Annotated in this window: 52 protein-coding genes, 2 tRNA genes and 1 riboswitch (1 of these 55 running past the window's edge); of the genes, 10 read left to right on the forward strand and 44 right to left on the reverse strand. The window is 53.8% G+C overall.

Going from position 1 to position 57,671, the window contains the following annotated elements:
• The 9 genes from GXP58_06230 to GXP58_06270 all read left to right on the forward strand — a co-directional run.
• On the forward strand, positions 1-791 hold a 791-nt coding region (locus GXP58_06230), incomplete at its 5' end, for a hydroxylamine oxidoreductase (GenBank protein ID NOY53205.1).
• Between the two features lie 181 nt (positions 792-972).
• Positions 973-2,232 carry an alginate export family protein gene (locus GXP58_06235; GenBank protein NOY53206.1) on the forward strand — a complete coding sequence of 420 codons (1,260 nt, stop codon included), beginning with the start codon at positions 973-975 and terminating at the stop codon, positions 2,230-2,232.
• 173 nt (positions 2,233-2,405) lie between these two features.
• On the forward strand, positions 2,406-2,789 hold the full coding sequence (locus tag GXP58_06240; protein ID NOY53207.1) for a response regulator: 384 nt from the start codon (positions 2,406-2,408) through the stop codon (positions 2,787-2,789).
• 287 nt (positions 2,790-3,076) lie between these two features.
• Positions 3,077-4,714 carry a DUF3365 domain-containing protein gene (locus GXP58_06245; protein ID NOY53208.1) on the forward strand — a complete coding sequence of 546 codons (1,638 nt, stop codon included), beginning with the start codon at positions 3,077-3,079 and terminating at the stop codon, positions 4,712-4,714.
• Positions 4,686-5,372 (forward strand): response regulator transcription factor, encoded by a 687-nt coding sequence (locus tag GXP58_06250; GenBank protein NOY53209.1) that lies wholly within the window; start codon positions 4,686-4,688, stop codon positions 5,370-5,372. Before GXP58_06245 ends, GXP58_06250 begins: the two co-directional genes overlap by 29 nt.
• A gap of 58 nt (positions 5,373-5,430) precedes the next feature.
• A riboswitch (molybdenum cofactor riboswitch) is annotated at positions 5,431-5,552 on the forward strand.
• Entirely contained in the window at positions 5,543-6,568 is a 1,026-nt protein-coding gene (gene moaA, locus GXP58_06255; protein NOY53210.1) for a GTP 3',8-cyclase MoaA, read from the forward strand. It overlaps the preceding riboswitch by 10 nt.
• A gap of 19 nt (positions 6,569-6,587) precedes the next feature.
• Positions 6,588-7,355: a sulfite exporter TauE/SafE family protein gene (locus tag GXP58_06260; GenBank protein NOY53211.1), complete on the forward strand. Its 768-nt coding sequence runs from the start codon at positions 6,588-6,590 to the stop codon at positions 7,353-7,355.
• Positions 7,356-7,407: 52 nt separating this feature from the next.
• On the forward strand, positions 7,408-8,649 hold the full coding sequence (locus GXP58_06265) for a molybdopterin molybdotransferase MoeA (GenBank protein NOY53212.1): 1,242 nt from the start codon (positions 7,408-7,410) through the stop codon (positions 8,647-8,649).
• 11 nt (positions 8,650-8,660) lie between these two features.
• On the forward strand, positions 8,661-9,119 hold the full coding sequence (locus GXP58_06270) for an MOSC domain-containing protein (protein ID NOY53213.1): 459 nt from the start codon (positions 8,661-8,663) through the stop codon (positions 9,117-9,119).
• Between the two features lie 210 nt (positions 9,120-9,329).
• Here GXP58_06270 and miaA read toward each other — a convergent pair whose 3' ends face one another.
• The 5 genes from miaA to GXP58_06295 all read right to left on the reverse strand — a co-directional run bounded on the left by miaA (position 9,330) and on the right by GXP58_06295 (position 15,537).
• Entirely contained in the window at positions 9,330-10,301 is a 972-nt protein-coding gene (gene miaA / locus GXP58_06275) for a tRNA (adenosine(37)-N6)-dimethylallyltransferase MiaA (protein NOY53214.1), read from the reverse strand.
• A 105-nt stretch (positions 10,302-10,406) separates the two neighbouring features.
• Positions 10,407-12,269: a DNA mismatch repair endonuclease MutL gene (gene mutL / locus GXP58_06280; protein ID NOY53215.1), complete on the reverse strand. Its 1,863-nt coding sequence runs from the start codon at positions 12,267-12,269 to the stop codon at positions 10,407-10,409.
• On the reverse strand, positions 12,266-13,654 hold the full coding sequence (locus GXP58_06285; GenBank protein ID NOY53216.1) for a YihY family inner membrane protein: 1,389 nt from the start codon (positions 13,652-13,654) through the stop codon (positions 12,266-12,268). Before GXP58_06285 ends, mutL begins: the two co-directional genes overlap by 4 nt.
• A gap of 2 nt (positions 13,655-13,656) precedes the next feature.
• Positions 13,657-14,997, reverse strand: coding sequence for a TldD/PmbA family protein (locus GXP58_06290; protein NOY53217.1), 1,341 nt, complete (start codon positions 14,995-14,997; stop codon positions 13,657-13,659).
• A gap of 51 nt (positions 14,998-15,048) precedes the next feature.
• Complete coding sequence (locus GXP58_06295; protein ID NOY53218.1) at positions 15,049-15,537, reverse strand: N-acetyltransferase; 489 nt, start codon at positions 15,535-15,537, stop codon at positions 15,049-15,051.
• A gap of 89 nt (positions 15,538-15,626) precedes the next feature.
• Here GXP58_06295 and GXP58_06300 point away from each other — a divergent pair.
• A tRNA-Phe gene (locus GXP58_06300) sits at positions 15,627-15,702 on the forward strand.
• 117 nt (positions 15,703-15,819) lie between these two features.
• On the opposite strand, the gene GXP58_06305 is transcribed toward GXP58_06300, so the two are convergent.
• The 39 genes from GXP58_06305 to purL all read right to left on the reverse strand — a co-directional run.
• Positions 15,820-15,894, reverse strand: a tRNA-Gly gene (locus GXP58_06305).
• 58 nt (positions 15,895-15,952) lie between these two features.
• Positions 15,953-16,552: a UbiX family flavin prenyltransferase gene (locus tag GXP58_06310; GenBank protein ID NOY53219.1), complete on the reverse strand. Its 600-nt coding sequence runs from the start codon at positions 16,550-16,552 to the stop codon at positions 15,953-15,955.
• A gap of 13 nt (positions 16,553-16,565) precedes the next feature.
• Positions 16,566-17,417: a UbiA family prenyltransferase gene (ubiA, locus tag GXP58_06315; GenBank protein ID NOY53220.1), complete on the reverse strand. Its 852-nt coding sequence runs from the start codon at positions 17,415-17,417 to the stop codon at positions 16,566-16,568.
• Positions 17,418-17,436: 19 nt separating this feature from the next.
• A complete protein-coding gene (locus tag GXP58_06320; GenBank protein ID NOY53221.1) occupies positions 17,437-18,144 on the reverse strand; it encodes a PilZ domain-containing protein in 708 nt (235 codons plus the stop codon).
• Between the two features lie 9 nt (positions 18,145-18,153).
• Complete coding sequence (locus GXP58_06325; GenBank protein ID NOY53222.1) at positions 18,154-19,065, reverse strand: TIGR01212 family radical SAM protein; 912 nt, start codon at positions 19,063-19,065, stop codon at positions 18,154-18,156.
• Between the two features lie 13 nt (positions 19,066-19,078).
• On the reverse strand, positions 19,079-19,777 hold the full coding sequence (locus tag GXP58_06330) for an SPOR domain-containing protein (GenBank protein ID NOY53223.1): 699 nt from the start codon (positions 19,775-19,777) through the stop codon (positions 19,079-19,081).
• A gap of 14 nt (positions 19,778-19,791) precedes the next feature.
• Entirely contained in the window at positions 19,792-21,462 is a 1,671-nt protein-coding gene (locus tag GXP58_06335) for an arginine--tRNA ligase (protein NOY53224.1), read from the reverse strand.
• A 133-nt stretch (positions 21,463-21,595) separates the two neighbouring features.
• A complete protein-coding gene (locus GXP58_06340) occupies positions 21,596-22,603 on the reverse strand; it encodes a methyltransferase domain-containing protein (GenBank protein NOY53225.1) in 1,008 nt (335 codons plus the stop codon).
• 10 nt (positions 22,604-22,613) lie between these two features.
• Positions 22,614-23,141: a DUF2284 domain-containing protein gene (locus tag GXP58_06345; GenBank protein NOY53226.1), complete on the reverse strand. Its 528-nt coding sequence runs from the start codon at positions 23,139-23,141 to the stop codon at positions 22,614-22,616.
• 112 nt (positions 23,142-23,253) lie between these two features.
• On the reverse strand, positions 23,254-24,135 hold the full coding sequence (locus tag GXP58_06350) for an AAA family ATPase (protein ID NOY53227.1): 882 nt from the start codon (positions 24,133-24,135) through the stop codon (positions 23,254-23,256).
• Positions 24,136-24,171: 36 nt separating this feature from the next.
• Entirely contained in the window at positions 24,172-26,877 is a 2,706-nt protein-coding gene (locus GXP58_06355; protein NOY53228.1) for a hypothetical protein, read from the reverse strand.
• A gap of 236 nt (positions 26,878-27,113) precedes the next feature.
• On the reverse strand, positions 27,114-27,956 hold the full coding sequence (locus GXP58_06360; GenBank protein NOY53229.1) for a lipoate--protein ligase family protein: 843 nt from the start codon (positions 27,954-27,956) through the stop codon (positions 27,114-27,116).
• Positions 27,957-28,110: 154 nt separating this feature from the next.
• On the reverse strand, positions 28,111-30,051 hold the full coding sequence (locus GXP58_06365; protein ID NOY53230.1) for an ABC transporter substrate-binding protein: 1,941 nt from the start codon (positions 30,049-30,051) through the stop codon (positions 28,111-28,113).
• A gap of 34 nt (positions 30,052-30,085) precedes the next feature.
• Positions 30,086-30,661, reverse strand: a complete 576-nt coding sequence (locus tag GXP58_06370; GenBank protein NOY53231.1) for a Fe-S-containing hydro-lyase — start codon at positions 30,659-30,661, stop codon at positions 30,086-30,088.
• Positions 30,662-30,674: 13 nt separating this feature from the next.
• The gene (locus GXP58_06375; protein ID NOY53232.1) at positions 30,675-31,517 is read right to left on the reverse strand and encodes a fumarate hydratase; all 843 of its coding nucleotides are present in this window, start codon (positions 31,515-31,517) and stop codon (positions 30,675-30,677) included.
• The gene (gene mdh, locus GXP58_06380; protein NOY53233.1) at positions 31,514-32,434 is read right to left on the reverse strand and encodes a malate dehydrogenase; all 921 of its coding nucleotides are present in this window, start codon (positions 32,432-32,434) and stop codon (positions 31,514-31,516) included. Before mdh ends, GXP58_06375 begins: the two co-directional genes overlap by 4 nt.
• Positions 32,435-32,436: 2 nt before the next feature.
• Positions 32,437-33,678 carry an isocitrate dehydrogenase (NADP(+)) gene (gene icd / locus GXP58_06385; GenBank protein NOY53234.1) on the reverse strand — a complete coding sequence of 414 codons (1,242 nt, stop codon included), beginning with the start codon at positions 33,676-33,678 and terminating at the stop codon, positions 32,437-32,439.
• Between the two features lie 17 nt (positions 33,679-33,695).
• Positions 33,696-35,495, reverse strand: coding sequence for a histone-lysine N-methyltransferase (locus tag GXP58_06390; GenBank protein NOY53235.1), 1,800 nt, complete (start codon positions 35,493-35,495; stop codon positions 33,696-33,698).
• A gap of 503 nt (positions 35,496-35,998) precedes the next feature.
• Positions 35,999-37,093 (reverse strand): hypothetical protein, encoded by a 1,095-nt coding sequence (locus GXP58_06395; GenBank protein ID NOY53236.1) that lies wholly within the window; start codon positions 37,091-37,093, stop codon positions 35,999-36,001.
• A complete protein-coding gene (locus GXP58_06400) occupies positions 37,065-37,310 on the reverse strand; it encodes a hypothetical protein (GenBank protein ID NOY53237.1) in 246 nt (81 codons plus the stop codon). Before GXP58_06400 ends, GXP58_06395 begins: the two co-directional genes overlap by 29 nt.
• 82 nt (positions 37,311-37,392) lie before the next feature.
• Positions 37,393-37,764 (reverse strand): response regulator, encoded by a 372-nt coding sequence (locus tag GXP58_06405; protein NOY53238.1) that lies wholly within the window; start codon positions 37,762-37,764, stop codon positions 37,393-37,395.
• 285 nt (positions 37,765-38,049) lie between these two features.
• Positions 38,050-38,928 (reverse strand): DUF3034 family protein, encoded by an 879-nt coding sequence (locus tag GXP58_06410; protein NOY53239.1) that lies wholly within the window; start codon positions 38,926-38,928, stop codon positions 38,050-38,052.
• A 638-nt stretch (positions 38,929-39,566) separates the two neighbouring features.
• Positions 39,567-41,024 carry a PAS domain S-box protein gene (locus tag GXP58_06415; GenBank protein NOY53240.1) on the reverse strand — a complete coding sequence of 486 codons (1,458 nt, stop codon included), beginning with the start codon at positions 41,022-41,024 and terminating at the stop codon, positions 39,567-39,569.
• 541 nt (positions 41,025-41,565) lie between these two features.
• Positions 41,566-41,715, reverse strand: a complete 150-nt coding sequence (ccoS, locus tag GXP58_06420) for a cbb3-type cytochrome oxidase assembly protein CcoS (protein ID NOY53241.1) — start codon at positions 41,713-41,715, stop codon at positions 41,566-41,568.
• Entirely contained in the window at positions 41,715-44,114 is a 2,400-nt protein-coding gene (locus GXP58_06425; protein ID NOY53242.1) for a heavy metal translocating P-type ATPase, read from the reverse strand. Before GXP58_06425 ends, ccoS begins: the two co-directional genes overlap by 1 nt.
• A complete protein-coding gene (locus tag GXP58_06430; protein NOY53243.1) occupies positions 44,095-44,772 on the reverse strand; it encodes a sulfite exporter TauE/SafE family protein in 678 nt (225 codons plus the stop codon). The genes GXP58_06425 and GXP58_06430 overlap by 20 nt, the downstream gene beginning before the upstream one ends.
• The gene (locus tag GXP58_06435; GenBank protein NOY53244.1) at positions 44,769-45,614 is read right to left on the reverse strand and encodes a hypothetical protein; all 846 of its coding nucleotides are present in this window, start codon (positions 45,612-45,614) and stop codon (positions 44,769-44,771) included. The genes GXP58_06430 and GXP58_06435 overlap by 4 nt, the downstream gene beginning before the upstream one ends.
• Positions 45,611-46,813 (reverse strand): 4Fe-4S binding protein, encoded by a 1,203-nt coding sequence (locus GXP58_06440; GenBank protein NOY53245.1) that lies wholly within the window; start codon positions 46,811-46,813, stop codon positions 45,611-45,613. Before GXP58_06440 ends, GXP58_06435 begins: the two co-directional genes overlap by 4 nt.
• Positions 46,803-46,931: a cytochrome c-type biogenesis protein CcmH gene (locus GXP58_06445; protein NOY53246.1), complete on the reverse strand. Its 129-nt coding sequence runs from the start codon at positions 46,929-46,931 to the stop codon at positions 46,803-46,805. Before GXP58_06445 ends, GXP58_06440 begins: the two co-directional genes overlap by 11 nt.
• A 14-nt stretch (positions 46,932-46,945) precedes the next feature.
• Positions 46,946-47,131 (reverse strand): hypothetical protein, encoded by a 186-nt coding sequence (locus GXP58_06450; GenBank protein NOY53247.1) that lies wholly within the window; start codon positions 47,129-47,131, stop codon positions 46,946-46,948.
• 1 nt (position 47,132) lies between these two features.
• Positions 47,133-48,077 (reverse strand): c-type cytochrome, encoded by a 945-nt coding sequence (locus GXP58_06455; GenBank protein NOY53248.1) that lies wholly within the window; start codon positions 48,075-48,077, stop codon positions 47,133-47,135.
• A gap of 11 nt (positions 48,078-48,088) precedes the next feature.
• Complete coding sequence (locus tag GXP58_06460; GenBank protein NOY53249.1) at positions 48,089-49,495, reverse strand: cytochrome C oxidase Cbb3; 1,407 nt, start codon at positions 49,493-49,495, stop codon at positions 48,089-48,091.
• 603 nt (positions 49,496-50,098) lie between these two features.
• A complete protein-coding gene (locus GXP58_06465) occupies positions 50,099-50,539 on the reverse strand; it encodes an Rrf2 family transcriptional regulator (GenBank protein NOY53250.1) in 441 nt (146 codons plus the stop codon).
• Between the two features lie 428 nt (positions 50,540-50,967).
• The gene (locus GXP58_06470; GenBank protein NOY53251.1) at positions 50,968-51,765 is read right to left on the reverse strand and encodes an SAM-dependent chlorinase/fluorinase; all 798 of its coding nucleotides are present in this window, start codon (positions 51,763-51,765) and stop codon (positions 50,968-50,970) included.
• A gap of 50 nt (positions 51,766-51,815) precedes the next feature.
• Entirely contained in the window at positions 51,816-52,583 is a 768-nt protein-coding gene (recO, locus tag GXP58_06475; protein ID NOY53252.1) for a DNA repair protein RecO, read from the reverse strand.
• A 36-nt stretch (positions 52,584-52,619) separates the two neighbouring features.
• On the reverse strand, positions 52,620-53,981 hold the full coding sequence (gene mgtE, locus GXP58_06480; protein NOY53253.1) for a magnesium transporter: 1,362 nt from the start codon (positions 53,979-53,981) through the stop codon (positions 52,620-52,622).
• Positions 53,982-54,008: 27 nt separating this feature from the next.
• Complete coding sequence (locus GXP58_06485) at positions 54,009-54,917, reverse strand: GTPase Era (GenBank protein ID NOY53254.1); 909 nt, start codon at positions 54,915-54,917, stop codon at positions 54,009-54,011.
• A gap of 97 nt (positions 54,918-55,014) precedes the next feature.
• Complete coding sequence (locus GXP58_06490; protein ID NOY53255.1) at positions 55,015-56,409, reverse strand: amidophosphoribosyltransferase; 1,395 nt, start codon at positions 56,407-56,409, stop codon at positions 55,015-55,017.
• A gap of 13 nt (positions 56,410-56,422) precedes the next feature.
• Positions 56,423-57,671, reverse strand: partial view of a phosphoribosylformylglycinamidine synthase subunit PurL gene (purL, locus tag GXP58_06495; protein ID NOY53256.1) — the 3' portion only. The gene runs 986 nt beyond the window's last position; the window shows 1,249 of its 2,235 coding nt (coding positions 987-2,235); the start codon falls outside the window, past its right edge; its stop codon occupies positions 56,423-56,425.

A 57,671-nucleotide genomic window follows, 5' to 3' on the forward strand; every position in this document is an offset into this window, starting at 1 on the left:
AGAAAGAGATCTATGAGGAGAGCCGGCACGGCATCGCGTATTCCGACAACAAGACGAAGATGAACCTGGAAAGCGCAAAATGGGTGGTCGGGGAAGACTACTCCGCTGCTCCTACATGCGCCACCTGCCACATGAGCGCAACACAGACGCAAGCCGTTACCCATGACATCGGGGACCGGATCAGTTGGAACAACCGTCCTCCGGTATCGATCCGGCCGGAAGTTCCGGACAAAAGACTCGGTTTGGCAAATGTTCTCCCCTGGGAGACCCGCCGAAAAAATATGAAAGAGGTGTGCGGGGTCTGCCACTCGTCCGACTATGTGGACGGTTTTTATGTGCAGTATGACGGTCTTGTGAGATTGTATAACGAAAAATTCGGAGAGCCCGGTGTCCGGATCATGAAGATGTTGAAAAAAGGTAATCTCATCACGAAGCAGCCTTTCGATGAAAAGATCGAGTGGGACTGGTTCGAGATCTGGCACCACCAGGGACGTCGGGCTAGAATGGGCGCCTCTATGATGGGGCCGGACTACACACACTGGCATGGCTTGTATGAAGTCGCGAAGGCTTGGTATATGAATTTTATCCCGGAGGTCAGGGAACGGATCGCTCAGGGGAGGAGTGAAGGCGGAAAGAAGGCCGCCATTGCGGAGAAGCTTGATTCCTACCTGACGAAGGTATTGAACAGCGACAACCACCGATGGTTCATCGGGAAGATGACTTCCTCTGAAAAGGCGATAAGACAAAAAGAGCGGCAGTTGTTCAAGAAACGTTATCTGCGCAAACAGTAACCCCCTGGGGCCGCCTCCCGGTCGAGTGGACCGGGAGGTTGCTCCGCTTATGTGGTTTTCTGTCGGCCCCGCTTCTTCTGAACCGAGCATATTTTCGGGGCGACCCCGGAATGCCGGATCGTGCAAGGGTTTTTTGTGTTCAAAAACCGGTCGGATTCGCCCGACCGGAAAGGAGGCCATCATGTGTACTGCCGGTTTGACTTCTATGATCTCAGGTTTCAGGATGGGGCTGTGGGCTGCGATTATTGTGGTATTCACCGTTCTCGTTCCGGTTACATTCCCTGCCTCTGCCTCGACGGATTTACTCGGCTACGCAATCCGAAGCGGCAAACCCACGCTTAATCTGCGTTACCGTTTCGAGCGCGTAGACGATGACGCCTTTTCGGACAAAGGCTACGCCTCGACGCTCCGGACCGCCTTCGGTTATACCACCGCTCGTTGGCGCGGTGTCGCCGCCCGGATCGAATTTCAGGGGGTCACCAACGTCGGCGAGGCCGACAAGCACAACAATAAGGGATCCGGATCCGCTTGGAACGGGGTGAGCAACCGTCCCGTGATCGCCGACCCCAACCAGATTGATTTCAACCAGGCGTATCTCGACTGGAAGGCGGGGGAAGGAACCCGTCTGCTCCTCGGCCGCCAGGAGATTCTGCTCGACAATGTGCGTTTCGTAGGCAACGTTGGGTGGCGCCAGTTTCACCAGTCGTTCGACGCCGTGAGGCTGACCACGACGAAGATACCGGGTATCCGGCTCACCTATGCCTATGTGCTCAACCAGAACCGGATTTTTGCCGACACCAAGAGGATGAGCAGCCATCTTCTGAACCTCCGACGCGAGTTCGGGAAGGCCGGTTCCCTTTCCGTCTACGGTTATCTGATCGACTATGACAAGCCGGACGATTCCAGGCTCTCCACTTCGACTTTCGGCGCTTACTGGCATGGTGGCGTCGGCCTTACCTCCGGTTGGAAGGGACTCTATGATCTGGAACTTGCCCATCAGGTCGACACCGGTGACAACCCCGGTAACGTGGACGCAAACTATTACCGTACCGTAATCGGAGCGGAGGTCGGTATCTGGACCTTCAAGGTCGGCTACGAACTGTTGGAAGGCAAACCGGGCGACGGCGCTTTTTCAACCCCGTTCGCGACGTTGCATGCCTGGAATGGGTGGGCTGACAAGTTCCTGAAGACTCCGGCCGATGGACTTGAGGATCTCACCTTCACTGTGAGCGCCAAGATCTCCTCGTGGAAGTTTGTAGGCGTCTACCATAAATTAAGCGCCGATACGGGCGGCGCCCATTACGGAGGGGAGATGGATCTCCTTGCCGCCTACACCTCCCCGTGGAAGCAGGTTTTCGCACTCAAGGCTGCTGCCTATAACGCCAATAAGTACTCCACCGATACGACCAAACTTTGGGTGTTCTCAACCTGGAAATTCTGAGTGATCCCGCTCGCAAAATGGGGGTCGGCGCAAACCGGACGCCGTTTTTACGACTCGAGTCCTACAGCCGGGGGTGGAAACAGAGTGCCATGAATACCAAATTCGGCTTGGATTTTTATCAGGTTTTCGATGACTTCCCGGCTGATGCATTCAATCGGAAGCAAAAAAAGGTGATGATTCTCGAGGATGAACGTCTCCTTTGCTGGGTTTTGGCAGAAAACCTGGTGGATATGGCATGCTCTATCGTGTGCGTGGAAAATGCAGAGGAGGCGTTCCGTTTCATTGAAAAAATAAAATTTCACCTGATGATTCTGGATTATGGTTTACCGGGTATGACCGGTTTGGACCTCTTGTCCATTCTCAGGAAGAGAGGGATCACTCTCCCGGTGATTATGATGACCGCAGCGAATGATCCGGAAATTGAAGAACGGGCCACAGGACTTGATATAGTCCATTTTTTTCGGAAGCCCTTCGGCTCGTATATGCTGAAGAAAATCGTCCAGACTTATTTTGCGACCTCGTGTCGGGACAGATCTATCGGGAGACACAGACCGTAATGTTATGTCTGCCCAAAATTGCAGGAAAGAAACAGACAGTAAATATTGAGGTGTGCTTGCAGATTTTTCGCGTTATGCTATCCTGAAGAACAGGAACGGCTCAGGGTGCTTCTATGTTCCTTCCGCAGGCCAAGGCGTGAGGAGCGCAGAACCGGAGGTGCATTTTCCACTGTGATGTTTTTTTTGTCCTTTCATCAGCGTTTTTCAACAAGCTTATAAAGCATGCTCTCAGTCCTATGAGGTTATTTCATCCTTTTTGTACGAGCCTCAATCTCAAGGTCGTGGTAATGACGATGACGATACTGGTTTCTACGCTCGGCACCACCTTCTATGTGATAGAGAAGCGGCAGGAGAGACTGCTCTTTGATCAAGTGACCTCACAGGCGAGGATACTCTTCAAGCAGATTATTGTGACGCGTCTTTGGGTCGCGCAACATGGCAATATCTATGTTAAACAGGTCCACCGACAGAAAAAAGGCCCGGCAGATGCAGATAGAGATGATGAAATCCAGGATCAAAGCGGGAGGCGGTATCGGAAGGAGAATCCCGCCGAGGTGACGAGAGAGCTTTCGAAATATGCCCGGAGGACGGGAGAATTCTGGTTTCATATCACCAGTTCGAAACTGGTGAATCCCGAGAATGCACCGGATGCTTTTGAGAGAAAGGCACTCCGTAAATTCAAGACAAAGAAGACAAAGGAATGGTCTACCATCGAGAAGCGCAAAAGGAATTCTTTTTTCCGTTATGCTGCACCGCTCTATGCCAAGCCTGCCTGTATCAAGTGTCACAAGGAGTACCATGTGGGAGATCTCCGGGGAGCGATCAGCATTACTCTTCCGATCGGAAAACTGCTCTCCCAGGTGGCCGGGAATAAGCGCACGATGGTTTTCGGGATGGTCGTGATTTCCGCCCAGCTCTTCGTGGCGCTTCTGCTGACCATGAGGGCCTTTATTATCAACCCCATTTTGAAACTGAAGAGGCTAGTGGAGGCCTATCCCGGGGGAGAGGGGGCAACATCGGATCCGGTCATTTCCTCCAGAGACGAGTTGGGCCTGTTGTACCGCGCTTTTTCGGAGATGCGGGAGACCATCAATCAGTATCAGCGTTCCCTGAAGGAGAAAATCCATGCGGCGACGCAGGAATTACAATTGACGAACAGCAAACTCATTGAGACCAATCAACGTTATCAGGAGCTCAGCAACCGGAAATCGGAGTTCATTTCCATTATTTCACATGAGTTAAGGACACCACTAACCTCCGTGAAAGGAGCCATTGACTTTATTCGTTCAAAGCTCAACATGTTGAACGAGGAACGTTCTGATCTTCAACTTGACCTCAAGGAGGTGTTGCAATTCCTGGATGTAATCGGCTCCAATGCGGATCGTCTTGTCCGGATGGTCAATGAAACGCTAGATCTTGAAAAAATTGAATCCGGCCGGGAGGAATTTTATTTTTCAGAATTTTCGATCGGGCCCTTCCTCCGAGAACTGGTATGGGAAATCGACCCCATTCTTGCCGAAAAAGAGATTGCCCTGAATACCGAGGTTGAAGAAGGGCTGATGGTGTGTGCGGATGAGGACCGGATGAAGGAGGTTATGCTCAACCTGCTTTCCAATGCCATTCAACATTCGCCGGAGCGCTCGGTCATTACCGTGGAGGGACGGTTGAACGGGCCATGGGTCGTCGTTCGCGTCTCCGATCAGGGAGACGGGATTCCCGTTGAAGAGCAACAGAAGATTTTCGAGAAGTTCTATAAACGCAGGGAAGGGGGCACGGGTCTTGGGCTGGCGCTTTGCAAGAGCATCCTGGAGGCTCACCAGGGCGAAATCGGGATTGTCAGCGACGGGGTTCGGGGAAGTACCTTTTACTTCAAGCTACCCGCAATCAAGGTGGAACATGGGAAACCGGATTCTGGCGATCGATGACGATCCGGATATTTTGAACGTTCTGAAGGCGAATCTGGAATTTCATGATTTCCAGGTGGAGTCGGCGATGAACTGCAAAGAGGCCGAAAAGCGTCTTCAGGAAGCACTGCCCGATCTGATTCTGCTCGACCTGATGCTTCCGGATTGTGACGGTGTGATCTTCTGTAAATCACTCAAGCGGCAATACAGTCGGATTCCGGTCATTATGTTGACGGCGCGGGATCGCGTCTCGGATAAGGTCCTGGGGCTGGAGATCGGTGCGGACGATTATCTGGTCAAACCCTTTGAGACCCTCGAGCTGATCGCCAGGATCAAGGCATGCCTTCGGAGATATAAACATCAGGAGCGGGGCGGGGAGCGGGTGGGGGAGATCGTAATCGATTATCAGGGACGAGCCGTGACCGTCCGCGGGATTCCGGTGGAATTAACGGCGAAGGAGTTTGATCTTCTCTGTTTCCTGGTGGAAAACGCCGGGCGGGTCCTGAGACGTGACACGATCCGGAAATCGCTCTGGAAAAGCTCCAACATTTATTCCTGGTCACGGGTGATCGATGTCCATATTCAGCACTTGAGAACCAAGATTGAAAAAAATCCTTCTTCCCCTGAATATATACAGACTGTTTCGGGCGTGGGGTATAAGTTTGTCACGGTGGACTGATAAAGGGCGATATTCCCAGGTTACGGCTTGGTGTTTGTTTTGTTCTCATAGTCTGTTGATCACATTTTTACTCCGAGCCTTCGGGTCTAAGTCCGTAGCGGATAGGATCTTCGGCCGACAGGGTAAGGCGGGAAACGGCCTTACCTCCCGTGTTTGGAAAGGAGTTGGAAATGGGGATCTCCTCCCGAAGACCGCATGTCTTTACACGATTTGTTTCCTGTTTGACCGATAATTATGGCCGCCAAATCAACTATCTACGGCTGGCGGTGACCGATCGTTGTAACCTCCGATGCCGCTACTGCATGCCGGATGAGGGAATCCCTTTTATTCCCCACGACCAAATCCTCCGGTTTGAAGAGATGGAGCGCCTGGTCCGCATCTTTGCCTCGATGGGGGTCCGCAAGGTCCGTCTGACTGGCGGAGAACCTTTTGTCCGTAAGGGAGTTGTCCCCTTCATCGAGCGTCTCGGAAAAGTCCCCGGCATCGAAGAGATCCATGTCACGACAAACGGTGTCGCAGCCTCAGACCATCTTGCGAAACTGAAAGCGGTGGGCCTTTCCGGGATTAACCTGAGTCTGGATACCCTCGACCGCAAACGATACCATCGGATTTGCCGCCGGGATCTTTTCGCTTCCGTTCTGGAAACCCTTGAAGAGGCACTGAAGGTCGGGCTCTCCCTGAAAATTAACACGGTGATGCTCGATGCATCCGGTGAAGAAGACCTGCTTGCCCTGGCGGAGCTTGCTCGAACCCGCCCGGTCTCTATCCGGTTCATCGAAAGGATGCCCTTTTCCGGACAGGGGAGGGGATGTCCGCCGGTCTGGTCGGCGGGAAGGATGGTCCGCCTGTTACAGCAGAAATATTCCGGACTTTCTCTCCGCCTGACCCCGAGGTCCTCTACGTCCCTGCTCTACCGTCTGCCTGGATTTCTCGGCACCGTCGGGGTAATCGGAAGTTATTCCCGAAGTTTCTGCGCCCACTGTAACAAGGTCAGGATCACCCCCCGGGGGATCTTGAAAAACTGTCTCTACGACGATGGCACTCTGGACGTCCGGGCACTTCTCCGTACCGGGGTTGACGACCGGGAACTGGTCCGGACACTCCGAGCAGCAATCGAGAGGAAGCCCGAACACGGCCATGCCGTTGAAGGTTCTCTTGAAGAATGTACGGCCTCCATGGCCACAATCGGCGGATAACCGGGAGGAGGGATGTAAGATGCATGGATTCATCGTTCCGACCTGGTGCGTGGCGTTGATTTTTTCCGGTGTTGCTTTTTTTTATTCCTCCGTAGGGTTGGGGGGCGGTTCTTCCTACACCGCCTTGATGGCCGTTTTCGGTGCTGGTGTGGAGGTGATTCCGATCCTGTCGTTGACGTTGAATGTTCTCGTCTCTTCTATCGGGAGTCTTCTGTTTTTGCGTTACCGCCACCTGCGACTGCGGCTCCTGGTCCCTTTTCTGGTCTCGTCGATTCCTATGGCATACTTCGGGGGGAAGGTGTTCCTTCCAAGGCGATGGTTCTACGGGCTTTTGCTCGTTTCGCTCCTCTTCGCTGCCGTCCGGATCTACTTCTTCCCAGGGGAAATGGACCGGGTGTTCTGGGAACCTCGGCGGAGAATTTTGATCTCGCTGGTCTCGGGCGGGATTCTGGGTTTTCTTGCCGGGGCGGTGGGGATAGGTGGCGGAATCTATCTGGTTCCCCTGATTCTGCTGGTCGGTCTCGGAACGACCAAAGAGGCGGCGGCATGCGGGGCCGTTTTTGTCTGGGTGAATTCCATCTCCGGCCTTCTGGCCCGCTTTCGGTTTCATCCGATCGACATGACACACTATCTTCCCGTCATTTTTGCGGTCCTGGTGGGCGGGAGCGCCGGGGCCTTTTTCGGGGCGGGAAGATTCTCTCCCCGAAAGATGCAGCGGATTCTGGGCATGATCCTGATTGTCGCCGTTCTCCTGCTGGCCCGGAAAATCTTTCTCCTCTCATCGTGAAGAGGGGGACCCTGCAATTTGATGAAAGACCATGAACATGAAGGAGAAAAAAATGATTTCCGTCCATGAAGCCTTCACCATCCTGCAACGCCATCTTCCGCCGCAACGAGTGGGGAGGGTCTCCCTCGGCGAGGCCCATGGGAGGGTCCTGGCCCGAGAGATCCGGGCGGAGGAGCCGATTCCCCGTTATACCAATTCCGCCATGGACGGCTTTGCCGTACGCTGGGCGGATGTGAAAAATGCCGGGAGGAAAACACCGGTTCTGCTGACCCTCGTAGGGGAGAGCCGGGCAGGGGTCCCCTTTTCCGGGACTTTCCAAGGAGGAGAGGCCGTCCGGATCAGTACCGGCGCCATGCTCCCCCCCGGTGCCGACACGGTGATCCGGATGGAAGAGGCGAGAGAAACGGACGGTGTTATTTCCATTCTTTCCGCCCCACAAGCAGGGCAGGATGTGCGCCGGGAAGGGGAGGAATTCCACAAGGGGGACTGTCTGCTCCCCCGTGGGGTCCGCCTCGATGCCCGGCGGATTGCTCTGCCGGCCTCCGCCGGGATCAAGGATCTTCACGTTTATCTTCCCCCGGCGGTGACGATCCTTGTGACCGGGTCGGAACTCGCCGAAAAGGGGGTGTCCGGAATTCAGGACTGGCAGATTCACGATTCCAATTCCCTCATGCTTGCCTGTTCCGTCAAAGAGGCGGGGGGAGAGGTGGCCAGGTGCCGACGGGTGGAAGATCAGCTCGATCAGACCATCGAAGCGATCAAGGCGGCGGCCCGTGAGGGGGCAGACCTCATTCTGACCTCGGGTGGGGTCTCCGTCGGAGAACATGACCATGTTCGCCAGGCCGCCGAAGCCGCCGGATTTGAGCAGCTCTTCTGGCGGATCCGCCAGAAGCCGGGGAAACCTCTCTACGCCGCCCGTAAAGACCAAACCCTCCTTATGGGGCTGCCGGGAAATCCCGTTTCCGCCTTCATTTGTTTTTCCTATTATATCCGCCCCATCATAGCGCATCTATCGGGAATGCCGATGGCCTGGCCCCGCATCGTCGGCAGAACAGATGAGGAGGTCCGCAATCAGGGAGGGCGAACGCAATTTGTCCGGGTTTCTCTGGACCGGAAATCGGAGAAGGATTTTCTGATCCGGAAACTGGAGAAACAGGGGTCCCACATGATCGGCTCAATCGCTCGGGCCGATGGCTACATCCTGCTTCAGCCGGGAGAAGTTCATGCCAAGGGGAGCCCCGCCGATGTAGTCCTTTTCGAACAACCATCGTACCAGACGAATCCGGCATTTTGAGAGGGGAAGAAATGGCATCGATTCAGGCGGTTTGTACCAGCTCCAAGAAGGGGGTCGTGAAAAAGGAACGGGAGCGTGTTGTCCTGAAAGAGAATTGGGGCATCGACGGGGATGCCCATGCCGGGAAATGGCATCGTCAGGTTTCCATGCTCGCCGGCGAGAGTATCGAAAAGGTCCGGAAGATTCTTCCTTCACTAAAAAACGGCGCCTTTGCCGAAAATATTATTACCGAGGGAATCGACCTCAACACCTTCAAGAAAGGGGATCGACTCCATCTCGGGGAAAAAGTTGTTCTCGAGGTCACTCAGATCGGCAAGCAATGCCATAACGACGGATGTGCCATCAAAAAAGCAACCGGTGATTGCATTATGCCGAAGGAAGGAATTTTCACAAAGGTCCTTCACGGTGGCACACTCCGCAAAGGAGATCCCGTAACGCGATTGCTGACGGTATCGGACTCGAATTCCTGAAAATCATGAAGAGGGCGAAAGAAGAAGCCGCAGCGACCCCCGATATTTTTTCAAAATAATAAAGTTAACATAATATATCTTATCGGAAGTTGATTGCGGCCACATATAGAGCCGTTCCGCCGATACATTAGAAAGAACATTAACTATCCTAAGACTGTTTTTATGTTTTACCAAGGAGCGTTACAATGGATATTTAAGGTGGATTCGAGGTTATCTTGTTTGGAAGTTTTCGGCCTTCTCCAACTTGGATTTCGCCTCAGAGAGGAACCGGTTCAGGGCTCCCTGCGGTTTTCGGAAGCTTCCCGTATCAATCCATTCAATACGCTTCTCCGTCTGGAACCAGGTCATCTGACGCTTCGCAAAATGGCGGGTTTCTTTCTTGAGAAGATCCACGGCATTCCTGAGTTTCTCCTTCCCGATCACTACGGGGATCATTTCCTTATAACCGAGCCCCTGCATGGAGCCGGCATTCTTATCGACCCCCATGGCGAGAAGACCTCTCACCTCGTCCAGCAAGCCCTGCCGGATCATCTTGTCGATCCGTTTTTCGATAACGGGATAGAGTTTGTTGCGGCTCATGGTTAATCCGAAGAAGATAAACCGGTACTGCGATTCCAGGTTCGCTTTCTGTTCTTCCTGCAACTCCGAGATCGGTCTGCCCGTGATCCGGTAGACCTCCAGCGCCCGTATCAGGCGCCTTTCATCATTGGGATGAATCCTGCATGCTGATTTTGGATCAACCGTTTTCAGTTGATTATAGAGTGCGTTACGACCTTTTTTAGCAGCAAGTACTTTAAGGGAATTTCTGATCTCCGGATCGGCTTCCGGACCATTGAAAAGCCCGTTCGTAAGTACCCGGATGTAGAGACCGGTCCCGCCGACAACCAGCGGGACCCGCCCGGCCGCATGCATCCGGTCGATAATTTCACCGGCCTTCCTGCGGTACTTTCCGACGCTGTAGGATTCGGACGGGTGAACGAAATCCACGAGGTGATGTTGTATCCGGTCCCGTTCCTGCTTTGTCGGTTTTCCCGTTCCGATATCCATGTAGCGGTAAATCTGCATCGAATCGGCACCGATGATCTCGGTGCCCAGGTTGTCCGCAAGTTCAATGGCAAAACGAGTTTTACCGACGGCTGTGGGACCGACGAGAAAGAGGATCGGTTTTCGGTGATCGGTCATGCGAAATGCTCCAGCCCTTCGACAGGTGAACGAAGGTTTTTCCTTCGCTCAGAAATTATCGTCCCGGTTTACCCGGGGCGATTCAGAAACAACCGCCAATGTTTGTCAGGTTCGTTTGAACCGCCGCAGGATTTCCGGCAGGTCGATCCGGATCATCGTCGGCCGTCCATGTTCACAGGTATGGGGGGATTCGGTCCGGCTCAAATCCTTCAGGAGTGACTCCATCTCTTCCATTTGCAACGGTTGGTGTGCCTTGATCGCTCCCCGACAGGAGAAGAGATGAATCACTTTTCCGATTTGCCGTTCCAGCTCCTCAGCCTTCCCGAGGGTGCCGATCTCCTCGATGATCGCCCGAACCAGTTCCGCAATATCGGTTTCGGACACCCAGACGGGCACACCCTTGATGGCGAACGTCCCGTGGCCCAAATCGTCGATCTCAAGACCTAACCGGCCGAGGAGGCCGGTATATTCCTGCAGAAGAAGCTCTTCCCGCTGCGAAAGAGAGAGGTTTACGGGGATTAGAAGCCGCTGAACCGGGATCTTTTGCCGCTCATATTGTTTCATGAATTTCTCATAGAGGATCCTTTCATGGGCGGCATGCTGGTCCACGAGGAGGAGTCCTTCCCGATCCTGAGTAATGATAAAACTATTGTCGATCTGTCCCATCGGCACCAGCCGTTCCGAGAAAAGAGATTGCACGGCGGGCGTCGAAGACGTACAGGTCGGCCGGGCCGCCGGATGCAATGACGCGAAGTTTGTCCCGGATACCCGGTTCCGTCGAGACTCTCCGGTCTGCGCGGCCTGCACGTGTAAGGGGGGATGTCCCGCTTGCTTGAAATAAGAGGCCACGGCCTCCCGGACACGCTCTTCCCGTCCCGAAGGACCCGGATCGTCCGGTTGCGCCCCGCCGGGTTGACGGCCGAAGTCCTGAACGGTTTTTCGGACGGCCTCCCGGACGAAGTTGTGGATCCGCCGGATATCGGCAAACCGGACCTCCCGCTTGGTGGGATGGACATTCACGTCGACGAAGGACGGATTGATCTCAAGAAAGAGATAGACCACGGGATGACGCCCCTTCATGAGCAGGGTCTCGTAGGCCTCGTAAACGGCATGGCGAAGGGTCGGGTCGGAGACGGGCCGCCGGTTGACGAAGAAATTCAGCGCTCGGCCGTTCGGCCGGGAATAGCCCGGAATGGAAACGAACCCGAAGAGATGCATTCCTTCGACTCCCTCCTCGACCTCTGTGAGGTTGGCCTTTAAATCCCTGCCGAACAGATGCCCTGCCCGTTCCAGAATTGAATCGACATCAGGCGCCTGGATGAGGGTCCGTCCGTTGTGGCGCAGGGTGAAATAGACGTCGGGATGGGCGAGTGCAGTCTCCGAAACGGTCCCGGTGATATGGGAAAGTTCTGTGGAGTTCGATTTAAGGAATTTTTTGCGGGCCGGTATATTCAGAAAAAGATCTTGAACTTCGATGGTCGTCCCCTTCCCTCTTCCCGCTGCACGAATTTCTTTCACGGTGCCGTCCTTCAGATAGATTTCAGTTCCTTCCGGCCGGCTGCCGTCGGATGTCGTGAGATGGATATCCGAAACGGAGGCGATGCTCGGCAGCGCCTCCCCCCGGAACCCGAGAGAGGCGATCCGTTCCAGGTCCGCGAATTTCCGGATTTTGCTGGTCGCATGTCGCTCGAAGGCAAGGAGCGCATCCTCCCGGTTCATTCCGCAACCATTATCCCGGACGCGGATCAGTTTCTTTCCTCCTTCAGTGATATCGATCCGGATGTCCGATGCGCCTGCATCGAGGGCGTTCTCCAGCAGTTCCTTGACCACGGAGGCGGGGCGTTCCACGACCTCGCCGGCGGCGATCTTGTTGATGAGATCACTGGGAAGGAGTTCTATCTTGTGCGCCCCATTTGCGTAAGGTGCCTGCTCATGATCCCTCCCCATTTGCGTAAGGCGTCCGCTCACGATTCTTCCCTTTGAGAAAGAGGGGTCGGGGGAGGTTGCTCGTTCGTGGATGCGGTACCGCCGGGTGGCCGGGCCGTCTTGTCGGCAAGTTGCATCAAGGTCACCCCCCCCAGGTGTTCGTGCAGTATCTTACGGCTTTCCCGAAAGAGGTCCTGCAAGTATTGCTGGTCCGGGTCTTTCGGATAAGGAGCGGCCAGGAGCAGTTTGCCCCGGGCGGCTTCAACCACTTGGGATACCGTGATCCGTGCCGGATCTTGGGCCGGGACAAAGGCGTCCCGCATTCCCTCGATGCGTCGAGCCAACCCTTGCCTGACAAGAGAGGTCAGAATCTTTTCCATCATGTCATAGGTAATTCCCAGGGTTTGTGAAATCGCCAGCGTCCGGGGCGGCTCCTCCCCTGCGAGGAAGCGCCGGACGATTTCGATCATGGCACGCAGCGCCAGATATCCCCGGAAATTCTCGGGTCGGAAGGTTCCGGTGGCTCCGGTCCGATAGATTTCCGGATATTGTAGAACATAAGAAAACTCCGCCCCGAGAAGGACGATAATCCAGATCAGAAAGAGGTAGAAGAGAAAGGCGGGGATCGCGGCCAGGGCACCGTAGATCTTGCTGTAAGCGGAAAAGTGTGTGACGTAGAGAGCGAAGCCCCACTTGAGGACCATAAACAAGAAGGCACCAATGGCGGCACCGCCCAAGGCTGAACGCGTTCCGACCCGCGTATAGGGAAGGAGTTTATAGAGCATGAAAAAGGCCAGGAGGATCATGAGAAAGGGGATCAGATAGACGAGGGAAGCCTTGATCAGGGGGGAGGTCAAAAAGGTCCCCAGTACCGGCAGGGATTTCAGCTTGGCCGTCATGAAAAGAGAAAGACCGATCAGAATCGGCGCCAGGGTCAGGGACATCCAGAAGGAATTGATTTTGTCCCAGAGGCTTCTCTTTTCCGTGACATGCCAGATCGCATTGAAAGATTTCTCCATGGTGTTGATCATGGAATAGGCCGCGACAAAAAGGACCAATGTCCCGAGCGTACTCAGCGCTGCGGTATTGGAGGAGAATTTATCAATGTTGTCCTGGATCGTCCGAAAGAGTTGTGCATTGGGAAAGAGATAGCGGCTGAGAAAATTTTTCACTTCCTCCCGGGAGAGTTTCATCCGGCTGAACCATGAAAAGGAAACCGCCATCAGGGGGACGATGGAGAGAATCGTGGTATAGGTCAGCGAGGAGGCCCGCAAAAGACACCGGTCCTGGATAAATTCCAGTCCCACATGGTAGCAGAGCCGGAGTCGGCTCAGGAGCCAGGCGGAAAATCTGGAATAATCATCGATATCCAGGGTCAGGAGCCGGGCGAAAAAATTCTGTCTCCCCATCGTCTTTTTCTGATTCATTTTTATGCTCCACTCAGGGAAAGGTTGCCGATGAGGAGAGTAGGGGAACCGATCGAACCGTAGAAACGAATATCGCTTCCGATCCCTTCAATTTTTTTCAACAGGTCGATCAGATTCCCGGCCATGGCACCGCCGCGTACCGGATGGGTCACCCTTCCCTTCTCCACCCAAAGGCCCGAGACTCCAACGGAGAAATCACCTGAAACCGGATTGGCCGTATGCATTCCCATGACTTCGGTCACAAGGAGCCCACGATCCATCTTCCGGAGCAGTTCCTCTTCGGTCAGATCCCCGGCTTCGATGTAAAGGTTCGTGGTCCCCACATGGGGCATTCCGGCGTAGCCGTTTCGCATGCCGTTGCCCGTAGAAGACTCTCCCGCCCGGTCGGCGGTATAACAGTTATGCAGATATCCTTGCAGAACACCGTTGCGGATCAGGTGTTTACACTGCATCGGCACGCCTTCGTCATCAAAAGGCGCCGTGCCGGCGCCGCCCGGCAGGAGGCCGTTGTCAACCAACTGGAAGGTGGAGGCAGCGACCTTCTCCCCTACTCGGTCTTTGAACAGTGATTTTTCTTTCTGAACGGCATTCGCGGAAAAAGGTGCCGCCAGAACTTCGAGAAACCCGACGGCCGTAAGAGGCGTCAGTAAGACTTTCACATTGCAGGTCGGGACCGCCTTCGCGCCTAAAAGCTGCAGGGCATTATCCGCCCCTCTTCTTCCAATCTTCCGTACGTCCAGCCCCGAAAAGGTCCGATGAAAATCGGAGTCCCATCCCATCTCCTGATGGGTGCCGTCATCGGCCATCACCATGATACTGGCGGAGCAGGAAGTTCCGCTGAACGAAAGATCGACACCCCGGGAGTTGAGAAGGTGAACGTGATACTCCGAATCATGGGTGGCCGCCTTGCGAACGACCTTGATCCGGGAGTCCCGTTCCCGGGCCGTTTGCTCCAGCGTCATGGCCCGGGCAATCTTCTCCTCTTCAGGGACGGCGGCGATACCGGAGTCGAAGAGCTGAAGGTCGACATCCGGGATCTCCGTCGGACCGGGGAGACAGTTATGGGAATCGGGCTCGGTAAATTTCGCTGCGGTTACGGCATGTTGAACCAGGGCATCGATCTCCGAACCGTCGGAGAGGGCCGCAAAGGCAAACCCCGCACGTCCCTCCTCGATTACCCGCAGACCGGCCCCACGGATATTCGCGGAGATAAAGGCGTCGACCTTCTGGTCCTTGACCTCGATCGTTGTCGCACGCGAGGAGAGGAGATAGACCTCTGCATTCTCGATACCCCGGTGAAGTGTACGGGAGAGGATCTCCCCGGCGGTCTCGGAAAAGTTCATGTATTCAACCTCTTTCGAATTCCCGGTTTCTCATTTTTGTCTCCCTGCTCTTCATGACAGCTCAAAAATCATCGCCACTTCATTGCAGTCGGGAAATTTGAAACATTTTACGCACTCTCCCCACACCTTTTGAGGGAGGACATTCTTGTCGGCCTTTTTGAATCCGATCTTCATAAAGAACCCCTCCTTGTCCGTCAGAGTGAAAACCCGTCCGACTTTCAGCGCCTCCGCCTCCTTGAGACAGGCTCGGGCCAGGCGGCTGCCGATCCCCTGCTGCCGGAAATTCGGCAGTACGGCCAGGGATTTGACTTCCGCAAGATCTTCCCAGACGATATGGAGGGCGCAGACCCCGACAACCTGCTTACCCGCGATGCAGACATGAAAATCCCTGATATTGTCATACAGCTCGCTCAGGGATCGGGAGAGCATCTCCCCGTCCTGCGCCGACTGGTTGATCAGTTTCTGGAGTGCGGAGACATCACCAGGCTGTGCCTTACGAAAGAGAAAGGACTCTTTTGTCTCCAAAACCTCTTTTTTCATATCAATGATTCTCAATGTAGAAAACGTGAAAATGAACGGCTGTTTTTCCTTGACGGGACAGAGGAGATTCTCTATAGTACCCAAATCCTGGGACCTTAGCTCAGTCGGTAGAGCAGAGGACTGAAAATCCTCGTGTCCGCAGTTCGATTCTGCGAGGTCCCACCATTTCCGGAATTATACGGGATAGCCGTTGAGGAAATCAACGGCTATTTTTTTATCTGCCCGGTATGCCGGGCAGATAAAAAAAGGGGCGGCCCGAAAAGACCTGCCCCTTGCATTTTCTGGAGCGGGAAACGGGATTCGAACCCGCGACCTTCAGCTTGGGAAGCTGACACTCTACCACTGAGTTATTCCCGCAAACGATCTTGTTATTTTATTGATCTTCCGGATGAAGTCAAGAGTTATTTGATCCGGATCAACCCCTTTCTTCCTTCCAGCGCCGATAGAGCGAATGTTCAATCCCCATCATGTCGAGAACCCGGCCGACAATGAAATCGACCAGGTCGGAAATCGTTTCCGGCCCATGATAAAAGGCCGGCATGGGGGGAAGGATCGTCACACCGAGGCGGGAGAGTTTCAGCATATTTTCCAGATGGATGGAAGAAAGCGGGGTCTCCCTGGGCAGAAGAATCAGAGGCCGTTTCTGCTTGATCATGACATCTCCGCTCCGCCGGATCAGGTTGTCGGCAAGACCGTAGGCCAGGGCCGCAAGGGTTGCCATGGAACAGGGGGCGATCACCATTCCCCGGTGCTGCGAGGAGCCGCTTGCCGCCGCAACCTCAAAGTCTTTATTGTTGTAAATACTTACACTTGATGGATCTATCTTCAGGTGATTCTTTAAATCTTCCGTATTCAGTGTCGGGGGAATCCCCACCTCTTCCCGAAGCACGATTTGAGCCGCATCCGAAAGGATCAGATCAACATGACAACCCGCCCGGTTCAGTTCCTCCAACAGCCGCGTTCCATAGACCGCTCCGCTGGCGCCGGTCATCCCCAAGATCCATCTTTTTTCCATGGAAAGTCCGTCCTTATAACCAGAGATCCAGCAGGGTAAATGCAAAGAGGGTCACGCTGATATAGCCGTTCATCTTGAAGAAGGCCATGTCGAGCCGGGAGAGATCATCTTCACGGATAATGGCATGTTCATAGAAGAGGAGGCCGCTGACAATCGCCAGCCCGGCAAGATAGTAAATTCCCAGCGACAACATCGGAATCTCCAATGTCAGGAGGACCACCGTCAGGAGATGGAAAATCCGAGCGATGACCAGGGAAGACCCGACCCCGACCCTGCCGGGGAGGGAATAGAGTCCGGCCTTCCGGTCGAAATCGATATCCTGGATGGCATAGAGGATGTCAAAGCCGGCCACCCAGAAAAAGACGGCCAAGCCGATAAGGAGGACGGGAAGTTCCAGGTTCCCGCGCACGGCGATCCATGCGCCCACCGGAGCAATGGCCAGCGAGAGGCCGAGAACCAGGTGGGAATACGCGGTAAACCGTTTTGTAAAAGAGTACCCGAGGATGACCAGCAGGGCAAAGGGAGAGAGCATCAGGCAGAGAGGATTGAGACGAGCGCAGGCGAATACAAAGAGCAGAAGGGAGCCGACGATCATCCAAACGGCCTGCGGGAGGGTCACAATCCCTCTCGGCATCTCCCGATCGGCCGTACGGGGATTTGCGGCATCGATCTTTCGGTCCACCAGGCGGTTGAAGGTCATGGCGAGGGTTCGCGCACCGATCATGGCCATGAGAATCCAGAACAGAACATGACCCGAAGGAAGACCCCGTGCCGCCAGTACCGCTCCCATGAGGGCGAAAGGGAGTGCAAAGACAGTATGAGAAAACTTGATCATCCGAAGGAGATCAACAAACGTCCGTATCATAGTCGGTTTCTCCCATTTCTCAGACGCGGGTCACCTGGACCATTCGGTTGACGTAGCGATTCAATCTTCGGTGGTCTTTCGGTTTCAGTTCCGTGAATTCCACGCCGCAGAGATAGCGCCAGAGCGGATAATCGCTGGCGGGCTGAGTATATTTGACCACGGCCTTCCCTTCGACTCGTCCGTACCGGGGGAGTTCCACCTGGAGGTTCTGCAGGAGCGTCCCGGTTTTGAAAACCTTATTGGAGGTAAAACGGAGGCCTTTCAGTCCAATGTCAATCACGACGCCCCGTTCCTTGTCGACATCCACCTGAATCGGTTCATCCGCACTGTTTTTGTATCGGGCCATTTTTATGTCCTGGCAAGACTCCACGATCAACGGATAGGAGAGACGGTACTCACCTTCCCCGGTCTCTCCCTTTTTCAGAAGACGTGTCTGGAACTCGTACAGGATCCCCCGTGCCGAATTGTAACGGACGAGCAGTTCCCTCCCCTCCGTCAGGCCTGGATCTGCTGCGAGACGGTTCATAACCCGAATCCGCAGAAGACCCTCCCGCTGTGAATGATTGATGGCACACAAAAAAGCGGTACAAAGTTCCGTGCCTTCTTCTCCCGCGATCCGGAGCGGAATACGATGATCCTGCGTCCAGTCAAGATGTTCCCGAATGGCGGCTGCATCGGAGATCATTCCCCGGACGACTTTTTTCCTGCGAAAGAGATTAAAAAACATCGGTGCCTCCTACCCTCTTCCCATTTTATGGAAAATAGCTGCCTGTACATCCCGTTTGCGGCCGGTCCATTCCGGTGCCACCAGTCGTGCAGGAGGGGCTTCCCCCATGAATCGATGGATCACCATCCGGTCGGAGATCCTCTCCACGATTCGGCAGACAATCTCAACATATTCTTCCTGCTCCAGGAGGGGGATTTGCCCGGCACGATATGCCTGTTCCAGCGGCGTCCCTTTCAGTACATGAAGATGGTGGAGTTTGATCCCTTCGACCTGAAGATCGAGCAATGCCTGAACGGTCTCGATCATATCGTTCATCGATTCGCCCGGCAGTCCCAGGATCACATGGGCGCAGAGGGGAATCTCCCGTTGATGGGCACGTTGCACGGCGTCTACGACACAGGCGAAATCATGACCTCGGCCGATTCTTTGCAGGGTCCGGTCGTGGGCTGACTGGACGCCGATTTCAAGATCCAGATATTCAAGACGTGCCTGAAAGGCTGCGATCAGATCGAGTACCGTATCCGGCAGGCAGTCCGGCCGGGTGCCGATGGAAAGGCCGACGACCTCTTCGACACCGATCGCCTCTCCCCAAAGTCTTTGAAGGCGGGGAATCGGGGCATAAGTATTACTGAAGGGCTGAAAATAGGCTATGAACTTATCGGCCCGGAAACGCTTCTTTCCATAGGCGATACCCGAACGAAGCTGCGCCGTGATGGATTTCCCCGGATCGGACCCGGTCGCAGCGGAGCCGTTTGCATCACAGAAGAGACAGCCTCCCGTTGCAAGAGTTCCATCACGATTGGGACAGGTCAGACCGGCATGGAGGGGAATCTTGTGGACCCGGCAGCCGAAATACCGGCGTAGTTCCGCTCCCAACGTCCGGATCGGCACTTTCTTTTCCAGGATCTCTGCCTGCGACATCTTGATCGGTTTCCTATTTCTTTTCCGCCGGTTTTGTGTAGAGTGTAATAAACCCGGAGAGATGTTTCCGCTCGGTCAGGCGGGCCATCACATCTTCGGCCTCGTCATGACCGACGTAACGGCCGACACGGACACGGTACCAGACCCCTTTTCCGGGAATCGTCTTGATCATGGTATAGGCCGGATATCCTTCCTGCTGAAGCTGTTGAGAGAGTTTGTCGGCCGCGTCGGCTCTTTCAAAGGCTCCGATCTGGATGGTATAGAGGGAAGGGATGGTCTGGATCGGATGGGGTACAGGTACCGGGGCCGCCGTGCCGGGCAACCCGGAGGAGGGCTCCGCGGTAAGATCATCGAGGGTGTTTTGCAGATTCTCCTCTGCGTCTCCCGTTCCCCCGGTCGGGGTCTCTCCTTGCACCACTGCCGGACTGTTCATCGTGCCGGAACCGCCCCTTGCCGGAACGGAAGGGAGTACATCCCCGGCCGACATCTTTGTCTCTGAAACAGCGGTTTGGTTTGTCGGCAGAGAGTCCGCCTCCGTCCAATGCTCCGGCCTGTCCGGTACGGGGAACAGTCTTCCGACCAGGAAACCCGCAGTGAAGATCAAAAGACCGATCACGATTGCCGCAGCGACGATCCCTTTAAACTCCCGGTTGCCGAGATGCAATTCATAATCTTCACGGATCCGATCTAAATCGATCATCTCTTTCGTCATGGTTGCCTCTGCTTTTACATTCTCTCCGGCGCTGAAACGCCGACCAGATTCAAGGCGTTATGAATTACGGTCCGCACCGCTCCGATCAGACAGAGCCGGGCAAGACTTTTTTCCATGTCCTCGGAAAGGACCCGGTGTTTGAAATAGTAGGCATGAAGCCGGGTGGCCAGATCCTGCAGGTAGAAGGGGATCCGGTGAGGTTCCATGGTATCGGCGGCCCCTTCCACCACGTCGGGAAAGGTCCCGAGGAGCTTGATCAGTTCCCGCTCTTCGGGAAGCTCCAGCCGTTCCAGAGGCGCTTTCGCCACCCGATCAAGGGGAAACCCCTTTTCTTCCGCCTGGCGGAAGACACTGCAGATCCGGGCATGGGCATACTGTACATAATAGACGGGGTTTTCATTGCTCTCGGTCTTCGCCAGGTCAAGATCGAAATCGAGATGGGAATCATAACGGCGGAGGAGAAAGAAGTAGCGGGCCACATCCGCACCGACCTCCTCCACCACTTCCGAGAGGGTCACGAACTCTCCGCTCCGTTTGCCCATCCGGACCGGTTTCCCCTGCCGCAGGAGATTTACCATCTGGATCAACAGGACTTGCAGACTCTTCGCATCGTACCCGAGGGCCTCGATGGCGCTCTTGATCCGTGCCACATACCCGTGATGATCGGCGCCCCAGATATTGATCAGTCGATCAAAACCGCGCTCCATTTTCTCCCGGTGATAGGCGATATCCGACGCAAAATAGGTGTGGTCGCCATTCCCCTTGATGAGGACCCGGTCTTTGTCGTCACCCAAGTCGGAAGTCCGAAGCACGCAGGCTCCGTTCTCTTCATGGAAGAGCAGGTCCTTCGCCTCCAGCACCTCCATGCATTCCCGGACCTTGCCCATCTTGTGGAGGGATCGTTCCGAGAAAAAACGGTCAAAACGGACCCCGATCTTCTGCAGATCCTCGTTAATCCCTTCCAGAATCTCTTTCGCAGCAAGATCTGCGAACCGGGGGATGACTTCCTCTTCGGGGAGGGAGAGATACCGATCCCCCTCGCGCTCACGGATCCCCTTTGCGATTTCAATCACGTACTCACCGGGATAGACGTCTTCTCCGGGAAAGAGAACGGCCGGGTCGAAGAGACGGCGGTAACGGAGCCAGACGGAACGACCGAGGACCCGCAACTGACGGCCCGCGTCGTTGATGTAGAATTCCCGGGTGACCTTGTATCCTGAGGCATCAAGTATCCGGGCAAGGGCATCCCCCACCACCGCCCCCCGCCCATGTCCGATATGGAGCGGACCGGTGGGATTGGCGCTGACGAATTCCAGCAGGACCAAGGCCCCTTTTCCCCGGTCCGAACGGCCGTACTTCTCCCCCAGTGTCTGAATCTCCCGCAGGGTCCTCAGCCAGTAGTCGTCCTTCAGGAAGAAGTTGATGAAGCCCGGACCGGCGATCTCACACCGGTCGATCAGGCCGTTCGACTCGGGGATATGCTCCACCAGGACCGAAGCAATCTTTCGGGGAGATTGCTTGAGAGGCCCGGCCATAACCATGGCAAGGTTGGTTGCAATATCACCAAAACGGGGGTCTTTGGGCACATCGAGTTGAATGACAGGCAAGTGATCCAATGACAGGCTTCCGTCCCGACGGGCACTTTCAAGGGTATCCGTAAGAATTTCCGTTAAAGTTGTTTTCACGTAAATCGGCTCCGGAATAGATCGACATCCTATTGGAAAAGTTCAGGTCAACGATCGTTTTTGACCCGGCACTATTATAACAATCCCCCTCTTCCTGTCAAACCCAAAGGGAATCACACGATAGAAGTTCTTTTCAGGAAGATTTTTCTCCCACAAGCAACGTGGAATCGAGGGGCAGGGGCAGGGATCGGAGTCGGACAAATCCCGATTCATCCAGAAGCGCCCTTCCCTCCTGCAGAGAATAATTTCTCCCGGCCACGGTATTGACCAGCATGTTGAGAGAAAAGAGAGCACCCCAGAGAGGACGGGTCCCGTTCCCGTCGGTAAAGAAATCATTTACGAGAAACACCCCGCCGGGCCGAAGCGTTTTCCGGACCTGCCGGAAGATGGAACGGACCTCTTCTTCGGGATAGATGTGCATCACATTGGAGAGAAGTACCACATCGAATCGGTTATTGGGAAACGTGATCTTCCGAAAGTCCCCCGGATGCAGGACCACCCGCGCCTCCAGATCTTCCGCTTTCAGATGTCCTTCGATGATGGGGATGACGTCATCGATATCGGCCGCTTCGGCCTGCACTTCGGCATAGGACTTCAGGTACTTTCTGAAGTAGGTTCCCGGCCCGCATCCCAAATCGAGAATCCTTTCGTCCCCCTGCAATGGAAAAAGACGCACCAACTCGTCCGCAACCACGGCGGCATAGCCCTCCATGGCAGCCATGAACTTTTCCGTACGCAGGTGGAGATCCGCATCGGGGATCTTCTCCTCATAGGAGACCGGTTTCCCCGTCCGGATCGATTCTTCCAGGCGGGACCAGTTCGCCGTCAGATGCTCCATGTGGGCGATTGAGGCCGACATGTTCCGCCCCTTCTCCCCGGTCAGGAAGGGGCGCATCCCCGAAGGAATCAGATAAACATTCTCCGTTTTTTCGATTAATTCCAGGGCCGTCAGGGAATCAAGCAGACGTTCCAGCGCATCGGGATCAACACCGACCTCATGGGCCAGCGTCGCGGCATCCTTCTCTTTTTTGCCGAGGATCTCAAAAAGATTGAAGCGCAGCGCGACAAAGAGCGCCTGCGACTGCCAATAGGCGGAACTGATCTCTTTGATCTTCTGCGCCGAAGAAAAATCATCCATCATTCATCTCTTCTCATTGCAGCAGCACCAGACCGAAGGAATGCTGCGCTTCGTTTTCGTCTTTCAGCGGGGTCACCGCCAGCCCATGCCTCCGAACGGTGGCATAGACATCGATCCCGCAGGCCTCCATGGATGGGCGGGCTTCTTCCGGACGCCGACAGGGGGCCCGCACATCACAGGAGTCACAAAGACGACAGGGACCTGCCCCCATTCCGAAGGCCTTGTAATAACCGGACAGGAAGGCCTCCCGTTCCAGGAAATAGGCCAGATAACGGACCCGGAAACTCCGATCCGCCTGAATCAGGAGGGCCGTCTCATATTCCTGCAGGAGGTCGGCCGTTTCTTTCCTGGTGGGTGAATGGGGAGGACAAGTATGGGTACGACCGAAATCTTCACAGCCATAGCGGCACTTCCAGACAACCCAGGAGGCCGTTACCACCGATGCGGCCGGGATCAGAATAGCGGCATTGGCGCCGTTTTCCCCCGCCTTTTCGATGAGGTCGGCCACGGATGCCGGTCTCTTTTCTGAACGGTCCTGCATATCCCCGGCAGGAGATTTCATGACTGACCTACAGATGAAAAGTTTCAAAATACAATGGCGGATTTATACCACAGTGAGGGGAAAAGTAACAAGCTGAAAAAAAGCGGTCCGGCTATTTACCGATTCGTTTGATGAGATCGTCCACTTCGTTTTCCGTATCATCGAGGAGAATGCTCGGCCGTTTTTCCAGATCGAGATCTTTGGCAATCTCTACGATCAGGTCCCGGTCGACCGTTTCTTTCTTGATCAGGAAACCTTCAAAGAGGGCATTGTCACAGAGCGTATTAATCAGGCGAGGAATCCCCCGGGAATATTCATGAATGGCATGGTAAGCCTCCGGTGTAAAGAGGTCCCGTTCACACCCGACAATCTTCAGACGATGTTGTATATAAGCCTCCGTGGCATCGGGATCGAGGGATTTCAGCTTGTACTTGAAGGCCACTCGTTGCTCCAGAGGGGGATCCAGGGCCAGACAATCATTTAAACCGGGCATGCCGAAGAATACAAAAGAGAGCAGCTTGCCCTGGTTATCCTCGATGTTCAGTAACCCCCGGAACTCTTCCATTAACTCCCGACTGTTCAGCATCTGGGCCTCATCGATCAATACGACGGGCTTTCGCCCCTCTTCGTGGATCTCCACGAGCCGATGATAGAGTTGTCCCAGAATCTCGACTTTGCTGTCGGCAATGTTCTGCACACCTAACTGTACCGAGATTTTTTTGAGAAGCCATTCCGCCGTGACGCTTGAATGGATAATAATCAACAACGCCGATTCGTAGGTTTCTTCGGAAAGCTCATCCAGCATCCGCCGGGCCAAGGTCGTCTTGCCCGTACCGATGTCCCCGATGAGGACGGCAAGCCCCTTCATGGAGTCGACGGCATACTCAAGACGAAGCAGGGCTTCGGCATGCTGTTCACTGCCGAAATAGAATCGATTGTCCGGGGAATTGGAAAAGGGTTGGCTCTGCAAGCCATAAAAAGAAAGGTAACTCATAGCGGCATTCCGTGGAAATCCTTATTCTTCGGGAAGTTAGATGTAAGAAACCTTTTTGTCCTTTGTGGGCGCCCCCCCCACGGAGGGGACATTCAGGCTTTGGACACCGAGGCCCTTCAGTTTTTGTGCGACATCCCGGTAGCGGGGGTTGACCTCATGAATCCGGAGGAGTTCCTGCCCGGCCCGCTCAAGGTCACCGTTTAATTCACAGACTTTGGCAATCTCATACCGAACCCCGATATATTCGTCATCGGTTCTTCCCTCAAGGGCAAGCCCCTTCTCCAGTTCCGTCAACGCTTCGGGGTATTGCCCCTTCTGGATATAACAGAGACCGACCATGGTGATACAATCCATGACGCGCTTGGGATCTCCGGAAGCAATCACGAATTCTTCCGCCGCCTCATCGATCAATCCCATCTCCAGATAAGCAATTCCAAGGTTATAGTGTGTTTCGTAATCTTCGTCACCGAGTTCTTGCTGGACCCCTTCCCGAAACTCATTGAAGACGTTCATGACATCATTTTCACCAAAGAGATGGGCGTCGGAAACGATAGACTGTTCCACTTCACGGCGGAGTTCGGCCGCAAAGTCATCTTCCCCTGAACTCCCGCTCTCTTGATCCCGCTCCTCCGTGTCAAATTCCCGCCGCAACTCTTCGGCAAAGTCGACAAAATCCGTTTCCTGAGCCGGGGGAATCTCCGTAATTTCCGGTGCAGCCTTTTCCGTACCCTCCACAACAGGTACTGCTGCGACCTCCCCGCCGGTAATCGAGGAGAGCTTTTCAGCCACATCGGCACGGGCAGGATGGGAGGCCAGAATGTTTTCATAGACGGATCGGGCTTCCTCCACCATGCCATGCTGATGATAGAAATCGGCCTCTTCGATCAGTTCGTCAATGGAATCTTCCGTCACCTCAACGGATCCTGTTTGTGTGCCGCCGACAGGGACGGCGTCTGCTGTTTCTTCCGTTTCCAGTTCAAAGGTAAGGTCTTCCATCGGCTCCGGCACCTCTTCAGGTACGGAGGAACCGAGTGCCGTTGGACCTTGCTGTAACTTCTGCTGGGCCTCAGCGTTTTCCGGATCAAGGGTCAGCACTTCGTTCAAGACCTTATCATATTTTTCCAGATCACCGGCCGCTTGATAGAGTCTGGAAAGTGTCAGCAAGGTGTTGACCTGCTCCGGGATATCTCCCCGTTCCACATAGATCTGGAGCAACCGTTCGCGGGTCTCGATATGATCGGGCGCCTTCTCTATGTTTTTCTGCAGATGGGTAATCGCCTTTTCGAGATGACCATATTTCAGATAGACATCAGCTTCCGTAAGATTGTCGGCGAGGAAGGTCTTCTGCTCCACTCCGGCCGGGTTCGGAATGAGGTCCACGACTTCTTCATCGGACCCGGCGTCCGTTGTTTCAATCGATCCCGTCTCCTCCGCATCACAAACAAGAATCGGCCCTGCGTCTTCCTCCGACACCGGCTCATCCTCACGGCTCAGGTTGACTTCCCCATAATCCATGGGGCCGGGATCGGGCACTTCGCCGCGCAGTTCACGCAGGCGGGTCTGAACTTCCATATCTCCCGGCGTCAACTCCAACACCTTTTCCAGGATGTTCTGCGCTTTTTCAACATCACCGGAATCGGCATAGATCCGGCTCATCTCTTTATAGTGATGCGTAACTTCATGTTTTCGGTCTAGTTTGCTCAGCAGGTCGATAATCTGCTGCCGAACCCGGAGATTATCCGGATCACGGTCCAGTATCGGCAGATAGAGGTCGAGCAGTTCATCAAAACGTTTTGAGGCGGCATACGCATCAAAGAGATCGTTCAGAACCTGGATCGCCTGTTCAAGCTCATTTGCATCCAGAAGAAGGCGGTAGATCTTGATCCGGTCATGTTCCGTCAATGCAGAAGGTTCAATGGAACGAACCTGAGCCATCCCCTCTTCAATCTCGCCCTTGCGGACCATGATTTCAGCTTTGAGCAGGGCGGTACGGTGATCTTCCGAGGCATCCGCCTCCAGTCTGCAGCAACATTCGTGGGCCAAGTCAATATTGCCCCGGGCCAGATGAATCTCGGCCATGTAACGTGTGATATCCCCCGGAGCAAGGTGGTTTTCTTGTCCTTTATTGCAGAGATCTTCCGCCTCATCAAGCCGGTTCTGATTCAGGAGGGCATCAACCACTTCCCCGTAGATTCTTCCCCCCTCTTCGATCATATGCTCTTTTAGATAGAGTTCCGCGAGACCGATCTTGATCTTGAGGTTTGCGGGATCCATATCAACGATGTTCTGATAGGCCTCAAGCGCCAGGTCATGAGAACCGGTCTTGAGATGATACCCGGCAATGGAGAGATAACATTCCTTGGCGTTGTTGGCCATTCCCCGTTCCCGGTTTAGTTGAGCCATACAGGCCAAGGCATCGAGGTTCTGAGGGTCCAGTTTGAGGATTTTTTTATTGACGGCAATCGCCTTGAGAGAAAATCCGGTATTGGTGAAGATCTCCGAAGCCCGATGATAAGCATCCACAGCCTCTTCCCGTTTCCGTCCCTTCAGGTAAAGGTCTCCAATTGTATTGTAGATCGTCGCATCATCGGCCTTGTTCTTCAACAGGCTCTTCCATTCGGCAATCGCTTTTTCAATCTGCCCCTTCCGTGCGAATTTCTGTGCCTTTTGAAGTACCTTGTTTTTCTTTTTGTCGTCTTTGTTTGTGTTGTCTTTCGGCTTGGCAAAATCAAAAAATCCCATGGCAGCCTTCTTCAGGAAATGTACCGTTTTTGTTCCCGGAAATCGATCACAAACAGTGCTGATTGACCTCGGTTCTGCTGAATGACGGAAAGATGAAAAACCGTAAAAAAAAACAAATAACGGTGAAATCTTAGAGACTTACGAATTAAAACGTCATTTTCTTCTACCTTTTAAAGATATCACGGTATTCCAAATTCTGTCAAGAATGATTGTTCGACAAAAAGTTCTCCAAAAAATCAGGATTTCCCGTACCAGTTCCACTCCTGGGAACGGTAGCGTTCCCGGCCGAGCCGGCCGGTCTCTTTCCATTCCTTCCGGGTCAATTTCGTCTGCAGAAACTCGACTCCCAAGGCCTTCCGAAAACCCCGGATCAGCGATTCTTTCAGCAGATCAGTCTCATGGAACCCCTTTAAAATGTCCGTGATGGAGGTCATTCCCTCTCCGGTCTTCTTACGTTTCTTATCGGTCGATCTCTGCAAAACTTCATTAAATTCTCTTTGCCCCGCCATAGAGATCAGAATGGACCCCTGCTGCAGGATACCGTAGGACATGCGCCGTTGGGCGCTTCCGACCAGTTTTTTCCCTCCCACGGTAATCTCATACCAGGAAGGGGAATCGAAACAGTTCGGAGAACGCCCCCCGGCCCGCTGCCGACGTTGTCTCTTTTTGTGAAAAGAAACCAGTTCGACATCGAGTCCTAAAAGTCGAAGACCGTTCAGAAGTCCGTTGCTGAGCATGCGATAACTCTCAAGGACGCTTCCCCCCGCTCCCGGGGCGGAACGGGGCAGCAGGATACTGTAGGTCAGCTCCTGATGATGGAAAACGGCCCGGCCGCCCGTCAGGCGCCGGACAACATTCCAGCCGCGGGACTCGCAGTCCCGGAGATTAAATTCGTCAACCACCTTCTGGAAATAACCGATGGTAATGGAGGGTCTGGACCATGTATAGAAACGGAGAACCGGACGGGCATCCTGTTCCTTCATCCGGGAAAGGAGGACCTCATCGACGGCCATATTGAAAAAGGCGTCATGGGAACCTGTATCAAGGAAGGACCAAGTATTCGTTGTGCTGCTATCCATGGGGAATGAGGATCACAATCTGCCGTGTAACGGCACAGTAAAAAGCTCCGGATGCAAGGCGCGAAGGTTTTGAGGAGTGAGGCGTACTTTTTTGTACGTCGAAATGAGCTCAAAACCTGATAAACGAAGTAGACGGAGCTTTTTTATGTGCCGTTTAGTTGATCTGTTCGAGAGACCCTTTATGTACCTGAATCAGGAAGAGTTCTTTCTCCATTTCTCCATTGGGTAAGACTCGTGTCAGGCCGGAAATGCCGGGGTAATTCCGGAAGGACTCCAGGCCCTGACGGATGTCATCACGGGTACGCCCGCCCCGAAACAGTGCCTGTAGAATCATTTCCGCTGCATCATAGGCCTGGGCGGTAAAAAGAGTCGGTTCCTCTCCATAGGCATGGCGGTATGCCTGCACAAATTCCGCAATATCCGTATGGTTGCTTCCTGCAAAGAAACCGTCGGTAAATACCGCTCCTTCGACAAAACGTTCTCCCCGGTGGATCAGTTCCGGTGAATCCCAGTTATGACTTCCTAATAATTGGACATGCTCGATATTATAAAAGGCAAGCTGCGGTGCGATCAACCCCACATCATCCGCATACCCCGGCATATAAAGAGCATCAAAACTCGGGTAATAATTTTTATGCCACTCTTCCATGGGGTATTCCGTCAGGTCGATCATGTCGGAATACCGGGAGAGGATCCCCGCAATGTCGGCATCGACGATCTTCCGGATCTCCGGTCCGAAGTCGACAGCACCTCTCGGGTAGGAAATCCGGCAGAAGACTTCTCCCCCCAGATTGTTCACTTCCTCTTCAAACAGCTTCGCAAGTTCCCTGCCGTAATTGTCGTCCGGATAAAGAACTGCGAAAGAATGGAGATCCCGCTGTGCCACGGCAAAGCGGGCGATTGTCCGGGCCTGTGCTTCATTGGTCATGGCGTTTCGGAAGACCTCTTTTCCCAGATCCCCAATCCCTTCCGCCGTGGCCGTCGGGGTAATCATCGGCAGGCCGTTCTTGTCCGCTACCGTCGAGGCCTCGACCACGGACCGGCTCGTCACCGGCCCGATTACGGAAACGACATTCGGATCCTTTGCGAGTGAAGTCATCTCGGAAGCCGCCCGCCGGGGATCACCTTTTGAATCCCGGACGGCCAGCGAAACCTTTTCCTCCCCAAAAAGGGTATTGAAATTGTCCAGGGAAAGCCGAACCCCCTGCAGCACCTGACGGCCGACCCCTTTCAATGGCCCGGATTGCGGGACAATGCAGCCAATGCGCAGGTTCCGGATCGATTCAAGATTTCCTTCCTGCACCACAAAACGATCCGCTTCATCCCGCAAGGGGTGCCCCGGAAAACGTTCGATAAAATTCTTGAAGATCCTTGATGCCCGGAAGTAATTCCCTTTTTTCCAAGCCCGCTTTCCCATGACATACAACGCAACACCACCCGGGAATTCTCCGGGTGCTTCCCGGCGCATCTGCCGGAGCTGGTCATCCGTCAGCGATCGGCCCATGGCATCCGCCATCTCGTCATAAATCGTCCGTCCTGTCGGACCTGTCCCGACCAGAAAGACTGCCTTCTTAAACTGCGACAGGGCCAGCTCCGGATCATCCCGATGCAGAAAGATCTCCCCCCGCAGCAGATATCCCCGTGCCGACAGTTCCCGGTCCTTTGCCGTACGGAGGAGGGAGCGTAATAATGCCAACGCTTCCTCATCCCGATTCGACTCCACGGCGATTTTTGCCGTCAGGAGTTTGGCCTGCCCCGCCTCGGAGGCCCCGGGGGTGGACTCCATCAGGGCCTGAAGAATACGACGAGCCTTGTCCGGTTCGTGGAGAAAATAATAGGAACGTCCGAAATTTAATGCCGCACCGGCTGGAAGTGCTTGTCCCGGATGCCGGGTAAGATAGGATTGATAAAGATGGACGACCTTCCGGTAGTGCCCCTGCTGAAAGGACGCATCCGCCCGGGCCAGTCCCTCTTCCCGGACACGATGCGTCTGCACCGGCATACATGCCGCCAGACAGAAGAACAGAAAGAAAAGGGTCCCTACCCCTGTCCGCGTGAACTTCTCTTTTCCGGAAAGCTCGAGGGTCGTCGTCACTTCTTCTCCCGATGACCGGTCATGACCTTAATCGTCACACCGTTTTGTGTTTCTTCTGTCTGCGGTAGCGCTTCCAGCCCGTTTTGAAAAGATCCCCGCCGTAAATATCATTGGCGACAATCGCAGGAAAATCTTCAAAGACAATCTGCCGGATTGCTTCCGGACCCAATTCCGGGTAGGCAATCACACGACTCTCTTTGATCTTTTCCGAAAGAAGAGCGGCCGCACCTCCGACGGCCGTGAAATAGACAGCCCGGAACTCGACCATACTTTGTATCACTTCCCGGGAACGTTGACCTTTTCCGACCATTCCCTTCAATCCGAGTCGGAGGAGCTCCGGTGTGTAAGGATCCATACGGCCGGCGGTTGTGGGACCGGCGGAACCGATGACCCGGCCGGGGGGTTCCGGTGCAGGTCCGACATAGTAGATCACCTGGCCGGCCGGGTCAAAGGGGAGTTCACCCCCCTCCCGGAGAGTTTTGAGTATACATTGATGGGCGGCATCCCGGGCGGTATAGGCGACGCCATTCAGAAGAACCAGGTCCCCGATGTTCAGCTTGGCAATTTCTTCATCCTTGAGCGGCGTACTCAAGCGAATCGGTCCGGACATGGCAATAGCCTCCTCAGAACAGGATTTCTTTGTGACGGGAAGCATGGCAATTGAGATTGACCGCAACAGGCAGAGAGGCGATATGGCAGGGAAAGGTTTCAATATGGACGGCGAGGGCGGTGACGCGCCCGCCCAGTCCCATGGAACCGATACCGAGTTTGTTGATCTCTCCTAAGAGCGATTCTTCCAGCCGTGCCAATTCCATCTTCGGGCTCGGACTTCCAAGGGGACGGGTCAGAGCCTTCTTGGCCAGGAGAGCGCATTTCTCAAAGGTTCCTCCGATCCCGACGCCCACGATAACCGGTGGACAGGGATTGGAACCCGCCTTCTTGACTGCGGAGACAACCACTCGACGAACGCCCTCTATCCCGTCGGCAGGTTTCAACATGGACAAAGAACTCATATTCTCGCTACCGCCTCCCTTGGGGCAGAAAAGGATTTTCAGCCGATCCCCCGGCACCAGGTCATAATGGATAACCGCCGGGGTATTGTCTCCTGTGTTACGTCGAGTCAATGGGTTCGCAACGATAGACTTCCGGAGATACCCGTCGGCATATCCCTGCCGAACCCCTTCGTTGACGGCGTCTTCCAGTACGCCCCCCACAATCCGGACGTCCTGACCGATTTCGATAAAAAAAACGGCCACACCCGTATCCTGGCAGAGCGGCATCCGTTTCTTCTTTGCCGCATCGTGATTCTGAAGAATCACTTCAAGGGCTTTCTTGCTGATAGGAGATTCTTCCGTTTCCAGGGCATGACGGATTGCGGAAGCCACATCCTCTTCAATGATGCAGTTGGCGTCGATACAGGTTGTCCGGACCGTCTCAACGATCCTTTCAAAAGAGATTTCTTTCATAATTTAGCCAGCGTCGTACGAACGGTTTCGGCCGAATCCTGCAACAGGGATTTCTCCGCGTCCGAGAGTTCGATCTCCAGGATCCGTTCGATGCCTCCGGCACCCAGCTTCACAGGCACCCCGATATAAACACCGTTGATTCCGTATTCTCCCATGAGATAGGCCGATGAGGGAAGGATTTTTTTCTGATCCTTCAAAATGGACTCCGCCATCTCGGTTACGGCGGCCGAAGGAGCATAGAAGGCACTGCCGTTTTTCAACAGACCGACGATTTCCGCTCCGCCGTTCCGGGTCCGCAGAATCAGTTCTTCGATCTTCTTTTGAGGCAGCAGTTGAGCGATGGGAATTCCGGCAACGGTTGTATATCTCGGCAGGGGAACCATGCTGTCGCCGTGCCCCCCCATGACCATGGCACTGACGTTTTCCACGGAGACATTGAGTTCCATGGCAATGAACGATCGAAATCTTGCGGAATCGAGGACCCCGGCCATGCCGATCACTTTTTCTCTTGGAAATCCGCTCACTTTCTTTGCAACGGAACACATCACATCCAGAGGGTTGGTGACCAGCAGAAGGATGGCATCGGGCGATCGGAGTATGGCCTGTTCCACCACCTCTCCGACGATCCCTGCATTCGTTGCGAGAAGGTCGTCTCGGCTCATGCCGGGCTTGCGGGTAATCCCCGCCGTGATGATCACCAGGTCGGAATTCCGGGTTTCATCATAGTTCTGCGTACCGATGATATGGGTGTTGAACCCCTCCACCGGAGAGGACTCGAAAAGATCAAGTCCCTTCCCCTGGGGAATGCCTTCAACAACATCGAGCAAGATCACATCCGCCAGTTCCTTTTCCGCAATCCTTTGCGCCGTCGTCGCCCCCACATTCCCGGCGCCGATGACGGTAACTTTTTTCTCCACGGTCAATTCCCCTTCATGTTCTTCACAATGGCCTCGGCAAATTGTGATGTTGACAGCTTCACAGCATCCTTCATCTGCCGTTCCAGATCATAGGTCACCCTCTTCTGTCGGATCGTTTCTTCCAGCGCGGCCACGACGACCTTGCCGGCTTCCTCCCAGCCGAGATGTTCTAACATCATGACCCCGGAGAGAATGAGCGATCCAGGATTCACCTTGTCCTGCCCGGCATACTTGGGCGCCGTTCCATGGGTCGCCTCGAAAAGGGCCACGGTCTCACCGATATTCGCCCCCGGTGCAAGTCCCAGCCCTCCGATCTGGGCGGCACAGGCATCGGACAGGTAATCCCCGTTCAGGTTCAGCGTCGCCAGGACACTGTACTCATCCGTCCGGGTCAGGATCTGCTGAAACATGGCATCGGCGATCCGGTCGTTGATCAGGACCCTGCCCTCCGGGATCTCTCCCTGGAGTTCCTTCTCCTCCAGGGTCTGATCGGGAAACTCCTCCCGGGCGACTTCATACCCCCAGTCCCGAAAAGCCCCTTCCGTATATTTCATGATGTTGCCCTTGTGAACGAGGGTTACGCTTTTACGTTTCCGGTCCAGGGCATATTGAATCGCCTTCCGGATGAGACGCTTGCTCCCGGTCTCGCTCACCGGTTTGATCCCGATTCCGGAATCCGTACGGATCGTACAGCCCATCTCATTATTCAGAAAGGAAATGACCTTTTTCGCTTCTTCGGAATCCCGGGCCCATTCGATCCCGGAATAAACATCCTCCGTATTCTCCCGGAAGATGATCATATTCATCTTCCAGGGTTCCTTGACCGGTGCGGGGACCCCCTCAAAATATCGAACGGGACGAACACAGGCATAAAGATCGAGTTTCTGCCGGAGGGTCACATTGAGACTTCGAAAGCCCCCTCCGATGGGGGTCGTCAACGGCCCTTTCAGAGCCACCGAATAATAGTGCAGGGCCTCGAACGTATCGTTCGGGATCCATTCCCCGTATTTTTCATGGGCCTTCTCCCCCGCGTAGATTTCGTACCAGCAGAGTTCCCGCTCATTGCCGTAGGCTTTTTCCACAGCGGCATCGAGAACCCGGCGGCCGGCCCGCATGATATCCGGACCGATCCCGTCCCCTTCGATAAAGGGAATCACCGGCCGGTCGGGTACCTGCAATCTGTCCGGTTCCATCCGGATCCGTTCTCCTTTCGCAGGCGGAGAGAATTTTTCAAGGTTGATCATCAGACAAACACTCCTTTCTATTCGCTCTTGATTAAATCTTCAAATCGAATGTCAACTCCCAGTATGCCGACAATCTCCTCCTTCCGAAAGATCGGAGTAGAAACGGTAATCGCGAGAACATTGGTGGTCCTCGATGTATAGAGATCGGTCACATGGGTTGACCCGTCCTTCATCGGGCCGATATACCAGGGGCGCTCGGAAAAATCCTCCTTGACGGAGAAGATCTTGTACTTGGCTTTGTCACCGACCTGTGTGATGTTTTTTGTAACCTTGATTCCTTCCGTATCCGTCACATAACAGAACTGGATAAAAGGATTGTCGTGAACAAGCTTCTGAAGGACTTTTTCGACCTTCAGATGGTTCATGGTTCTCATGGCCGGAGATGCGGCGGCCTCCTCCACGATCTCTTGGGCGATATCCAGGGCTCTGGCCTTCAACTTGTCCAGATCGGAGATAAAATATTCGGGCAGATGTTTCCGGGCTTGGCGAAGGATCTCTTCATTCGACATGGCGGTGATCCGTCCTGCGGCATACTGTTCGGCGACCCATTTCTGGATACGGACCAATCCCGGATGGGTCTTCGGAATTTTCCGGCCGCCCGTCTGGCGCACATGGGTATTGACCCAGTAACTGAGCCCCGCCACACCGGATTTGTCGGTAATGGTTACCCCGAGAGGACGGTTGAGAATCGATTTCGTATCAAAGATGTTATAGATCTCCTCGTTTTTTAACACGCCGTCGGCATGGATTCCGGCCTTGGTGGTATTGAACTCCTCGCCGACAAAGGGGTAGTTCGGCGGGATCGGATAGTTCAGCTCGTCCTGAAAATAGTCGGCAATCTCCGTAATTACTGTCGCATCGATCCCATCCCGCTCCCCTTTGAGGCCCATGTATTCAATAATCAAACCTTCGATCGGGGGATTGCCGGTCCGCTCCCCGAAACCGAGCAGGGTACCGTTTGCAGCGGCACAGCCGTAGAGCCAGGCCGTCGAAGCGTTGGCAAGAACCTTATGAAAATCGTTATGCCCATGCCACTCCAGCAGACGGGAAGGAACACCGCCGTAATGGATCAGTCCGTAGATCATCTCCCCTACCCCCCGGGGCAGGGCCGCCCCCGGATAAGGAACGCCGTATCCCATGGTGTCGCAGGCCCGGACCTTGATCGGAATCCCGCTCTCCTCGGAGAGACGCATCAGTTCATTCACGAAGGGGATGACAAATCCGTAAAAATCGGCACGGGTAACATCTTCCAGATGACAGCGGGGAATGATCCCGGCATCAAGCGAGGCCCGGACCACATCCAGATAGCCATCCAGGGCTTGTTTTCGAGATTTTTTTAACTTCAGAAAGATATGGTAGTCGGAACAGGAAGTGAGGATCCCCGTCTCCTTGAGGCCCATTTCCTTTACCAGTTGAAAGTCTTCTTTCTTCGCTCGAATCCAACCGGTTACCTCCGGAAACTCATAGCCCCGGTCCAGGCACATCCGAACGGCCTCTTTGTCCTTGTCGCTGTAAAGGAAAAATTCGGATTGACGGATAATCCCTTTGGGCCCCCCGAGTTTGTGGAGCATATCAAAGATCCGGACGATCTGTTCCGAAGTGTAGGGAGGTCTTGCCTGCTGGCCATCCCGAAACGTCGTATCGGTAATCCAGAAATCCTCCGGCAGAGAAAGAGGGACCAGACGATTTGAAAAAGAGATCTTTGGAACCTCGCTGTAAGGAAACTGATCCCGTAACAGATTTGGCTGGTTGATATCCTTCAGCTCATAATTGTAATCCCGGGCCACCGCCCGATCATTGTTAATAGACTTTTTCATACATGCTCTCCCATTTCATTACTGTCAGCTACTCCGTTGAGCCCCTGTCTTCCCCAAGGCACTTCTTCGACCTCTCATGGATGATACCCTGTGCAGAATCGGACAAGAAAGAGTGTTGAAGATGACGTCGGCAAGACGCTTCGGGCAACAGGAATTTGTTCGTTTCGAAACTTTTATACTAATCAATCGGTTATAAATTGTCAAATGAAATCGAAGAGTGCAAATTACGCAGAAATCTCCTTTCGCCGGACAACACCGGAATCGGAGACCGAGGTCTTGCAGATTCGTCAGCGGGAGCTACAATGACTGCTGAGCAGGTTATCATGTAAAGATGGCTACGCCTTCAGGCCGGTTCTGCTTTTCTCAAATACCTCTTGGGGTAAACAAACCGGATACTTGTGTCCTGAGCACTAGGACTGGTCGCCCATACCGAAGTGCCTGCTGGGGCACAAAAGATAATCAGCAACTTCTTCACCTTTTCTGCTCCTCGTTTTAGGCTGTCATCAAAACAACGGCAAACGACGTTTATAACTGACCATGCCTTTCCATGACCAGCCTCCACCCATGCCATATTTATTCAGATCCTCATAAATAGGCGTCGCCACGGAAAGCATCAGGTTGAAATTGCCGCCAAAAACGGTAAGAAAGCGCCAGCGTAACAGTCCGGCTACCGTGTTGCGAAAGCCACCGCTCTTGGCAATCACCTCGCTTTGATACTCGCTCTTTGCCGTCCAAATGCCGTCAATCTCAGCGCCGACCAGGAGGTTGTGGAACGGCGTATAATGAAGCGCTGCACCAACGATGGCGACGTTACCGAATGCATAGTCGTCTGAGTTCTCTGGTCTCACTGTATAGCCTGCCTGCGTATGGAGCCAGAAATCGGCAAAGCGTATGGACCCCAATAAGCCGCCGCTGATGGTGACGGTACCGGTACCGAGCTGCAGATTTGGGGTTGCAAGAAATGCTGTGTCAAAACCTCCGGCAGGCAGAGTAATCGCGCCATAAAAGGTGAAAAAACGACTGAAGATCTTATCCCGCCACAGGTTATGGCGCACGAGGATCTCCAGGTCGCTGATACCGCTGTGCGTAGTGCTGGTCATCCTCTTTCCCCCCATGACATACATATCCATGGTCTTATCCAGGTAGGACGCCTTCACCCGAACGGAAGTACGATGGGTCAGACCGTAGCTAAACATCAGCATGGTACCATTAGTCGTCATCGCCTTGGGTCCCATCATTCTGCCCTTGATGAATTCTTCCGGAGTCTGAACCTTCGAACCGACAATCACCTCATCCATATCCATATGCATGGAAACGGCGCCGATGGAAAATGCCCCGGCCGGTGGTGTTGTGGCGGTAAGGATGCGGACCGGCATGGCCATACCCATGGGAGAGACCGAAGATAGCACTTGATCAAAGGAAAGGACAGCACCGCCGTACCCGGCGGCAAAGGTTTTGGCCGCACCATCACCGCGAAATGCGATAATATTGGGGATCATGTCCGGGATCACCTTGCTGCCGATCACATAACGGGCTTCCCAAGCAGCAACCTCCTGGCCGGTATTAAAGTCATGGACCATTAATGCGGGAAAAGGCATTCGGGCCACCCTTCGCATCGATCAGCCGGACGAGATCAGCCACACCGCAGGTGTGCTCGGTTTCGGTCTTGCTGACAGCCGTGGCCACAGTCCGGTGATAAACATCCAGGTACATACCGCAGATCCGGCAGCAGGAATGCGGATCGGCTGCCTGCGTGCCTGCGGCCATACAGACAACAGTAATCCCTGCAACAAACACAATGATCCTGAACTTCATACATGTTCCCTCCTCCCGGTTATAGTCAGCCTGTTTTACCTCGAAGTGTTGAAAAACTGAAACAAGGACTGTAACCAATGCATCAGGTGTTACAGGAGGACAAGAACTTGGAGATAACACTCCTGACTTCGTTAATCATAAAGGGTTTGTTAATAAAGGTTGAGACGCCGGCCGCCTCTGCCTTGTTCTTCTCGATAGCCGAGCTGTAAGCCGTCATCATGATAATCTTGGCGCCCGGCTGCAACTCTCGAGCCATTTTTACAACCTCGATCCCATTCATGTCCGGCATAACCAAGTCGGTGATGATTAGAACAAACCGTTCCTCCTTAATCTTTTCGATGGCTTCCAGCCCGCTTGCAACGCAAACGACCTTGCATTTCTCTCTTCCAATCAATTTTTGGATTGACCAGCGTACCAACTTCTCATCGTCAACCACTAATATTTTCCTGCCCATGTTATTTGTCCTCATACACAATCGTGAATCGAAAGGAGCGAACTTATGCTCGGATCACATCTATGGAAGTTGTTGATGCAATATTGATACCTCTTACATGATCTGCGTGATGCGAACCGATCTCTATCTAACGGGAAGGACCTGAGTTGTCAATCAACAAACAGGAAACTGATTTCGCCTATCCGAGGGTGGGAATATAGGAATAATACGATGCCCCCTTCCGTCATTGTCCGAAAGGGGAAACAGGTGCCGGACAGTTTTTTTGTCCGGCACCCCGGACGATGATTAGAAGTCATACTTCATGTTCATATAGAAGCCCGTATTCACATTTCGGTTCACAACATTACCGAAATTAACCACTGCCCCCGTAATTGAAAGCCCTTTGGTCGGAAAATAGGCAATAAAAAAATCGGTCCAGTTGTCTTCCCGGAAGGACCCGATCCCGGGGACGCTCTTGTACTCGTTCGGTTTGCCCCGAAACTCAAAACCGACGGCCACGTTTGCTTCCGGAAACACTGCAAGTGAAGCTTCCGGTTCAATGTTTCCGTCCTTACTGAACCCGAGATAACCGGTCTGAACCGCCTTTGTGTAACGGCTCCCCACGTTAATAAGAACCGGCATCTTCCACCCTTTGTAGAGCTTGGTCACTGAAAGGCAGTAATCTACCCCGGAAGCGTGATCCAGACCGGCGGCCGTAAAGGCGCCTCCTCCATTTTTGTCTGCATGATCCACGTCCTGATTCTTTTTATATTCTACGGACACTGAAACAGCCGGAAGATTTTCGGTCTCTTTGAGCAGAAGGAGTTTGGCGTGATAGGTATCCATGGTTAACTCATCAATGCCGATATTTAAACCGTTTCCCCCAAGGAGGTTGGTCGTGTCAAAGATCGTCCGGGCAAAACCTAACTCCAAACGGTCGGTGATGGTCTCATTGAAATGATAAACATTCACGTTAAAATTTTGTGGAAAAATATATGTGGCACCCACCGTCGGTCGGCCGAAGGTCTTACCTTCTACCGGAGGGTTAGTCAGGTAGGCCCAGGGGATCAGACCTCCGCCTCCTTCTCCTTCAATATTGACAACCGGCGGACCGGCAATCGCACTTGCAGACAACAAAAAAACAAAGAGTAGAACCAGAGAAAGCAAATGAATCACTCTTTTCATGATGAATGCCCTCCTTTACGGATGATTATTGCATCTTTCGCTCTTTTTCACTCATGAGGTACTGCCTTCGGAATTACATCAAACCGTCAAGAACCCTTGCAAGAGTTGACCCCCGCCTGCATGTTCCGTATGCCATCACCTCCTTTCCTGCAGGGCTAATCCCGGATTTGTGTAGACCGGTTGAATATATATAACATGCATGGAAAATCGCTGTTGCAGGAGAGGCTTCAAAAACGTTTTACTAACCCCGCTATCTCTGGACAATCCGTCGGAGAGTAATAAATGGAAAGTTATAGTTGTCAAACTCTGCCTTCTTCGATATTTTTCTTTTAATCTCTAATCTGTGCACATAATGTGCCAAAGTGTTCAATCCACTAAAATAATTGGTTACGTGATCCTGTTTGTACATATTGCGACAACCGGGAGGATTGCAGGTCGGCCTCGTCAAGGCCCGAGATTGGGGTATACCCCCTGTGGGTACGGTGCAGGAAGCACAACGAAGGTCGACCGCCTGAGACACTCAAATGTCACCGTATTCACAGATAGGGCTACCTGATATACGAATATCCGGGATGGAGAAAGACCGAAGTGTCTTAAATATCTCAAAAATGGAACACATTCTGGAACATTGAGACACTTCACTTAGAGAAATAAGTGTGGAGATATCTGTATAGTGTGGACCTTGAAATGCCCAACATGGCGGCGGCCTGTTTTTTGTTTCCTCCCGTACTCACCAGTGCGTCTCTTACCGTTTCCAGGGTGAGGGCAAGAGGTTTTCTTCCTCGCTGCCTGTCGGATGGGTGACCGATTTGGATTGTACGGCTTTTGGCCCTCAAGAGGCTTGCTGGAAGATGTTCCGGAGAAATCACTTTTGATTTGCACCGAATCAGGGCATGCTGTATAGTATTTTGGAGTTCTCTTACGTTCCCCGGCCAGTCATAGTCTCTGAGTATTGCCATTGCATCTAAGCCGAGAATGACCTCTTCCGGTTTACTCCCTCTTGATTGGAGTGACTCTTTCAGACAATGCGTGGCAAGCAGGGGAATGTCTCCTTTACGATCTCTAAGTGGCGGTACATATATCGGCAATACGCAAATCCTGTAATAAAGGTCTTCTCTGAACTCTCCTTGATTTACTGCCTTGTCCAGATCTTTATTGGTTGCAGCAATAATTCTCACATCCGTACGGACGGTTTTTTCACCACCAACACGCTCGAAATGGCCGTTCTGTAGTACTCTGAGAAGTTTCACCTGCATAGGAAGTGGCAGGTCCCCTATCTCGTCAAGAAAGAGTGTTCCACCATCAGCAAGCTCGAAACGCCCTTTTTTCTCCCTGACCGCTCCTGTAAACGCTCCTTTCACATGTCCAAAGAGTTCGCTTTCAATGAGTTGCTCTGGAATGGCGCCACAATTCACAGGAACAAACATACGATCTTTCCTGGAACTTAGATGGTGTATGAGTGATGCAACAAGCTCTTTTCCTGTTCCTGATTCCCCAAGAATCAGCACAGGAACATTGCTTTCTGCAACATCCTCTATGAGAGCAAAGAGATCCTGCATCAGAGGATCTCTGCCAACAATGCCATGGAAGGTGGTCGTTGTTTCCAAAAACTTTCTAAGACTCAGTTCCTCTGTAATGTCTCTGAAGGCTGCTACTACACCAATGGGGTTTGAGTCTTGCCCTTCTATGGGGAAAATGTTCATGGTAATCGTACGTTCTTGACCATCTTCGGAGATCAGAGAAACTGAATACTCTTTCGATTGCTCTTGAATTTCCATATTCCCAAGTTTGCAAAACGAGCAATTCTCTCCACAGAATTTTCCTGGAAAAACTTCATGACAGTCCTTTCCAAGGACCTCTTCTCTGCGATAACCGGTCATGCGTTCAGCTGCTTTGTTAAAGAGAAAGAGCCGCCTTTTCAGATCATGGGCAAGAATGCCTTCATGAAGACTCTCAAGAACAAGATCTCCCTCTCTTTTGTGGGTAACAAGTGTATCTAAGTAGCCATGTGATAAGAGTTCTTCCGTCCGGATGATGATTTTCTCCCATTCCTTTTGTCCATTCTGCCCAGAACCGCAAAATGGCCAGATGAGCATGGGAGGATTTCCGGGAAGCCTTGCACATAAATCTTGTCCATATGGACCACAAAGGCATACCACAAGATCAAAGAGGTGAAACTCTATTTCATCGAGAGGGGTTAAAGAGGGAACCTGTCCAAGTGAATGTTGCACAAAAAAAGCCATGAGCTTTTCCGGAGCTTTAATGGACTGATCGGAAGCTGCAATTGCAACCAAAGACTCTTTCAGCATCACCGTGGCTTTCGCTGCGGCAACCAAAGATGCTTCCGGAGTATTGTTGCTTGAAAAAAGAACTTTGACTTTTTTCATGACTTAAAAAATCCAAGGCCAGCCACATTTATTTGTCTATCAGGGCTGAACTTTATGGTCTCCTTTCAGAGGACGGCAGCCTGTCTGTATGGAACGTCCGGACAGATCCTTCCGGTGCGTCACAATATTTGAACACCTCAAAATGTATGAAGTCGTAAAAAGTCTAAGATTATCTTCCAAAGAGAATCCCGCTTGCGGGATAAACAAGCTTCTTACGAAGTCATCAACTTTGGCTAAATGAATTGTTGCCTTATTGGTCCTCATCCTCATCAAACATTCGATGCTTCGCTCTCTCCGTATCTTCATACTGGCCGCTTTTGACCGTCCAGAGAAAGAAGAGCCATACGCCGATCCCGACGCAGAGGCTGAGAAATACAAGGAGAAGAATGCTCCACATGATTATTGCTCCTTCAGCCGGAGAGAGTTTCCGGCTACACAGAGAGAACTGACCACCATGGCCAAGGCCGAAAGAATCGGATGGAGCAGACCGGCCACAGCAACAGGGAGGGCTGCAAGGTTATAGAAAAAAGCCCAGAAGAGGTTCTGGCGAATCACGGCGAGGGTTTTCTTTGCAAGGCGGAAGGCTTCGGGGAGAAGTGTAAGATCACTTCGCATGAGGATCAGATCGGCCGTATCGAGGGCGATATCGGTACCGTCCCCCATGGCAATCCCCACGTCGGCCGTGGCAAGTGCCGGTGCGTCGTTAATCCCATCCCCCACCATGGCAACCTTTTGCCCCTTACTCTGGAGCCACCTGATGCGCTCCGCTTTATCGACAGGTGAGAGACAGGCCCGGACCTTTTCGATTCCGGCTCCGGCCGCCACTGCTTGAGCGGTTCCTGCTTCATCACCCGTCACCATCTCCAGATCAAAACCGGCACGAAGAAGCGTTTGCACCACGCTCTTCGATTCCTCCCGCAGTGGGTCGTGGATTGAGACCGCACCTTTGACCTTTCCTTCTTCGCCAAGATAGATGACGGTCGCTCCCGCCTCAACTTCCTCCATAACTTTAGTGCTCCAAGTACCGTTAAATAGGACACCTTCGCCCTCCAGAAAAGAACGACTTCCCAAGAGGAAGAATATGCCTTCTACTTCACCCGCAACCCCCATCCCCGGAAAGGCCCGGAAGTGCCGTACAGCCACCGGGCTATGCTTTTCTCCATGGAAGGCCCGTGCAAGGGAATGTTCCGATGAAGACTCCAGCAACCGGGCGATCCGTATCACATCTTCTGGATTCCGTCCATACCCTTCGACGTGACCGAGGGATGGTCGGCCCGCCGTTAACGTCCCGGTTTTATCGAATAGCACTGTGTCGACCTTCTGGAGCCGCTCCAAGACGTCGCCTCCCTTGATTAGAATTCCCTTACCCGACGCCGTCATCGTCCCCATGAGAAGAGCAAGGGGGGTGGCAAGTCCCAAGGCACAGGGGCAGGCGACCACAAGTACCGATATGCCGTTCATCAGCGCAACAGAAAGGGGTGTTCCCATAAAGAGTCGGAACATACAGGTGAAAATGCTGAGAGAAAAGACGGCCGGGACGAAGATCCCAACCACCCGGTCGGCCATCCGCTGGACCGGGGCTCGGCGAAGCTGAGCTCCTTCAACGATCCCGATAATTTGCCCTAATAGAGTTCGTTCGCCCCGGCGTAGAACGGAAAAACGAATTGTCCCGTTTCCGTTCCGGGTCCCGCAGAAGACATCTGTCCCGGTCTTCTTGAATACCGGAAGGGCTTCTCCCGTCAACATCGACTCGTCCACCCCGGACTGTCCGGCAATAACCCTTCCATCAAAAGGGAACTTTTCCCCAGGGCGGACCTCCACAATCTCTCCCTCCTCGACCGACGCAGTGGCCACTTGCTCCACTTTCCCCTCTTTTGTTACTCGCCGGGCCATTTTGGGAGAAAGAGAAAGGAGGCGGGTCATCGCTTCGGAGGCACGCCGCTTCGCCCCGGCCTCGATAAACCGCCCCAGCAGGATAAGAGTGATGATCATGGCTGCTGTATCAAAATAGACTTCGCCCCCTTGGGGGATCTGGAATAGACTATAGAAGAAGGCCGTACCAGACCCCATGGCCACGAGGACATCCATGTTCCATGCCCCACGGAAAAACCCCCGCACGGCCCCCTGAAAAATCGGTCCTCCAGAATAGAAGAGTACCGGCGCTGCAAGAAGTGCCGCAATCATGGAAAAGAGCATCTTGAAGCTCGGATCTATTCCCTGGAAGTAACCGGCATAGAGGGCGGTGCTATACATGAACAACTGCATGGAGAAGAAGAAAGCCGTTCCTAAACGGATTAGATCCTCTCTGGCGTGCTCCCTCTCCTCGGAGAGGCGGTCGGCAGACAGATTGGGACGGGGCCGGTAACCGAGAGCCCGGATCTTCTCCAAAATTTCGGTAAGTTTAACCCGTTCCGGATCCCATTGAATTCTGGCATGATGAGAAACATAATTGATCTCGGCGGAAAGGACTCCGGGTGTCTTCGAGAGGATACGTTCATTGAGCCAAACACAGGAAGCACAGCGGATCCCTTCGATGGCGAGATCAATGACGTTTTCTTCACCAACATGGCGGACATTCTCCTCGAGAAGGGAGAGTTCCAGCGGATCCGCAGACGGAGGACCGGGCAGCCATCCCCGCCGGTTCGAGTAAAAATCATCCAGTCCCTCGGAGTGGATCAACCGATAGATGCCAAGACAGCCGTGACAGCAAAAGACCTTCCGCTCGCCATCGAAAACCTCGAAGAGGGCGTCCTTCTCCGCAACGGGGAGAAGGCAGTGATCACATGCACGGAGAGACATGGAACCCCCGCCAGAGAAAAAGGATCCCCATGAGGATCACCATCACGCCGCCAGCCCGGTAGGCCCATCCACGGAGACGCTGTCCGACATGTCCCACCAGCACTCCGAATACGAGAAGGGAGGGAAGAGTCCCGGCACCGAAGGCGAACATGATAAAGGCACCGGAGACCGGATTTCCCGTGGCCGCCGCCGCCATGAACATCGAATAGGAAAGTCCGCAGGGGAGAAGCCCAAAGAGTGCTCCCAAAAAGAAGAAGCGAAGAAGGAAAGATCTCGTTGCAGTCTTCCCAGCGGCTGCGAGAATATATTGATTCTTCTTTTCAAACCACCGATAGAGCCCGGAACCGCGGAGGATTCCGACTCCCATAAAGAGAACGAACAACCCGGCGAAAAGGTCGACAGCATTCTGGAGACCGGTCAGTTTCCCCGCCACGTTCAGGAAGGAGCCGGTGAGTCCCATGAGGGCACCAACCCCGGCATAGGTCGCAAGCCTTCCCCCATGATAGAGAAGCTGCGGGATGAATCCTCCGGATCCTGTGCCCCCCCCCTCCTCTCGGCGGAAGGCAAAGGCACCCACCAAGGGACCGCACATTCCGATACAGTGGCCGAAACCACCCAGCAATCCGGTGCTCAGCGCCAGAAGATACCCTGTGTTCATGAGGCCGCCTCGAAAAAAAAGCAGACCGACTCTTCCCGCTCACCGATCCGGATCCCGATCTTGGCACCCCATTTCTTTTTACCCATTATACATCGCGGGAGAACCCCCTCCCCTACATAGAGACCTGTCCCTACCTTTTTCAGAGAAGGACGGTTCGGTCCCATGAACATGCCTGGCATGAAGAGGGAAAGAGTCACTCCCTCCACTCTGGAGAGCTGCTCGTTACCGAGCAGCCGGATCGTAAAACGGAGGGGTTTCATCATCACCGGCGGTGCGGGCTCCACATCGAGCTGGACCTTGATTCCTCCCGTACCGGCAATCCCCACGCAGAGGTGATCAAAAAAGTTGCAGGAGATATCTTCCACCCGTCCGTCCTCCTGTTTCGGCTCTCCGTTTTCCCGTGCAAAAATTTCATGCGAAAGAGTCTGCTTTCCCTGCGGTGTTTCAATGGTGGCCCCGACAATCCAGTGACCCGGCAGTGGCAGATCGAGATTGGCCACGATCCCCCCCCCGGCCGGGTTCCTCTCGAAAGGAAGGTTCCTGTCATAGCGGGATGTCGCCGGGCGGCTCAGGTGAAGCATGATCACGGCACTGCTGTGATCCACCCCCTGACGGTCCTTGACGGAGAGGAGTGCCCGGTTCTTCCCCGTATCGAACCGACTTCCATCCACCATCAGCCGCCACCCCAGGGATCGAGCGGCCATGCGGTCGGCATCCCAACGGATTCCATCGGCATAGGGTGAATCCGTCACCGTTCCGTCAAAGCTCCTGATTCCAACAACGATGGATACGGAAACTGAGGTCAGAACAAGAATTGTAACAAAAACAAGGAGTATCTTCATGGTGCCTCCGCCTTCCGGAAAGGGACCCCCTTTTCAATTCGGATAGAAAAGGGATCCGACTGCAGGACAAGATGAACGGAAAAACCGGCATGGTAACCGGCGATCGAAAGGAAAAGGGGAATCCGCAAAGTTCCTCGTTCGGGTACGGATATCGGTCCGGCAGGTTTCAACCGGACGGACCTCCCCTCGGCCAAGACCTTGATTTTGAGCGGAACCGACCTCCGTAGCCGATTCCGGATGGTCAGGTCAAATGCATTTACCGTCCAACCAGTCGCCGTTCGGCGGGGAGGAAACCCACTCTTCGCCATCAGGGTCACTTCGAGGGGAGGGCGGTTCAAGATCATAAAAAGGACCAGAATCAGAAAAAAACACGTGAGAACTCCAAGGGGCAGGACATTCGGCCGGAAGGGGTGCATCCTTCCTCCCGATTCCCCGAAACGATATTCCACGAGGGAAGGCGCTCCCTTCAGCTCCATCCGGCCGGCACAGGCATCAACACACTCCGAACACTGAATACAGCCCCGGCTTCCCCCCTCTCGGATATCGATCCCCACAGGACAGGCGGCCACACAGGCACTGCACCGACCGCACTCCTCCTGTCGTTCTTTATCATAGACAATCCTGAGTGTCCGGGAATCGCAAATCGTATTCTGGATCATCGAATATGGACAAACTGTGGCACAGAAACGCTGCCGCAAGAAAAGGAGATCGCAGAAAACAAGGAGGGCCAACCCAGCCCAGATGCCGCCTGTCACCGGCCCTAAGTTCCCAGACACAAGACGGGCGGAAAACTCCTCCGGCGTCATAAAATACCAGATCAGGTCAGCCGCAACAAGGAGGCTTAAAAACACAACAATAATGATACCCGATACCCTGAAGATTAGCCGTCGGCCAGACGTAGGGGTGAGAAAGCGGGTTGCCTTCAGGAGGACCGTCTGGGGACAGGCCCATCCGCACCAAATCCGTCCGAAAAGAAGAGTCAGCAAAAGGAACAGCAGGATCAGGAAAATCAGCACCACCAGGACGATAAAGAACTCATCCATCCAGATTGTCCTGCCAAAGAAATAGAGCCGTAGACGGGGGAGGTCGAAACGCAAGGCACTCTCGCCGCCCACCTTCAGAAATGGAAGCCCCAGGAGGATGACCGGCTGGGCAAGAAGAACCCACCGTCTCAGCGTCTGAAATCGCTTATTCCTCATCGTCCAGCATCTTGTATTTGGGTGCCTCAACTTTCCTGTGCCGTCCCCGTGAGTAGTAATAAAGTACGATTACTCCGTAGAGAATGACCAGAAAAAAACCATACCAGAAATAGGCCATCGAAAATTCACTCCCTACTTCTCCAGAGACTGCTCATAGGCCTTGACCTGCGTCCATCCGCTGAAGACCGGCGTATAGGATCCAACGTAATAGATTCCCCATAGAATTGTCCCGATGTAGAAGATCAGCCATCCGATCGGAAGCTTTTTCGCCGTCTTCGGGTTATCCATGGCTTCAATGCTTTCAAATTCTTCCGTCATATCACTTCTCCTTTTGATTTTTCTCAATCGACCGGATAAAGGCGACCAGATTCCAGATCTCCTTGTTGCTCAATGTAGAGCTGAAGGAAGGCATCCCGCCCTTTGCCTTCCGTCCGGCGATCTCCTGGTTCTCCTGTGTGCCGTTTTGAATGATGCTAAAAATCGTACCGTCCGCAATATCCCCTTCCGTGGAGAGCCAGACAAGGTCCACCAGGCTTGGACCGATTTCCCCTTGTCCCTTCTCTCCGTGGCAAAAGACACACTTCGCCTCGAATTCATCTTCTCCCGCCTCAATGGCTTTGTCGTTGCCGGCATAGGGATTGACCTCCGGGATGGTCGCTGCTTCCGCCTCCCCTTCTTTTCTTGCCTGTGCCCGAATCACAGCTCCAAGCGTCTGGACATAGGAAACAAGGGCATCAAGTTCACTCTTTCCTTTAAGCGCCTTGATTTCTTCCGGGCGGTAAGGAAATCCGAGGACATCCATATGCCTGGCGATCTCCTCCGGAGAAAGAGGGCGATCCTTCAGCCACCCGTAGACAGGCATGTCCGATTCAGGGTACATGAACCGTGGATTCTTGAAATGCCTGTAATGCCAAGCGTCCGGATATTTCCCCCCCACCCTCGCTAAATCGGGACCGGTCCGCTTCGATCCCCAAAGAAAGGGACGGTCATACGCAAATTCCCCCGCCTTGGAGTATTCCCCGTAACGCATCACTTCGGTCTTGAGCGGCCGAACAGTCTGGGTATGACAGTTAACGCACCCCTCCCGCTGGTATATATCCCGACCGGCAAGCTGGAGCGGAGTATAGGGTTTCACCCCGTCCAGGACGGGGTGCATCTCGTCCATGAACATGGGGACAAACATGGTCACCGTAGTTCCGATCAGAATCACAATGGTGGCCAACAGAGCAAAAATAACGGGTGATCTGTAAAGTTTTCCAGTCATCTTCACCTCCCCTATGCTGCCGCCACCGGAACATTTTTAGCCCGGCGGACAGTCATGAAAATATTATAGAGAAAAAAGAACATGCCCAAGGTAAAGATAATTCCTCCGACGGTTCGCATCTCCCAGTAGGGATAGTTTCGGGCCAGCGTCTCCACGAAGGTGTACTGGAGGTTTCCTTCGGGAGTCGTTGCCTTCCAGAGCGCGCCCTGCTGTATTCCGGTGATCCACATGGTTATGGAAAAGATCAATTGCCCCACGAGAACCAGCCAGAAGTGGATGTTCGCGATCCCTTCGCTGTAGATCTCGGTATTATAGATCTTGGGAAGGACATAGTAGATCGAGGCCACAGCGGTCAGGGTTACCCATCCCATGGTTCCCATGTGGACATGACCGGGAACCCAGTCGGTAAAGTGGACGAGGGAACTCACCACGCGGATTGCTTGGGTCGGTCCCTGGATCGTCTGGAGTCCGTAGAATGTGATGGCCAAGATAAAGAACTTTGTCAGGTAGTTTGTCCGCATCTTCGACCAGTCGGCCCCTACAGTGTAGTAACCGTTCACCACTGATCCCCAAGAGGGAGCAATGAGAAAGATCGAAAAAGCAATGGCCACGGTCTGGAGCCAATCGGGAACAGGCGTATAGACAAGATGATGCGCACCGGTCCAGACATAGGCGAAGATGAGTGACCAGAAGGCAATGATTGACAGCCGGTGGCTGAAGATTGGGATGCCCGTCGATTTGGGGAGAAAATAGTAGAACATGGCCAGAAAAGGAGTGGTGAAGAGAAAACCGACGGCATTGTGGCCGTACCACCATTCGACATTGGCATCGTTCATCCCGGCAAAGAGGGAATAAGATTTAAACCATCCAGCGGGGACAGCCAGATTGTTGACAATATAGAGGATGGCGATGGCGACAACCGTGGCGATAATATACCAGAGGGAGACGTACATCTGCTTTTCCTTGCGTTTGATGATGGTTCCAAAAATATTGATGGCCAGCATCACCCAGAGAATCACCACCCCGATATCAAGAGGCCACTCCAACTCGGCGTATTCCTTGGACTGGGTCATCCCCAGGAGAAGCGTCACCAGAGCAAGGGCAATCGCTGCATTAAAAAGATAGAGCTGGAAACGGGCCAGCCTAGGAAAGAGGAGCGGCCGTCTCGTCAGACGCATGGTGATATAATAGAAGAGAGCAAAGATCACCCCCACACCCAAGCCGAAAGCCATGATGTTGGTATGAACAGTCCGAATCCGGCCATAGGTAAAAAGTGGCGGGACATTGAAGGCTGGATGCCAGAGCTGAATCGAGATCCAGAGACCGAAGACGATCCCCACGACCCCCCAGAAGATCGAGGAATAGATAAACCCCGCAACTGTCTGGTGGTCATAATCATAGGTGTCGGAAAAAGCCATGATTTCCCTCCTCTTGAATGTAATGAAATTCCCCTGTCAAGTACAGGGCCTCTAAAGTGGTGCCGGGTAAGCCCCGGTTCACTCTCCAACGGGTTTACTAAAAAGATTTACCAACGCTCGCTTTTGTTGTTTTCGGGTTTGTTGTAAATTGTTCAGCAATATTAATCAGTTGAGAGAGGGGTCCATGTTCTACTCCAAAGACCACAAAACCAGCTACTTATTCGATCCTTTCGAGTTCCTGAGGGAAGCAAAGACGCAAGTTGCTTACACAATCCTGGACACATCTCTTCCGGGAGGAGATCCTTCCCGATCTATCCGTAGAGAAACTTGCTCCTTATATCTTGACCAAAAAGGTGTGAACCTCCAAACAACTTCTGTTGCCTGATACGCCATGGAGTATCAGGCCAAGCTTTGAAGTAAAAAACAAGAATACGGTGGCATTTGAGGGCCCCAGGGCGGCCTCGTCTTCGTTACGCTCCCTGCGCCGCACCACAGGGGGCACGCCTCAGTCCCATGCCTTGACGAGACCGCCCTGCAGCCCTCTCGGTACGTCACAGTATTTGCGAACAGGACCACTTAGGCAATACCGCGCGTATTTGGTTCTCATTCAGGGAACGGGAAAGCATCCAGTCCTGTTGCTCTTGAAGAATGCAGCAGGTTGTCAAAGGTATAGGATTTCAGTTGTTCTTTCACCACTTCCTGAATTGCCAACCAGACGGGATGGACTGTACAGAACGGGCTTCGATGGCATCCCCGCTCCTTAATGACACAGTCGTTGAGTCCCACGCCCCCATCTTCGATGCAGTTGATTACATCGTAGAGTGAGATCTCTGCCGGTTTTTTGAGGAGATGCACCCCACCACCCACGCCCCGGCTCGATTCTACCAGTTTTTCCCTCGCCAGTTTCTGGACAATCTTCGGGAGAAAACTGGAAGGAATTTCCATCGTCCCGGCGATCTCTGCGACCGAGGCTTTGGTCTCCGGCCTGCCGGAAAGGAAAAGAACGCAACGAACTGCATAGTCTGTCTCACGTGTGATCCGCATAATTAAAGAGTAAATTACTCCTGTTTGAGGGAGGTGTCAACCCTTTTTTCAGGCGATCGTAATAAAATCTTTAACAACAACCCAAGACCCTACGATTACAGGGAGAAAGAATATGCTTATGAAGCATACCATACGGAAAGCAGGCCTGACTCGGAGCACCGAAAGCCATTACTGCAACCGAGCACCATCATCTATTGGCCCGTATCTTTTTATAAGATGTTCAGAAGCAAAAAATGGACCTTCTGGATAATTTTAAATAGTTGAGGAATACTCGTCCAGCCATGCACAGACCTGTCGGGATAATTTCTGCAGGGATATGGAAGGTTCTTTCCGGATCCGTGTGCCGATCCGGTGTTACGCGTGTGCCAAAATCAGCTGCCCAAAGGGGGGCATCAAAGCGATGTTCTTTGGGCGTCGATTCTTTACTTTCACCCGAAATAGAGGTGTACCCGGTCTCCCCGGAGGATTCCGGTCTTCTCCTGGGCGCTTCCCATGAAACAGAAGATCTCCATCAGATCAAAGCTGTTAAGGATGATTCCGGGAGCGTCGGTCCGGTTCTCCGCATAGGATTGATAGAACCCGCGAAACTTTTTGCCGCCGATCTCGACAACAAAATCCTGATTCTCGAAGGCCTCCAGATGTTGCCGCTGAATATTGGTAATCAGGTTGCCGAAACGATCCACATGAATCACCTCTCCCCGCAACCGATCTTCGCTGATCAGCAACTGGGGGATGTTCAACTGTTTGTAGTCGGAGATTTCCGGCCCCATCTTTTCCCGGCTCACCCCTCGGGAGAGCCAGGCCGCAACGGGGGCGAAGATATCCCGGCCGTGGAACGTCCGGCTGACCGGCTTTCGCATATACCTGTCCGCTGTAATCTCCCGTACCGTACACCTTCCAGCGTCGGCAAAAAGGAGGGAAAGCGCTCCGTTATCCGGGGCCAGAAAAATGGAATTCTCCCATTCCACGAGAAGCGGCCGCCTTCCCGTTCCGACACCGGGATCGACCACAACGAGATGAATCGTCCCTTCGGGAAAGTATCGACAGGAACAGGAGAGTGTGTAAAGAGCCTCTTCCACATTGTGTCGCTCAATCTCATGGGTCAGGTCAACGATCCGGACCTCTGGATTGACGGCCAGGATCACTCCCTTCATGATGCCCACAAAGGGGTCCCGGTATCCGAAATCGGTAATCAGTGTAATGGTTGGGATCGTCGTTTCCGTCATTCTTCCCTCCTGCGGTTTGGGGATCGAACTTACGGTGTACCATTCTCCCTCTACAGAGTCAAGCCGCCGATCTCTTTACGGAGTTTTTCGAGAAACACATAAGAGCGGATTTCCCGGCCGAGAAGGTTCCGGAAATAGAGATGGAGCAACTCCCGCAGCTCCCTGTTCAACTTCCGTTCCAGTCGTATATGTCCAAGACGTTCTTCCGTCAGAGTGAGGACCTCCTCCCAGAAGCGAAGGCACCCGCGGGAGAGCGCGGTTCCCTCGTCGGTGCGCCCCCGACACTTCCGGCAGAGAATTCCCCCCTGACGGAGGGAAAACCGAAAGGGCTCCGTCCCGCCGCCGCATTGCACACAGGCATTCATCTTTGGGGCGAAACCCGCCAGCACAAGCAGCCGGATTTCGAAAATCCGGAGAATCGGTTCCGTTTCAACGACTTCCTGCAGACGGTTCAGGGTCTGCAAAAGAAGCTGAAAAATTTCCGGTGCAGCCTCCCGTTCAGGTAAAAGGCCCAGTACAAGCTCCGCCAGATATTGACCGGAAGCAGAACGAAAAAGGTCCTCCCGGACCCTTCTGAAGGAATGGAGAATGTCGAAATGATTGATGTTGACCAGGTTTTTCTCTTCCCGGTCGAAGTAGATGAGCGTACCGTGCGTAAGCGTCTCCAGGGCGGGTCCGAAACGGCTTTTGAGGCGCCGGGCGCCCCGAGCCAGACCGGCCAGTTTGCCGTGGTCCGGTGTCAGGAAGGTTACGATCCGGTCGGCATCCCGGTAATCAATCTTCCGAAGGACAATCGATTCCGAAGAGTAGAGGGGCATATCTTCCTGTCCGTTGGGGGGGGCGATGCCGCTGTGCTATCCGATCGGCATCAGGGCCGTGGCAATCGAAAAATAGATCAGGATTCCCACCAGGTCGGTAGAGGTCGTCACAAAAGGATTCGTGGCCACCGCCGGATCGATCCCTAATTTTTTAAAAATCATCGGATAAAGAACACCAATGGTTACGGCGAAGAGCATGGAGGCGCAGATCGAAAGCCCGACCACCAGTCCCAGCAATGGGGACGAATGGTAGAAAATATAGGTAAAGATCCCGAGGAGGTTGCCGTAAACAAACCCCAGAAGGAGCCCGACGCGGACCTCCTTGAAGATCACCGGCAGGAGATTATCGAGCCCGATCCGACCGAGGGCCATTCCACGAACGACAATAACGGCGCTCTGCCCGCCGATGTTCCCTCCCATCCCGAGGATGACCGGGATAAATGCCGCCAGTGCAATGACCTTGTTCATCGAATTCTGAAAAGAGGCGATCAGATAGGAATTCACAACCCCGGCAACCAGGGTCGCCGTCAGCCAGGGAAAGCGGAGACGGGCGATCTTGAAAGAAGACTTGCTCGTAATCTCTTCATCGTCGGTCCCGGCCATTTTGTAGAGATCTTCCGTCGCCTCTTCCCGGATAACGCCAATAACGTCGTCGACGGTTACGACCCCCTGGAGCCGATGGGCCTCGTCCACCACGGGAATGGCCAGCAGATCGTATTTTTCCACCTCCCGGGCGACCTCTTCCTGGTCGGTGTCCACCGTCACATAGACGACATCGGAATTCATAATCTCCCGCACCGTCTGATCGGGAGTCCCGACAATCAACTGCCGAAGGGAGATGACACCCAACAGGTGCTGATGGCGGTCAACAACATAGAGGTAGAACACCATCTCGAAATCTTCCGCCCGGCGGACCTCTTCAACCGCATCGCCGACGGTCATATCTTCATAAACATGAAAAACGTCGGTCGTCATGATCCCGCCGGCGGTATCCTCGTCGTAGTCGAGGAGCTTTTTGACGTCGGCGACCCCGTCCTCGTTCTTCATGAGGTCAAGAATTTCCTGGGCCTTCTCCTCTTCAAGGGACCCGAGCAGGTCGGCGGCATCGTCCGACTCCATCTCCTGGACAATCTCCGAAGTCTCCTGCGGATTGAGATCGGCCACAAGTTCATCCCAGAGCGCTTCTCCCATTTCACTTACCACATCGGCCGCCAGGATCTCATTGGCCCGGACGATGTTAAAGAGCTTCTTCTTTTCCTCCAGCGAGATATGCCGGAAAAGATGGGCGATATCGGCCGGATGGGTCTGTTCAAGGATCCGGAGGATATTCAGATTTGCATTCCGTTCCAGATAGCGCCGGATCGACCGTAATGTAATTTCAAATTTCTTCGTATGCATGCTCTACTCAAAAAAAAGAGATCGTCTCTACTCGTATCCCAGTTCCCGGAGCATCCTGACCTGACTGCGCCAGTCTTTCCGGACCTTGACCCAGAGACGCAGAAAGACCTGGGAGCCCAGGAGCGATTCGACCTCCGGACGGACGAGGGAACCGATTGCCCGCAACATCCGCCCCCCCTTCCCGATCAGAATCCCTTTCTGTGAATCCTTTTCCACATAGATGACGGCATCCACATCGACCAGTTTTCCGGAAGGACGGGCCTTGACCTGTTCAACCCGGACGGCCACGGAATGCGGGATCTCCTTCTCGGTCCGGAAAATGATTTTCTCTCGAATCATCTCGGCGATCATAAAACGTTTGGAAACATCGGTCAGGCTCTCTTCCGGAAAATAGGGAGGTCCTTCCGGCAACGCATCCGCAATCACCTCTTCGAGACGATCGACGCCGTCCCCGGTCAGCGCCGAAATCGGCACAACCTCCTGGAAACTCAGTTTTTCCCGGTACGCGGAAATCAGGGGAAGAATCCGCTCCTTTTGTATCGTATCTATCTTGTTTATAATCAAATAGATCGGCCTACTTACCTCATGTAATCTATGCAGTATGAAATCGCCCTGTTCAAGAAACCTGATCTCCGGTTCTACGAGAAAGAAAATCAAATCCGCATCTTTCAGAGCGGCAAGAGCCGTCTGAACCATCCTCTCGTTTAAGCGACGTTTCGCCTTGTGAATTCCCGGCGTATCGAGAAAAAGAACCTGGTACCGGTCCGTCGTCCTGATCCCCAGGATACTGTTCCGCGTGGTCTGGGGTTTGTCGGTCACGATGGAAATTTTCTCCCCGATAATCCGGTTCATCAGGGTCGATTTCCCCACATTCGGCCGCCCGATCAGGGCCACGTAGCCCGAACGGAACACATTTTTTGTTTCATACGACGCCATCATCACCCCGCCGTTCAGAATAATCCCTTCAGACGCACCAAGTCCGACGTGCAACAATCTAACAGATGCATCGTAAGAGGTCAATCTCGCAAATTCTTCAGAAGAGTTCGAGCTGATTTCGCTGGATCTCGGGGAAGCGGATGGCATACTTCCCGGAGAAGCAGGCCAGGCAATATCCGTCCGCCTGATCAGGAACGGCCTCCATCATCTTTTCTACACTGAGGTAGCCCAGGGAATCGGCCGTAATATAGCGGCGGATGTCCTCCACGGTATGGGAGGAGGCGATCAACTCTTTCCGCGTGGGAGTGTCGATCCCGTAGAAGCAGGGATGAGTGGTCGGGGGGGAACTGACCCGCATGTGAACCTCCCGGGCCCCCGCATCCCGCACCATCTTGACGATCTTCCGGCTGGTGGTCCCCCGAACGATGGAGTCATCCACAAGGATAACCCGTTTCCCTTGCAGGGCTTCCCGGACGGGGTTCAGCTTCAGTTTGACGCCGAAATGGCGGATGGCGTGCTCCGGTTCGATAAAGGTCCGACCGACATAGTGGTTCCGGATCAGGGCCGGTTCAAAGGGAATCCCCGATTCTTCGGCATAACCGAGGGAGGGGGGCATTCCGGAATCGGGAACGGGAACCACCACGTCGGCCTCGACGGGATGTTCCCGGGCCAGCGCACGGCCGAAATTCATCCGGACGGTATTGACCGTATTTCCGAAGATTACACTGTCGGGACGGGCAAAATAGACATGCTCGAAGATGCAGGCCTTCCGTTCCTTCCGGGGAAAGGGAAAACTGGAATGAGCTCCTTCGTTATTCACGATCAGCATCTCCCCCGGTTTGATTTCCCGCAGATATTCCGCTTCGATCAGGTCGAAGGCACAGGTCTCCGAGGCAACCACATAGGCTTCATCCATCTTCCCCAGGACCAGGGGTCGAATCCCACGGGGATCCCGGACGGCGATCATCTCCTTTTCATTCATAAAAAGCATGGAATAGGCCCCTTTGACCCGGTTCAAGGCATCAACGATCCGGTCCGCGAGGGTTGCATACTTGGAGACGGCAATGAGGTGAACGACCACCTCCGTGTCGCTGGTCGTATGAAAGATGGAGCCGTAGGCCTCCAACTGGTCCTTGATATACTGCGCATTCAGCAGGTTCCCGTTATGGGCGACACTCATCTGCCCCAGGGAGTAGTTGACCAGAAGGGGTTGGACATTCTTCAGTAGGCTCTCGCCTGCGGTGGAGTAACGATTGTGCCCCATGGCAGCTCTTCCCGAAAGCCGGTTCAGGCGCTCCCGGGTAAAGATCTCGGAAACCAACCCCATCCCCCGTTCAATACGGATCTTCTTCCCATCGGAGGTGACGATGCCGGCGCCCTCCTGGCCGCGATGCTGCAGGGCATGCAGTCCAAGATAGGCCAGCTTCGAGGCTTCGGGATGATTAAAGATCCCGATGACACCGCATTCTTCGTGAAACTTGTCGAACGGCATGGAGGGTTCCTTTTTATACGGTTGCATCATGGATCATCTGATACCGGATGGCACTACGATGGATTTTTCGGAGGGTTTCAACCGGCCATTGGAAGGTCCGTCCCTGCAGGTCGATCGAAAGGTCCACCCCTCCGACCAGCCCCAGGAAGGTCACGGGGGCGCCGATCCGGTTGGCAATCTCCTTGAAGGTATCGAGGTACTTGTCTTCGATACTGACCACGATGCGGGACTGGCTCTCCCCGAAGAGGAGGACATCGGGACGGAGATCGTCATCCAGGGAAACCCGGGCACCGATATGGGGTCCTGAGCCGGTCAGACAACATTCGGCCAGGGCCACGGCAAGCCCCCCTTCGGAACAGTCATGCGCGGAACGAAGCAGACCCGCTTCACAGGCCTTCAGCACCGTTTCCTGCACCGTTCGCTCTTTCTCCAGGTCGAGGACCGGCGGCGGCCCGCTGACTTGTCCATGCATGACTTCAAGATACTTCGAGCCGCCCAACTCCTCGAGGGTCTCGCCCACGAGCAGGATCGCATCTCCTTCTTGTTTGAACCATTGCGTCATGTGTCGATGCACATCCTCAATCAGCCCCACCATCCCGACGGTCGGCGTCGGCCAGATCGCCTCTCCCTTCGTTTCATTGTAGAAACTGACGTTCCCGCTCACCACCGGCGTCCCCAGTGCCCGGCAGGCGGCGCTCATCCCCTCCACGGCCTGCACAAACTGCCACATGATCTCCGGCTTCTCGGGATTGCCGAAATTCAGGCAGTCCGTGATGGCCATCGGACGGGCCCCGGCGCAGACCACATTCCGGGCCGCTTCGGCCACGGCGGCCATCCCGCCGACATAGGGATCAAGATAGCAATAGCGACCGTTGCAGTCGGTGGAGACGGCGATCCCTTTCTTCGTCCCCTTCACCCGGATGACGGCGGCGTCGGAGCCGGGAAGGACGATGGTATTGGTCCGGACCATGTGATCGTACTGCTCGAAGACCCACTCCTTGTCGGCGATGTCGTGGTCGCCCAGGAGGATCGGGAGGATTTCCTGAAGGTCCACGGGAACGGAGATCAAATCAAGATCGAGGATGCGCCGCTCACGCTGCGTCTCCGATTCTCCATGGGGCCGGTCGTATATCGGCGCCTGCTGCGCGATCTTAAGAGCCGGGATCTCGGCGACCTGTTTCCCGCCGTCGAGGATGCGCAGCATACCGTCATCCGTCACGCGGCCGATGGTGACGGCCTCTAGGTCCCACTTTTTGAAGATT

The organism is Deltaproteobacteria bacterium, from assembly GCA_013151235.1.
Taxonomy (GTDB): domain Bacteria; phylum CG2-30-53-67; class CG2-30-53-67; order CG2-30-53-67; family CG2-30-53-67; genus JAADIO01.

Excerpts from the sequence above, each read along its gene's own strand:
- GXP58_06415 (NOY53240.1), bottom strand. The coding sequence starts at position 41,024 with ATGCTCATCTGGCCATTTTGCGGTTCTGGGCAGAATGGACAAAAGGAA.
- GXP58_06325 (NOY53222.1), bottom strand. The coding sequence starts at position 19,065 with ATGTCGCAGGCAGAGATCCTGGAAAAGAAAGTGCCGATCCGGACGTTG.
- GXP58_06270 (NOY53213.1), top strand. The coding sequence starts at position 8,661 with ATGGCATCGATTCAGGCGGTTTGTACCAGCTCCAAGAAGGGGGTCGTG.
- GXP58_06460 (NOY53249.1), bottom strand. The coding sequence starts at position 49,495 with ATGGCTTTTTCCGACACCTATGATTATGACCACCAGACAGTTGCGGGG.
- icd (NOY53234.1), bottom strand. The coding sequence starts at position 33,678 with ATGATCAACCTTGAAAAATTCTCTCCGCCTGCGAAAGGAGAACGGATC.
- mgtE (NOY53253.1), bottom strand. The coding sequence starts at position 53,981 with ATGCATACGAAGAAATTTGAAATTACATTACGGTCGATCCGGCGCTAT.
- GXP58_06390 (NOY53235.1), bottom strand. The coding sequence starts at position 35,495 with ATGAAAAAGTCTATTAACAATGATCGGGCGGTGGCCCGGGATTACAAT.
- GXP58_06245 (NOY53208.1), top strand. The coding sequence starts at position 3,077 with ATGACGATGACGATACTGGTTTCTACGCTCGGCACCACCTTCTATGTG.
- GXP58_06250 (NOY53209.1), top strand. The coding sequence starts at position 4,686 with ATGGGAAACCGGATTCTGGCGATCGATGACGATCCGGATATTTTGAAC.
- GXP58_06350 (NOY53227.1), bottom strand. The coding sequence starts at position 24,135 with ATGAGTTACCTTTCTTTTTATGGCTTGCAGAGCCAACCCTTTTCCAAT.
- GXP58_06360 (NOY53229.1), bottom strand. The coding sequence starts at position 27,956 with ATGGATAGCAGCACAACGAATACTTGGTCCTTCCTTGATACAGGTTCC.
- GXP58_06240 (NOY53207.1), top strand. The coding sequence starts at position 2,406 with ATGATTCTCGAGGATGAACGTCTCCTTTGCTGGGTTTTGGCAGAAAAC.
- GXP58_06375 (NOY53232.1), bottom strand. The coding sequence starts at position 31,517 with ATGAAAGAAATCTCTTTTGAAAGGATCGTTGAGACGGTCCGGACAACC.
- GXP58_06290 (NOY53217.1), bottom strand. The coding sequence starts at position 14,997 with ATGAACTTTTCCGAGACCGCCGGGGAGATCCTCTCCCGTACACTTCAC.
- GXP58_06465 (NOY53250.1), bottom strand. The coding sequence starts at position 50,539 with ATGCGGATCACACGTGAGACAGACTATGCAGTTCGTTGCGTTCTTTTC.
- GXP58_06340 (NOY53225.1), bottom strand. The coding sequence starts at position 22,603 with ATGATGGATGATTTTTCTTCGGCGCAGAAGATCAAAGAGATCAGTTCC.
- GXP58_06410 (NOY53239.1), bottom strand. The coding sequence starts at position 38,928 with ATGAAAAGAGTGATTCATTTGCTTTCTCTGGTTCTACTCTTTGTTTTT.
- GXP58_06285 (NOY53216.1), bottom strand. The coding sequence starts at position 13,654 with ATGAATCAGAAAAAGACGATGGGGAGACAGAATTTTTTCGCCCGGCTC.
- GXP58_06400 (NOY53237.1), bottom strand. The coding sequence starts at position 37,310 with ATGAAGTTCAGGATCATTGTGTTTGTTGCAGGGATTACTGTTGTCTGT.
- GXP58_06405 (NOY53238.1), bottom strand. The coding sequence starts at position 37,764 with ATGGGCAGGAAAATATTAGTGGTTGACGATGAGAAGTTGGTACGCTGG.
- GXP58_06265 (NOY53212.1), top strand. The coding sequence starts at position 7,408 with ATGATTTCCGTCCATGAAGCCTTCACCATCCTGCAACGCCATCTTCCG.
- GXP58_06395 (NOY53236.1), bottom strand. The coding sequence starts at position 37,093 with ATGCCTTTTCCCGCATTAATGGTCCATGACTTTAATACCGGCCAGGAG.
- GXP58_06295 (NOY53218.1), bottom strand. The coding sequence starts at position 15,537 with ATGAAAAAAGAGGTTTTGGAGACAAAAGAGTCCTTTCTCTTTCGTAAG.
- ubiA (NOY53220.1), bottom strand. The coding sequence starts at position 17,417 with ATGATACGGACGTTTGTTGATCTCCTTCGGATGATCAAGTTTTCTCAT.
- GXP58_06260 (NOY53211.1), top strand. The coding sequence starts at position 6,588 with ATGCATGGATTCATCGTTCCGACCTGGTGCGTGGCGTTGATTTTTTCC.
- GXP58_06425 (NOY53242.1), bottom strand. The coding sequence starts at position 44,114 with ATGTCTCTCCGTGCATGTGATCACTGCCTTCTCCCCGTTGCGGAGAAG.
- GXP58_06490 (NOY53255.1), bottom strand. The coding sequence starts at position 56,409 with ATGCCGTTCGACAAGTTTCACGAAGAATGCGGTGTCATCGGGATCTTT.
- miaA (NOY53214.1), bottom strand. The coding sequence starts at position 10,301 with ATGACCGATCACCGAAAACCGATCCTCTTTCTCGTCGGTCCCACAGCC.
- GXP58_06235 (NOY53206.1), top strand. The coding sequence starts at position 973 with ATGTGTACTGCCGGTTTGACTTCTATGATCTCAGGTTTCAGGATGGGG.
- GXP58_06470 (NOY53251.1), bottom strand. The coding sequence starts at position 51,765 with ATGACGGAAACGACGATCCCAACCATTACACTGATTACCGATTTCGGA.
- GXP58_06430 (NOY53243.1), bottom strand. The coding sequence starts at position 44,772 with ATGAACACAGGGTATCTTCTGGCGCTGAGCACCGGATTGCTGGGTGGT.
- moaA (NOY53210.1), top strand. The coding sequence starts at position 5,543 with ATGGGGATCTCCTCCCGAAGACCGCATGTCTTTACACGATTTGTTTCC.
- GXP58_06355 (NOY53228.1), bottom strand. The coding sequence starts at position 26,877 with ATGGGATTTTTTGATTTTGCCAAGCCGAAAGACAACACAAACAAAGAC.
- GXP58_06485 (NOY53254.1), bottom strand. The coding sequence starts at position 54,917 with ATGGCGTCGTATGAAACAAAAAATGTGTTCCGTTCGGGCTACGTGGCC.
- GXP58_06370 (NOY53231.1), bottom strand. The coding sequence starts at position 30,661 with ATGTCCGGACCGATTCGCTTGAGTACGCCGCTCAAGGATGAAGAAATT.
- GXP58_06320 (NOY53221.1), bottom strand. The coding sequence starts at position 18,144 with ATGTTTTTTAATCTCTTTCGCAGGAAAAAAGTCGTCCGGGGAATGATC.
- recO (NOY53252.1), bottom strand. The coding sequence starts at position 52,583 with ATGCCCCTCTACTCTTCGGAATCGATTGTCCTTCGGAAGATTGATTAC.
- GXP58_06435 (NOY53244.1), bottom strand. The coding sequence starts at position 45,614 with ATGAAGATACTCCTTGTTTTTGTTACAATTCTTGTTCTGACCTCAGTT.
- GXP58_06445 (NOY53246.1), bottom strand. The coding sequence starts at position 46,931 with ATGGCCTATTTCTGGTATGGTTTTTTTCTGGTCATTCTCTACGGAGTA.
- GXP58_06440 (NOY53245.1), bottom strand. The coding sequence starts at position 46,813 with ATGAGGAATAAGCGATTTCAGACGCTGAGACGGTGGGTTCTTCTTGCC.
- GXP58_06345 (NOY53226.1), bottom strand. The coding sequence starts at position 23,141 with ATGCAGGACCGTTCAGAAAAGAGACCGGCATCCGTGGCCGACCTCATC.
- GXP58_06450 (NOY53247.1), bottom strand. The coding sequence starts at position 47,131 with ATGACGGAAGAATTTGAAAGCATTGAAGCCATGGATAACCCGAAGACG.
- GXP58_06455 (NOY53248.1), bottom strand. The coding sequence starts at position 48,077 with ATGACTGGAAAACTTTACAGATCACCCGTTATTTTTGCTCTGTTGGCC.
- GXP58_06310 (NOY53219.1), bottom strand. The coding sequence starts at position 16,552 with ATGGAAAAAAGATGGATCTTGGGGATGACCGGCGCCAGCGGAGCGGTC.
- GXP58_06330 (NOY53223.1), bottom strand. The coding sequence starts at position 19,777 with ATGACGAAAGAGATGATCGATTTAGATCGGATCCGTGAAGATTATGAA.